This is a genomic window from Nocardia sp. NPDC047648, assembly GCF_040642815.1.
GTDB classification, from domain to species: domain Bacteria; phylum Actinomycetota; class Actinomycetes; order Mycobacteriales; family Mycobacteriaceae; genus Nocardia; species Nocardia gamkensis.
Genome location: NZ_JBEYSX010000010.1, coordinates 1 through 56,785 on the forward strand (window position 1 = coordinate 1; position 56,785 = coordinate 56,785).

The following is a 56,785-nucleotide window of genomic DNA, read 5'->3' on the forward strand; positions in this document are numbered from 1 at the left end:
TCGCGTCCGAGTGACCGCCGCTGGCGACTGCGTCGCGGACGCGGCGGCCACTCGGACGCGAGCCGGGCCGCGAACGGCGGATGCTCGGTCTCGCTTCGCTCGAAACCGGGAGTCGGGGTGCGCTGGGCACGCTTGGCATTCGAGTTCTGGGCATGGGGCGCGCGACTCGGTGTGGCGAACGGGCACTGCGTGGTATCGCGCCCTCGAGACCTGTGGTTGAGGTGGTTTGGTGCATCATGCGGTCACCGCGCGAACGGGTTGCGCCGGCGTCGGGACGCGGCAGCGAACGCCGTCGCACCGTGGATCGCAGATGCGGCGGCTCTCGTACGCGCCCCCCGACTTCGCGGGCGGCTGTGTTGTGGACGCCACGGCTACCCGCGCGGCGGGTGGGGCTTTCGCCGTAGGCGGGAGAGCGGCTGGTGCGATCGTTATGGAGCTGATGGTCCGATCGGCATGCGCTCGTTGACCCCGCGCGGCCGATTCAGGCGGCCGGGAGCAGCGACTTGGTGCGGCCGGGGTGGTTGGTGGCGATCCAGCTGACGCCGAGGTCCGCGCACAGTTGGACGTCGTCGGCGTCGTCGACGGTCCAGCAGTAGGTGGCGCGGCCCGCGGCGGCGGCCTTGTCGACCAGCTCGGGGTGTTCGCGCAAGGTCTTCACCGACGGGCCGACGGCCGTGGCTCCGACCGTTGTGGCCGCGGAGCCGCCCAGGTAGCGCGATGATTCGCCGAGCAGAACGGTGGGCAGCAGCGGGGCGGCGCGGCGGATGCGCCACACCGCGGTGGCCGCGAACGACATCACGACGGCCCGGGAGTGGTCGGCGGAGGCCGGAGTGGCGATGCCGAAGCGCTGGAGTTCGGCGAGCAGTTTGTTCTCGACGAGCGCGCCGTAGCGGACCGGGTGCTTGGTTTCGATGAACAGCTTGGTCGGCCTGCTGCGCCAGTCCAGCACCAGGCTGATCAGCTCGCTGAGGGTCAGCACCGAGGCGGGCGAGCCGTCGGCGCCGAAATCCAGAGCCCGCAGTTCCTCCAGCGTCATCTCGCTGACCAGCCCGCTGCCCGAGGAGGTTCGGTCGACGGTGCGATCGTGCACGCACACCAGATGCCCGTCCCTGGTCAGCCGGACATCACATTCGACGCCGTCGGCGCCCTCCTGCAGCGCCAGCTCGTATGCGGCGAGCGTGTGCTCGGGACGCGCCGCCGAGGCGCCTCGATGCGCGACGACGAATGGCGCGCGACTGCCCTGGCTCACTTGGCCATAACCTCCTCCTGCTCACGGTCCTGAGCACCGTTGTCCTCGGGGGCCTGCTCGGCGCCCGCCGGTTCGGCCGCGTGTCCGTGTCCACCGGGATGCACCGGCTCGATCACCGGCACGGCGGGGTCGACCGCGATGAGCCAGCGGCGGGCGGTCCGGTGGCGACCGAGCAGGTCACGCCCCTCGAGCGTGCGCAGCACCCACAGGGTCAGCAGCGCGACCGCCGCGGCGACCACGTCGGTGAACGCGGTGAACAACACCCCGTCCGCCTCCACCTGCAACGAATCCGCGGTGCGCCACAGTAGCGCGGCCACCGCGACGACCCCGCCGAACACCCACGCCGCCCACCAGATGCGGGCCGCCCGTAGCGCCCGGGGATCACCTTTCAACGCGGCCACTTCGATCAGGAAGATCCCGGGCCACAGCAAGTTGACCACCGGGATCAGGCAGCCGGATATCAGCGCTCGCGGCGAACGCGGGTCGCTCCGGCCCACGGCGTCGTAGGCCGCCCGCCTGAGTTCGATCAGCCTTCCGACCGCGGACAAGGCCGCCAGTAGCGCGATCAGGATCGCGAGCACCCCCGCGCCGATCACGAACGCGTCCGAGGCGAAGAGCACGACGGGGTGGATCAGGCGCGTCCGGTTGTGCAGCAAGAGCGCATAGCGCGCGAGCTCGGCGACGGCCGCCAACCCGAAAACGCCCGTGGCCGCGACCAGCAGTCGGGTCACCGACTCGGTCAACTTGCCCAGCGGGCGGCGTACCGCGCCCACGGCCTGCGGTGGCGCATCGATGAGACCCCAGCGCGGCATCCGCGTGTAGCGAGGTGTGCGGCTCCGTGTGGCGGGCCCTTGCGGCTGCCTGCGGACGCGATGATCCGGTTTACGGGCCACCCAGCGGTAGTTGCGGCGGTCGGCGGGCGCGTCGATCGGCGCCGGCGAGAGGAGCACGCCGCGGCAACGCGGGCACCAGTGCATCGGCGCCCGTTGCACGGCCCAGCGCGCACCGCAGCGCGCACAAGGTTGTACCACCGTACTCACCCGCGCACCTCGTTCTTTCGTCAGTAGATCTTCGCCTCGTGGTCGCCCTCCGCGACCAGCGGGCGGCCGGCTTGCTGCCACGCCACCATGCCCCCGCGGACCTGAAAGGCCTCATAGCCGATGTGCGCGAGATATTCGACCACCTGCAAGGACCGGCCGCCCTGCCTGCAGATGACATAGAGTTCCGCGTCGTAGTCCAGCTCGTCGATCCGGGCGGGGACGTCGACCATCGGGATGTGGGTCGCACCCGGGGCGTGTCCGAGCCGCCACTCGTCGTCCTCGCGGACGTCGAGCAGGATCGGTCGCGGCGTGTCGGCCGACGCGGGCGCGCTGTCGAATTCGGCAGGCACGTCCTCCACCGTGACCGACGGAACGTGGGGGCTCGTCACAGATTCGATCCTGCCATGGGCGGCGGGCCGCTGTGCAGTTCCATGCCCGGGGAGCGGCCTCGACAGCGGGCGACGACTTCGGGTATGTTCTCCCTTCCGGAACCGACCACGCCCCCGCTCGATGCGGGTTGTGCATAACTCGGGCGAAGTTATCCACATAATCCACAGGTTGATCCACAAGGCGCAGCTGTCGAGGGCATTTTGCCGCGTTGGCGGAGCGTTTGCGCAACTTATCAGCTACCGCTTCGGGGTGTTTCCGTACTTCCGGTCCGGATAGAGGTGCTGATACCTGATACGTGACAGGATTCACCCCCTAATGGCCGTGCGGTGCGAATGGCCGATCCGGGACTCCCCTCCTAGCGATCCCGGAGCGGCCATTCGTCGCCGACATCGGAACCTGCGGCCGAAGGGTTCCGACATCTACTTGGACGGGACCGGGGCGCGTTCGGTTCCATGAAATTCAGAACGCCGCCGAAATGCCGCGATCCGGCGTCGACGATCGGTAGCCTGAGCGCATGAACGTGAGCAGGGGGCTACGCCACGGAATGGACACCGAAGGGCTCAACGTCGCGTTGTCCGAGGCCACGTGCCTCGGGCTCGCGGTCGACGAGACCGCGGGCGAGTTGCGACTCGATCTCGAAGTGCTGACGCTCCCCGAACACGGGACGGCCGCCGAGGACAGCCGGGTGCAGGTGCGGTTCACCCGCGTGAGCCGGGTCGCCGCGTCACTGCGCACGCAGCACTGGGACGACCTGGAACCCCGGGTGCTGCCGCTGCAACTGGACGGCCTGGACGAGGCGATCCGCAGTTTCGGCGGCGGGCGGCTGCACGGCTGGGAGTTCATCGATCTCGACGACAGCAGCTGGGCGCTGTGGAGCGAACTGCTCAGCTTCGATACCAGGATCGACGATCACGAGTCCGCGCACGTTCTGGAGTTCTCCCAGGAGGAGGGCATCGATCCGCGCGAGTTGGACGTCCGGGTGTGGTTCGACGACATCGTCGTATACGACACGCGGGGCAAGCAGATTCCCCTGGCGGACTTCATCGAGGGTGGCGCGCGGTGGTGGCGGGCGCACGATGCGGGTGATCCACGGGCTACGCGTCCCGGTATCGCTCCGCCCCTGTGAGCTCCGCACCCCTGGTCTTCGCGAGCCGACCGCACATCCGCTCGACCGGATGTGCGGTTTTTCGTGTCGGGGCGCTCAGGCGCCCGTGCCCACCGGGCAGCTCACTCCGGTGGCGTGCACCGGGCAATATCCCCCGGGGTTCTTCGCCAGGTACTGCTGGTGATAGCCCTCGGCGTAGTAGAAGGCCGCCAAGCCGGGCAGCGGCGTGATCTCCGTGGTGATCCGCCCGTACCCCGCCGCGGCCAGGCGCTTGCCGTACGCCTCGGCCGTCGAGCGCACGAGATCGGCCTGCTCCGGGCCGAAGGTGAAAACGGCCGAGCGATACTGCGTCCCGCGGTCGTTGCCCTGACGCATGCCCTGAGTGGGATCGTGGTTCTCCCAGAAGTGCCTGAGGATGCCCGCGTAGTCGATCACCGCGGGATCGAACACGACGAGCACGGCTTCGGTATGTCCCGTCCGTCCGCCGCACACCTCTTCGTAGGTGGGGTTCGGCGTGTACCCGCCGACGTAGCCGACCGCCGTGGTGTAGACGCCGTCGAGTTCCCAGAAGCCCTTTTCCGCGCCCCAGAAACAGCCCATTGCGACGACCGCGAGCTGAAGTCCTTCGGGAAACGGCGGGTGGATCGGGTGACCGTTGACGTAGTGGGTATCCGGCACGTCGAGCGGCTCCGCCCGCCCGGGCAGGGCTCGTTCGGGTGCGACCATGACGGGTTCGGGGAGGCTCAGACGCCCCACTAGTTCGTCGTACCACGACATGGTTCGATGCTACGCGTGCGTTTCCCGTGGGGCCGATGTGCGTGATGTGACGGTGCGCGACCCGCAGGCTGTGAGCGGCGTCACCGGAATGTGCGGGCGTGGGCCCGAGTTGGAATCGACCGGGTGTACGAATGATGGTTGGCTGTGCTCGGAACAACGGGCACAACCGGCCCGACATAGGAAGGGACATCGTGGCTGAGTACACGCTGCCAGATCTGGATTACGACTACAGCGCCCTGGAGCCCCACATCTCCGGGCAGATCAACGAGCTTCATCATTCCAAGCACCACGCCGCGTACGTCGCCGGTGCGAACACCGCGTTGGAGAAGTTGGAAGCCGCTCGCGAGTCGGGCGATCACAGCGCCATCTTCCTGCACGAGAAGAACCTCGCGTTCCATCTGGGTGGGCACGTCAACCACTCCATCTGGTGGAAGAACCTCTCCCCCAACGGCGGCGACAAGCCGGTCGGCGAACTCGCCGCGGCGATCGACGACCAGTTCGGTTCGTTCGACAAGTTCCGCGCGCAGTTCACCGCGGCGGCCAACGGTCTGCAGGGCTCGGGCTGGGCGGTGCTCGGCTTCGACACCCTCGGCCAGAAGCTGCTCACCTTCCAGCTCTACGACCAGCAGGCCAACGTCCCGCTGGGCATCATCCCGCTGCTGCAGGTCGACATGTGGGAGCACGCCTTCTACCTGCAGTACAAGAACGTGAAGGCCGACTACGTCACCGCCTTCTGGAACGTCGTCAACTGGGCCGACGTGCAGGAGCGCTTCGCCAAGGCCACTTCGCAGGCCAAGGGCCTCATCTTCGGCTGAGCCGGATCGAGCACCGGAACCGGGTCCGCGAATCCGTCCGCCGCGCGCGGACGGATTCGCGGGCCCGTTCTGTTTCCCGGCGACGCGGGCACTTTGCCGAGATCCCCGCCCGATGACCCCGAACTCGGCCCCGGCGAGGTAGGACCGGATCCGCCACCTGCGCAGCCCGATTGCCCGCCGATCTCCGTCCGACTGTCCGATTGGCACTCTTTGGTACTTGTGTGCCAGGTGACTCGTGGTTCATATTCGGGATCCACACCAAAAAGGGACGGGCAAGGTCGCCCCCGGGTTCGACAACGGGAGGCAGAAATGCGCACGAACGAACCGATCGGCATCACGCCGTTCCATTCGCGCGGATCGCTGCGTGGCTTCTTGATCTCCGGCCGCTGGCCGGACACCACCAAGGAGTGGGCTCAGGTGCTGGTCCTGGCCGTGCGCGTGGCCACGCTACCCGGATTGCTGACGACCTCGACGGTGTTCGGGGTCCGAGAGGACCTGCCCGACGATCCCGCGCCCGGCACGGTCGGACTGGTGCTGGCCGAAGGTCCGGTGTTGGGCGAGGAAGCCGTCGAGCCGGGCCACTTCGCCGAGCATGTGCCCCCGGCGCTGCTGATGTTGCATCCTCCTTCCGAAACCCGCCCCTCGCTGCCCGAATGCGCCGGCGCGGCGTCCGGCTGCGTGCTGCTGCCCGGAGTGCCCCATCTGGGGCTGGAGCACCGTGCCGCGTGGGTGGAAGCGGAGTCGGACGGAACGATCACTTCGCTGGTCAGCCGGGTCGGACTGGACCCGATCAGCGATCCCGACACCGCGGTTCTGGCTATGCTGCTTGCCGCGTGAGGGTGACCGAAATTCGCCGGTTGGATCGCCAAACTTATTGTGCGCATAGCGATTTCGACGACAGCGGGTTGGCAGGAGCCGGTTGGGCCGGGTAGAGTCGGCTACAGCGAAGGGGAGTAGCCCCCAATCACGCAGTCGACATACTGACCTTCCGGCCCACCGGCGGGTCCGGCTGCGTGAACCGGCATCCGTCCGGTGGGCGAGACCTTCGGCCTGGACAACCATCTCGTTGTCGGCCGGAGCCCCCGCATCTCCGACCGGCAGGCCGGAGACCTGGGAGAACCGCCACACATGATCGCGACCGTCTTGCTGAGCATCGGCATCGTCTTTCTCGCCGAACTGGGTGACAAGTCCCAGCTGATGGCGCTGACGTTCGCGCTGCGCTATCGCTGGTGGGTGGTGCTGGGCGGTATCGCGACGGCTTCCGCCGCGGTCCACCTGATCTCCGTCGGCGTCGGTCACTTCCTCGGCGCGGCCCTGCCCACCAGAGCTATCGCGCTGGTCGCCGCCGTCACCTTCCTGGCCGTCGGCCTGTGGACCCTGCGCGAACACTTCGGCACCGGCGACGATCCCGAGCCGAAGACGCCGAAGGCCGCCGGGGCGCCGTTCTTCGTGGTGCTGTCCGCGTTCCTGCTCGCCGAACTGGGCGATCGCACCATGTTCGCGACCGCCGCGCTGGCCACCGACTACGACTGGGTCGGCGTCTGGCTCGGCTCGACCGTCGGCATGGTCGCCGCCGACGCGCTCGCCATCGCGGTGGGCATCCTGGTCGGCAAGCATCTGCCGGAACACGCCATCGGCATCGGCTCGGGCCTGCTTTTCCTCTACTTCGGCTCGGCGACCCTGCTCGGCGCGGCCGCACCGGCCCTCGGCGGCGCCGCCGTCGCCGGACTCGCGGCGCTGGCTCCCGCGCTGGCCGGTGCGGCGGTGCTGCTCACGCGGATGGCTCGCCGCACGAGTCCAGCGCGGCTCCATACAGTCCGCCCCCTCGGCGCAGCAGATCCAGTAGCGGTTCCCGCAGCGCGGGCAGACCGCCCACGTCCCCTGCCGCGATCCGAGCGGTGACCATCGAACCGATGGCCGCGGCCACGGCCTGACAAGCGAAGCGCTGCGGCTCGGTCCGAGCGTCGAGCACGTCGGCGATCAACTCGACGAACCGCTCCAGCAGCACGGCCCGGCGCGCGATCGCCGCCGAGCCCACCGCGAAGACCTCGACCAGGAACAGCCGCGCGCTGGCCGGGTCGTCCACCAGATACTGGAGATAGGCGCGAAGGATCCGGTCCATGCGAGTGACGGCGTCCGCCTCGTCTTCCGTCCCGGTGGCCTCGGCGATCCGGTCGAGCAACAGCTGCGCCGCACGCTCGTAGGCCGCCTCGAAGCAGTCCTCTTTGGACCGGAACTGCTCGTAGAAGGTCTCCCGCGACACGCCCGCCCGTTTCAGGATCGCCGCGACGGAGGTTCCGATGTACCCGTTCTCGGCCATGGCCTCCGCCGTCGCGACGAGGATCCGCTCGCGCTGCGAGGCGATCACCTGCTCCCGCGGCAGGCCGTGCCTGCCTCGGGGCAGACGTGCGCTGAGGGCCGATTCGGTCATGCGGTGACTCCGGTGTTCGGTCGAGCTGAACTGGGCTGCTTCATTCTGCGCGGTCGGGTCCGCAGGCCGGTCGAAGAGGGTGCGCGCCGGGAACGAGTCGCGGGAGCCGTGCAGGGCCGCGCGCCGCGCACCGGTTAGGGTGCAATTGACGAAAGGCCAACTGGCTGTCACGAACGAGAGGACCATCGTGGAGATTTCGGGTTCCGCCGCCATTGTCACCGGAGGCGCATCGGGCCTCGGCGCCGCCACCGCCAAGCGCTTCGCCGAACTGGGCGCCACCGTCTTCGGGCTCGATGTACCGCAGTCGATCGAGCGCGCGGGCGACAACGTGCCCGCCGGGGTCACCCTCATTCCCGCCGATGTCACCAGCAACGACGAGGTCGCCGCGGCCGTCGCGCAGGTCGTCGAGTCCGGCGCGCCGCTGCGCATCGTGGTCAACTGCGCCGGCGTCGGCTGGGCGGGCCGCATCCTGTCCAAGAACGGCCCGCACGACCTGGAGCTGTTCCGCACGGTCATCACGGTGAACCTGCTCGGCACCTTCAACGTCATGCGACTGGCCGCCGACGCGATCGCCAAGACCGACGCCGTGGACGAGTACGGCCAGCGCGGCGTCGTCATCAACACCGCCTCCGTCGCGGCGTTCGAGGGCCAGATCGGTCAGATCGCCTACTCGGCCTCCAAGGGCGGCGTGCACGGCATGACCGTTCCGGCCGCGCGTGACCTGGCCCAGTTCGGCATCCGGGTGAACACCATCGCCCCCGGCATCATCGACACCCCGATGCTGGCCGGCGTCACCGAGGAATACCGCAAGGGTCTCGAGGCTGGAGTGCCCTTCCCGTCCCGCCTGGGCCGTCCGGACGAGTACGCGCAGCTGTCGCAGTACATCGTCGAGCACGACTACCTGAACGGCGAGACCATCCGCATGGACGGCGCGCTGCGCATGGCGCCGCGGTAAACCCGCTGCGCTACTCCGGCAGCGCGCGGCCCCGCCCTGGCAGGGTCGCGCGCTGCCGTCTTTCACGCCTGCGGCTTGTGCCCGATGCCGAGATAGGCCGTGGTGGACAACGGATAGTTCGGCCGGTACTTCTCGGCGAGAAACGCTTTCATGACGGCGGCGCGCCGACCCCAGACCTCCGCGCTCACACTGTGGCGCATGAGCTCCAACGGGGCGCTGCTGCGCACCATGGCCTCCCACATCTCCTCGGGGCTGCCGAAGGTGAGCGCGATCGAATGCCGCTGGATGGACACCGCCTCGAAACCCGCGCCGCGCATCTCGGATTCGAAGACCTCGGGATTCTCCAGGCTCAAGAAGTTCGGTTGCGGCTCCTGGATGTTCGGGTCGGCCGCGGTCAGGGCGCCGAACATCATCCGCATCAGCGGTGAGTCGGCGATCGGCGCCCAGCTCGACACCACCGCGGTGCCGCCCGGCCGCAGCACCCGGAACAACTCGGCGAAGCCACGAGCGCGGTCCGGGAAGAACATCAGGCCGAACATGGAGAACCCGGCGTCGAACCGGTCGGACTCGTACGGCAGATTCTGCCCGTCGCCCACCCGCGCCCGGATGTTCGTCAGCCCGGCGGCTGCGGCGTCCTTCGCCAAGCGGGCGATCATCGACTCCGCGAAATCGATCGCCTCGACCTGCGCGACCTGGCCCGCGGCCAGCAGACTGAGCGTGCCCGGCCCGGCAGCGACATCCACGATCCGCGACGCCGGGGACAACGAGGCGAACTCGAGCGCCCGCGCCGAGAACGGTCGCATGATGGTTGGCGCGAACTCGGCGTACCCGTCGGCGACGAGGTCCCATGGCTCGGCGACGGCGAGCGGGTTTGCGGACATGTTGTGACGATCCTTTCAGGCATCCACATCTAACCGCGCCACCCGGGGGCATACTCCCCAGTCCTGCGAATATGCCACCTCGACGGTCACCGTAACCGAGAAATGGCCGAAACGTCGCCGACCGCACCGGCCGCGACCGGAGAACCTCGATGTGGCCCTCCGGTCGCGGGCGGGTTCACAGCGTGCGGGTCAGCCGATCGGTGAGGATGTGGGCGAAGTGCGCCGGATCCTTCAACTCACCGCCCTCGGCGAGCACCGCGGTGCCGAACAGCAGTTCGGCGGTTTCCGACAGCTCGGTCGCCGTGCCCGCGTCGGCCTCCTCCTTTGTGGCGGCGTACGCGTCGCGCAGACCGGTGACCAGCGGGTGGGCCGGGTTGAGCTCCAGAATCCGCTTGCTCTCCGGCAGTGCCTGACCCGAGGCGCGGTACATCCGCTCCAGCATCGGCGTGAAGTCGAACACGTCACCGACCAGGCAGGCCGGGGAGGTGGTGAGCCGGTTGGTCAGGCGCACCTCCTTGACGTTCTGCTCGAGCGTCTTGCCCAGCCACGTCAGCACCTCGGCGAAGTCCTTGTCCTGCTGCTCACGCAGCGCCTCGGAGGCCTTCTTCTCCTCCTCGGTCTCCAGGTCGACCTCGCCCTTGGCGATGGACTGGAACGCCTTGCCGTCGAACTCCGGCACCGAGCCGACCCACATCTCGTCGACCGGGTCGGTCAAGATCAGCACCTCGCGGCCCTTGGCCTTGAACGCCTCCAGATGCGGAGAGCTCTCGACCTGGTGGCGGCTCTCGCCGGTCATGTAGTAGATCGTGTCCTGCCCCTCGGGCATCCGCTCCACATACTGCGCCAGCGTGGTCAGCTCGGTCTCGGAGTTCGTCGAGGCGAACGAGGACACCTGCAGGATGGTCTCGCGGTTGTCGAAGTCCGAGAGCAGGCCCTCCTTCAGGACGCGGCCGAATTCCTTCCAGAATGTCTGGTAGCTGGTCTGGTCCTCGGCGCCCTGCAAATCCTTGACCGTGGACAGCACCTTCCGCACCAAGCGCTTGCGGATCATCTGGATCTGCCGGTCCTGCTGCAGGATCTCGCGTGAGACGTTGAGCGACAGGTCCTGCGCGTCGACCACACCCTTGACGAAGCGCAGGTACTCCGGCATCAGCTCTTCGCAGTTGTCCATGATGAACACCCGCTTGACGTACAGCTGCACACCGCGCTTGTGCTCGCGGGTGAACAGGTCGAACGGCGCGTGCGAGGGGATGAACAGCAGCGCCTGGTACTCGAAGGTGCCCTCGGCCTTCAGCGGGATGATCTCCAGCGGATCGTCCCAGCCGTGGCTGACGTGCTTGTAGAACTCCTTGTACTCCTCGTCGGAGACCTCGCTCTTGGGGCGCGTCCACAGCGCCTTCATCGAGTTGAGCGTCTGGTCCTCGAGGATGGTCGTCTCCTTGGCGTCCTCACCCTCGCCCTCGGTGACGGTCCGCTCCACCTGCATGCGGATCGGCCACGCGATGAAGTCGGAGTACTTCTTGACGATCTCGCGCAGCTTCCACTCCAGGGTGTAGTCGAAGAGGTGATCCTCCTCGTCCACCGGCTTGAGGTGAAGCGCGACCGACGTGCCCTGCGGGGCCTCGTCCAGTTCCTCGATCGTGTAGGTGGAGCTGCCCGCACTCGACTCCCACCGGGTGCCGGTGGTCTCCCCCGCGCGGCGGGTGGTCAGCGTGACCTTGTCGGCCACCATGAACGTCGAGTAGAAACCGATGCCGAACTGGCCGATCAATTCCTCGGCCGCGGCCTCGGACTTCGCCTCGTTCAGCTTCTTGCGCAGCTCGGCGGTACCGGACTTGGCGAGGGTGCCGATCAGGTCGACGACCTCGGCGCGCGACATGCCGATGCCGTTGTCCCGTACGGTCAGGATCCGGTTGTCCTTGTCGACCCCCAGCTCGATGTGCAGGTCCGAGGTGTCGACGTGCAGATCCTTGTCTCGGAAGGACTCCAGGCGCAGCTTGTCCAGCGCGTCGGAGGAATTCGAGATCAGCTCCCGCAGGAAGGTGTCCTTGTTGGAGTAGACGGAATGGATCATCAGCTCGAGCAGCTGATGTGTCTCTGCCTGGAACTCGAGTTGTTCGACGTGCTCTGTCACGTCGGCGATGGTACCGCCGCGCTCGGACTACGTGGCCGAAGGTGGCACCGAGGCGTAATCCGGGACGACACCGTGCGATCGCGGATCGGTAACCGGCCGGAAGTCGGCGAGACCGGGAACCTCGTCGTCGGCACGGGTGGTCATCCATTCGCGCAGCACCTGGGTGGCGCGTACGTCGTCCTCGTTGTACTCCAGCAAACGGGTGCGCTGGGTCTGGTCGGGCGCGGCGCCGTCGTAACCGACCGCGAGCCGATACCAGCTCATCGACGCCTCGCCGCTCGCCTCCGGATCACGCCACGAGAACCCGGCGACCGGCGCGATCTTCTTGAGTCCTTTGCCGTTCGGGCAGATGAATTGGTCGGACACGGCTTGGAACATGTCCACCCATTGCGGACCGTCCACGAACGCGCGCACCTGCTCCACCGTCGGCACGCCCGGGCGGCCCGCGAACCGGCGCGCCGATTCGTACAGCCACTTGTCCTCCGCCGTACGCGAATAGCAATACGCGGCGAACGTTCTGCCCGTCGCGGCCGCCTCCGCGCGCACCGTCATCAGCCAGGTCCAGAACTCGCCGAAGGAGCGGCCCTCGTCCTCGGTGGGCAACGGATCCCAGGTGACGAACGGGCGGTACACGCCGTCGAGCAGCGTTCCCCACAGGTACGCGCCGTATTCCTGGAAACTCTCCAGGTCGACGTCGACCTCCACGTCCGCCCGTCGCACCCGCACCTGCTCGACCCGCCGCACCAGCGGCGAGCCCGCGATCCACGCCCGCGCCGTCACCACGGCCTCGTCGAACGGGCCGTGCTGCCAGTCCTCTGGTTCCTCGCCCACCCAGGCGGCGAGTTCGTCGATGGTCTCGATGTCGTGCCTGCGCAGTACCTCGGCCCGGGAGCCGGGCGCCACCAGGCTGACGTCGCGATGCTCGATCAGCCAGCCCTCGCAGCTCGGCCCGTCGACCCCGCGCGTCCACCACGGGCACTGCCTGCACTCGGGCACTTTGGACGGGATGGTGGGCAGCTCGCCGCGCACCACCGCGATCCGGTCGGCGTAGCGGCGGTCGTAGTCGGCCAGCAGCGGAGCCAGATCGTGCACCAGGATGCGATCGAAGTCGAAGCCGATCACGCCGCCGACCAGCGCTGGACTGGCCAGGCCGTGCCGTTGCAGCATCCGGTGCAGATGGGCGAGCCGCTGCTGGTCGCGCGGCTGCTGACGGAGTTTGCGGTGCGGATCCGGTTGCGGATTCCAGCGATAGGGGTCCGAGGTGATGGGGTGGAAGTCGGCCCGCTCGGGTTGACGCGGATCGGTCACCTTGTGGTTCACCACGATGATCGGGATGTACCCGCCGCGATCGGCGTCGCGCAGCAGGATCTCCGAACCTCCGCGCCTGCCGGTGTCCGGCTCCTGCGGTAGCAGGCCTCCCCAGACGTGCTGTGCGCCGATCTCGCAGGCGCGCATCGTCGCTTCGGCGCGCTCGGCGGCGCGCAGTCCGGGATCGATCACCACCCAGGCGTCCGGGTCGGCGCCGACCAGCGCGTCGCGCACCCGCGCGCGGTGCGCGACGGCGGCATCCCGGCGCTGGCGTACACCCGCGTCCTCGGAGATGCCCACCAGTGCGTCGGGGTGCGTAGCGTCCAGACGCAGGCGATGGCGGCAGCCGATCAGCGCCCTGGCATCGATGAAGGCGGTCGGCGCGCCGGTGGCCCGATCCACGGCCGTTCCATTGCGCTCGAGGCCGTCTTGGTCACCGATGTCCGAATCCACGCTAAGCAGTATGGTCCCTACCCCCGACAGTGTTGAATTCCAGCGCCAGGGCCGCACTACTCTCACAGTCGCCGCCGCGGACCCGATAGGGTGGCGGCAAAGCGTGTGACATGGGCGGACGGGCTTCCCCGGCGTCGTACTGCCATGGCGAACCAGCATGACGGAGGGCCTTCGATGGGGTTGTTCACGAAGCGCAAGCGGCGGCCGAGCCGCAGGGCCGAGGCGAAAGCCCTCAAGCACAAGGCCGCGATCGAGGCCAGGCTCGCCGCGAAGAACGACCGCAAAGCGCGCCGTGCCGAGGCCCGCACCCAGCGCAAGGTCGCCAAGGCGCAGATCGCGGCGTTCCAGGCGGAGGAGAAGGCCGCGCTGAAGGCGGCCGCCAAGGCCGAGCGCGATCCGTTCAGCGCCGGCCAGGTGAAGAAGTACCTCGGCGTGGCGCGTGTGCTCATCCCGGTGCTCGCTCCGCTCGCCTACCGTGGCGCGACCTTCCTGCGCGGGCAGCTCGACACCCGCCGCGCCCAGCAACTCGGCGTCGGCGTCGACCAGCTCGGCGACTTCACCGGACACGGCGCCAAGCTGCAGGCGCGCATCACGAATGCCGAAGCGGCGCTGCTGAAGATCGGCACGCAGAACGGCAAGGACAAAGGCGAGACGCAGAAGTTCGTCGCCGCGACCAAGGATCGCCTCGGCAGCCTGACGGCCGCCGTGCACACCGCCGACCAGATGCCCGCCAACCGCCGCCGTTCGGTGCACACGTCGATCTCGCACGAGCTGTCCGGGATCGAGTCCGACATCCTGGCCCGGCTCGGCGTGCGCTGACCCTCCCCCTCTCGATGCCCCCGCACCCGATCACCGGCCACCTGCGTGGTGCCCTGGTCGGCGTGCTGGTCGGCGTGCTCGCCGTGGCGGCGCACGGGACAGCGGGTGGCGGTGCGCCGGGCTCCGCCGAGCTGACGTTGCTGTTGCTGATCGCCGCCGTGGCCGGCTCGGCCGCGGGAGCCGTGCGGGCGTGCACGCACCCGTCCGTCCTGGCCGCGCTGCTGGGCGCGGGCCAGCTGCTGAGTCACGCCGCGCTGTCGGTTCTGCTCGGTCACGACCACCCCGGGACCGGCTCGGCCCCAACGGATTCCCCGCTGCCTGCCGGATGGATGCTGCTCGCGCACACCGCCGCGACGGTCGGCTGCGCGGCATTGATCATGCTCACCGAGCGGCTCTACGCCGCGGCCTCCGCCGCCCTGCGCGCGATATTCGCCGCGCCGCGCCCCGCGCGGATCACCGGTGCGCCGACCTGGTCGGATCCCGGTCTCCTGCCCCATCGCTGTGCTCCGCTCGGTGCGCTCGGTCCGCGTGCGCCGCCGGTGTCGGTCTGATCCCCGACACCTTTCCCTTCGCACAAGAGGCTTCAGCATGCACAGCTCGATCTCGCGCGCCGTCGCAACGACGGTCACCACAACTGCACTCGCCCTGTTCGCAGGCGGCACCGCCGCGGCCCACGTCACGGTGGACGCTCCCGGCGCGACCCAAGGCGGATACACCGTCGCCACCTTCCGGGTGCCCACCGAATCCGACACCGCGAGCACCACGGCGCTCACCGTCACCTTGCCCAACCTGAAATCGGCTCGGACCGAATCGATTCCCGGATGGTCGGCCAAGGTCGAGCGCAACGACAAGAAGGAGATCACCGCGATCACCTGGACCGCCGACCCGGGCGCACCGGGCATTCCGCCCGGTCAGTTCCAGCGTTTCGCGGTCTCCGTCGGCCCGCTGCCCGCCCTGGATTCGGTCAGCTTCCCCGCCAAGCAGACCTATTCCGACGGCAAGGTGGTCAGCTGGGATCAGCCGGTCGGCAAGGACGGCGACGAACCCGAACATCCGGCTCCCTCGGTGACCCTGACCGCGGGCAAATCCCACGCGCCCGACGGGCACAAGGTGAGCAGCGAAGCCGAAGCGGACGACGACGACCACGAGGACGAGACGGCTCGCTGGCTCGGCGGGATCGGTCTCGCGCTCGGTCTGCTCGGTGTCGCGCTCGGCCTCGGCAACGTGATCCGCGGGCGGCGCGCATGACCCGCCGTCTCCTCGCCGCCGTGGTGGCGGGACTGTTCCTGCTCGGATTCGGTATCGCCGCAACGGGAGTCGCCGCCGCGCACTCCGCGGCGACGGGAAGCGTCCCGGAGGACAACGCGACCGTCGACGCGGGCCCGGAGCGCGCGAGCGTCACGTTCAACGAGGAACTGCAGCCCAGCTTCCCGTCGCTCACCGTCGTCGGGCCGGACGGCAATCTGTGGTCGAAGGGTGATCCGGTGGTCGACGGCAAGACGGTCAGCGTGGCCCTGGGCGAGCTGGGACCGGTCGGCGAGTACACCATCGCCTACCGGGTGACCTCGGCCGACGGACACCCGGTCAGCGGCAAGCGGCACTTCACGCTCGGCAAGCCCGGCAACGGCACGCCGGGACCGAAACCCCATGCGAAAGCCAAGGACGGATCGGACGGCTCGGACGGTATCCCGCTGTGGGTGTTCATTGTCGGCGCGGTCGTCTTGTTCGGCGGCGGGCTCGCGTTCGCGTTGTTCGGCGGCAGGAACCGCGACTCCAAGCGGTGAACGGCGTGAAGATCGGCGGCCGGGGTGACGCTCGGCGCGCTCCCGGCCGAATGCCCTGGCCCGTACCGCTGCTGACCATCCCCGCCGGGCTCCTGGGCGTCGCGCTCGCCTGGGTTCTGATCCGGCCGGTCCCGTTGCCAGGGGAGGCCGTGGTCCGGGTGGTGGCCGATGGCGTCGGGGCGACCGCGCTCGGCTTGGCCGCGCTGCCCAGGATCGCGCCGCGCTTGCTCACACCCTGGCGGCTGCTGGCGGTGCTCGCCGGGATCTGGGCGGTAGCCGAGTTCGCGGTGCTGGTCTTCGAGGCCGCCGACGTGGTCGGCGTTCCGGTGCGCGAACTCGGCGCCGAGGAGTTCGGCACCTATCTGGTCGACGTCAGCGGTGGGCAGGTCGGGATCGCGATCCTGATCGGCGTCGCGACGGTGGCCGGTGGCTCGGCGCTGGCCTTCCGGCGGCCGGCGTCCGCCTCCGCCGACCTCGTCCTGGTGTTCGCGGCGGTCGCGCTGGCATTGCGGCCGATCACCGGGCATATGTCGCAACAGACGTTCGGCTCCGTGCTCGCGGCGGTGCACGCCCTGGCGGCGGGCGCCTGGTTCGGGTTGCTGATCGCGCTGGCGCTGGTCGTGCGCACCCGCGGTGAGTGGGCGGTCGTGCTGCCGAAGTACTCGGCGGTGGCGCTGCCCCTGGTGGCGGTCGTGGCGGTGACGGGACTGCTCAACGGACTGATCCGGGTCGGAGGGGTGAGCCCGTTCGTCAGCACCGGTTACGGCCGGATCCTGCTCGCCAAGACCGTGGTGCTGCTCGGTTTGCTCGCCCTCGGCTGGTGGTGGCGGCGCAGTTGGGTGCCGAAGGCGGCGGATCACCGGATGGACGCGAAGGACTCGCTGCGCCGCGCGATAGCCGAGGTGGTGGTGATGGCGCTGGCGTTCGGGCTCGCCGCGACCCTGGCGGTGACAGCCTGAGCCGTACCGCCGGGGCCCGGTTATGCGTACCTCCGCCTTCGCTCCGGCCATGCGCGGGCTGAGGACGGACTACGTCCGGCCGCACCCGTTATGGTCTGCGCATGACCGAAGTGAAGATCGTCGAGGATTGCTCGGCCTCGGCGGAGTCCGCGTTCGCCTACGTGAACGACTATCGGAACCTGTCGCGATTCCTGTACGGCATCCAGTCCTTCACCCCGGTCGGTGAACAGACCGAAGGTGTCGGCGCCACGTTCGACGGGCACATGAAGCTGGGGCCCGCCTCGCTGAAGTCGCGGATCCGAGTGGTCCGCTGGGAGAAGGGCTTCGCGATCGGCGTCAAGTCCATCAAGGGTTTCGACGTCGAATCCACGTTCCTGTTCCACGACAAGGGTGAGGGCTTGTGCACCGTCGACGCGATCGTGGACTACCGGGTGCCCGGCGGCCTGGCGGGGCGGGCCCTCGGTAAGACCATCGAGCCGTTCGTCAAGATCGCCGTGCAGCACACCGCGCACAACTTGGTCACCCAGATCGCCGCGTTCTACGCGGACTCGGTCTGATCCGTTGTTCGATTCGCCGCGCCTGCGGCGCATCACCGTGTTTGTCCGGAGGGCCGCCCCCAGATCGGATGGTCGCGGTCGGTCGAGATCCATGGCCCTCGCCGAGGGCCTCGGGATGCCATGTCGCTCGCGGCTCGGTTGCGCCGGTGGTGGCGGGGTGGTGATGCTGTAGGTGTGAGCGCTACACCTTCGTTCGGACAGCGGGTCGGCTACGTCTTCGGCCGTACGCTGCCGGAATCGATGTCCGAATGGGTGCGGGAGGATCTGGTCGGGCCCGGCGCTACGCGGCGCTATCTGCTGCGGTTCCTGGTGCCCGTGCTCCCGGTGCTCATGCTGTTCCTGCTGCTGCCCGGGCCGCTGTGGATGGGTCTGGCGATGATGGCGCTGCTGTACATCCCGCTGATCTACTTCACGGTGGCGCTGCTGTACGTCTACCGGCGCCACCGGTTGATCAAGCATGGTCTCGATCCCGCGCTCGCCGACGCCGACGCCCGCCGACGCGACGAGCGCGACCGCCTGGACTACGAGCGCAGGCACGGGCGCGCCTGAGGCCCACCGACATCTAGCGGTGACTTATACCACAGGCATAGCCTAGAAGCATGAAAAAACCCACATTTGGGCAGCGAATCGCCTACGACCTGGGCCGAGAGCTCCCGGAGGAGCTGCACGAGTGGGTCATCCACGACCTCGTCGGCCACGGGGCCATGGAGCGCTATCTCGTCCGTTTCATCGGGCCGATCATCCCGTTCTTCGCGTTGGTGCTGCTGTTCCCCGGACCGCTGCCCCTGAAGATCGGCTTGATCGTGATGATGATCGTCCCGCTGATCGTCTTCACGGTCGCGCTCAGCTACGTCTGGCGCCGCTTCCGCTTGATCCAGCACGGCCTGAGCCCCGACCTGGTCGACCACGGCAAGTGCACCGACCACGACCGCGAACTGTACGAACTGCGCTACGGCCACCGATAGCTCCGCCCACCTCCCTCCGCGCGCCGAGAAACCACGCGCGAGAGCGAAGCACGTCCACCCCAGCCGCCCACCCGCGTCCCTGACCGCTTGATCGACGACAGTCGCCTCCGCCGCCCCCCGGGCCGGTCACCACGGCTTATGCACCTGGCTGTGACGGCACCCCCCAAGCCCCAAAACCTGAACCCCGACTTCAAGCGCTCACCGCATCCCGCCGCGACCACGGCGCTCATGCTGAAGAAGCAAGCGCCCGAGACAGCTGAGCCCAGCTGGGCGCGATTCCGCCCCACGCCACCCAACCACCCCAACTTCCGCTCTCGAGCGAAGCGAGACCGAGCATGCGCCGTTCGCGGCCCGGCTCGCGTTTGCGCGGCCGTCGCATAGGCGACGAAGGAGCAAGCGGCGGTCGCGCAAACGCGAGCCAACAAGGGGCCGCGAACACGCCGCGACGAAGTCGCGGCAAAATAACCCAGTGACCGAATCGCAGAATGTAATCGCCACCGCCGACCTGGCCGACGAGATCGGCCCGGAGATCCGCAGCTGCGACACGCAGTTCATCCAGTTCGGCGGGCGTGCGGCGTTCTCGGGACGCATCACCACCATCCGCTGCTTCCAGGACAATCTGCTGGTGAAGCAGACGCTCGGCGAGCCGGGCGAGGGCAAGGTGCTGGTGGTCGACGGCGGCGCGAGCGTGCACACGGCGCTGGTCGGCGACATCATCGCCGGGCGCGGCGTCGAGAACGGCTGGGCAGGCGTCATCGTCAACGGCGCGGTCCGCGACTCCGCCATCCTGCGCACCCTGGACATCGGCATCAAGGCGCTGGGCATTAACCCGCGAAAGAGCACGCAGACCGGTAGCGGCGAGCGCGACGTGCCGGTCGAGTTCGGTGGGGTCACCTTCGTGCCCGGCGAGGTGCTCTACAGCGACCACGACGGCATCGTCGTGCGCGCCGAGGACTGAGCGGCCCGGCGGCGCGCACGGATCGCTCCGGCCGCCGCCCGAACCCGCGATCAGGCCGACACGATCGCCTTGTGACCGGCGATCGCGACCACATCGCCGATGTGCAGTTGCCGCCCGCGCCGCAGTTCCACCTCGTCGTTCACCCGCACCAATCCGGCGGCGATCACCGTCTTCGCCTCCGAACCGGATTCGATCAGGTTGGCCAGCTTCAGAAACTGGCCGAGCCGAATAACGTCGTCATCGATCGGCACTTCGACTGGTTCCGACATGAAGTAAATACTTACTCCCCCATCCGAACTCGCCGGACACCGCCCCATCCCCTCCGCGATCTCCGGGCAACTCGAGCCGGACCTTCCGCACCGCGCGGAAATCCCACCGTCGAACCGTATGCGTCGAATTCCCGCCGATTTGATCGGCTACTCCGCCCAGGTCAGCGCGGAATCGGGAAAGTCGGCGTTCGGCTCCGCCCGGCGAGGAACACGCCGTGCAGAAGTCCGCCCGCGCAAACACCGCACAAACACGCGCGCCGCAGGCTTGGCAAATCCGACACACTCACGTACACACTGGTTCCGTGACCTCCACGCAAGCCCAGCAACACCTCGACACCGCACCACGCGCGGATAAACCGACTCCGCCGGTTCCCCACCGGGGTCACGGACGACTTTCGGAAGTGCCGCATATCGCGGGGTTGACGCTCGGTGTATTCGCGGCGCTGTGCTTCCTTTGGAGCCTCTCGCCGGGACTGCGTTTCCTGACCCAGGTGCCGCGCCGCTATATCGATACCTATTACTTCGACGCGCCGGACACGAACCTGATGTGGGCGCTGGTGGTCGGTCTGACGGCGGGCGCGATATCCAGCCGCAAACGGATCGCCTGGTGGTTGCTGACCGGTTACCTCGCGATCTACACGATCGTCAACGGCGTCACCTTCGCCGACCGGGGCAGTATCCACGCGCTGGTGGCGATGGTGCTGCATCTCGCCGTGATCGGTGTGCTCATCGCGGCATGGCCGGAGTTCTACACCAAGGTGCGCCGCGGCGCAGGGTGGAAGGCGCTCGGTGTGCTGGCGGGTGGCCTCGCGATCGGCGCTTTGCTCGGCTGGGGCCTGGTGGAATTGTTCCCGGGCAGCCTCCCGCGGGGCGTGCAGCGCCCGGGCTGGGCTTTCTACCGCGTGACCGCGGCGGTGCTGGCGGACAACGAGCACTTCGACGGGCATCCGCCGCCGTTCGTGAATTTCCTGCTGGGCCTGTTCGGCGCCGTCGCGCTGCTGGCCGCGGTGGTGATCCTGCTGCGCTCGCAGCGGGCGGCGAACGCGATGACCGGCACCGACGAGTCGGCCATCCGCGGGTTGCTGGAGCGTTCGGACGTGGAGGATTCGCTCGGCTACTTCGCCACCCGCCGGGACAAGGCGGTGGTGTTCGCGCCAAGCGGCAAGGCGGCGGTGACCTACCGGGTGGAACTGGGTGTCTGCCTGGCCAGCGGGGATCCGATCGGCATCCGCGAGGCATGGCCGCAGGCGATCGATGCCTGGCTGCGCCAGGCCGATCAATTCGGGTGGGCTCCGGCGGTGATGGGCGCGAGCGAACTCGGTGCGACGGCGTACCGCAGGGCGGGTCTTTCCGCGTTGCGCCTCGGCGACGAAGCCATCCTGGACACCAGGAACTTCTCCCTGGCCGGGCCCGAGATGAAGCCGGTGCGGCAGGCCGCGAACCGGCTGCGCAAGCACGGCGTGGCGGTCCGTATCCGCAGGCACCGCGATATCCCCGCCGAGGAATTCGCCCGGATCATCGCCCGCGCCGACGCCTGGCGCGACACCGAGACCGAGCGCGGGTTCTCCATGGCGCTGGGCCGGCTGGGCGATTCGCTGGACGGCGACTGCTTGCTCGTGGAGGCGGTCAATCCGCAGGAGCGGGTGCTCGGCATGCTGTCGCTGGTTCCGTGGGGCCGCATCGGTGTCTCGCTGGAGCTGATGCGCCGCGACCCCGGTGGCCCCAACGGTGTGATGGAGCTGATGATCTCGCAGCTCGCGCTGAATTCCGAGCAGCACGGCATCACCAAGGTGTCGCTGAACTTCGCGGTCTTCCGCTCGGTGTTCGAGGAGGGCGGCCGGATCGGGGCCGGTCCCGTGCTGCGCTTGTGGCGCGGCGTGCTGCTGTTCTTCTCCCGCTGGTGGCAGCTCGAGGCGCTGTATCGCTCGAATGTGAAGTACCAGCCGTACTGGGTGCCCCGGTTCTTCCTGTTCGAGGAGCGCAGGCAGCTTCCGCGCGTCGCGGTGGCCAGCGCGCTGGCGGAGGGCTTCCTGCCGCGGTTCGGCAAGGAGCCCGACACCGCGACGCACACCGGCGAGCACACGGCGGTGCCCGCCACGGTGACGGGCCTGCACGCGGACGGCAGTCCGCCGGACGTCGCCGAGGTCGACGGTGCGGAGCAGCTTCCGCGCAGGCCCGAACAGGTCCGCGTGCGCATGGACAAGCTGGCGCGCCTGGCCGAATCCGGCATCGATCCCTACCCCGTGGCCTACCCGCCGACGCATACCGTCGCCGACGCGCGCCGCTCCCCGCGCGGCACCACGGTCCGGGTGTGCGGCAGGTTGCTGCGCATCCGCGACTACGGTGGCGTGATCTTCGCGGTGGTCCGGGATTGGACCGACGACATCCAGCTGGTCATCGATCGCGACCGGGTCGGCGCCGCGCGCAGCGCCGAGTTCGGCGAATTCTTCGATCTCGGCGATCTGATCGAGGTGAGCGGACAGATCGGGGCGAGCAGGCGCGGTGAACTCTCGCTGCTCGCGGCGGACTGGCACATGCTCGGCAAATGCCTGCACCCGCTGCCGGACAAGTGGAAAGGGCTGGCCGATCCCGAGGCCAGGGTGCGGCAGCGCTATGTGGACATGGCGATCAACACCGAGATCCGCGAGGTGCTGGCCAAGCGGAGCGCGGTGGTGCGCTCGCTGCGGGACTCCTTGAATTCCCTGGGTTACCTGGAGGTGGAGACGCCGATCCTGCAGCAGGTGCACGGCGGCGCCAACGCCACGCCGTTCGTCACGCACATCAATGCCTACGACCTCGACCTGTACCTGCGGATCGCACCCGAGCTGTATCTGAAGCGGCTGTGCGTCGGCGGTATGGAGAAGGTGTTCGAGATCGGGCGGACCTTCCGCAACGAGGGCGTCGATTTCAGCCACAACCCCGAGTTCACCATTCTCGAGGCCTACGAGGCGCACAGCGACTACGAGCGCATGATGCACACCTGCCGAAGGCTGATCCAGAACGCCGCGATCGCGGCCAACGGCGCCATGGTGGCGTTGCGGCCCAACGGGAACGGGACCTTCGAGGAAGTGGACATCTCCGGAGAGTGGCGGGTGCGGACGGTGCACGGCGCGGTGTCGGAGGCGATCGAAGCCGAGATCACCCCCGAGACCGGGGTCGAGGAATTACGCGAACTATGCGAGAAGGCGGGGGTGCCCTATCAGCACGGCTGGGACGCGGGCCAGGTGGTGCTGGAAATGTACGAGCACCTGGTCGAATCCCGTACCGAGGAGCCGACGTTCTACATCAACTTCCCGACTTCGGTGTCCCCGTTGACCAGGCAGCACCGCAGTATCGCCGGCGTCACCGAACGCTGGGACCTCGTCGCCTGGGGCGTCGAACTCGGCACGGCCTACAGCGAACTCACCGACCCGGTGGAGCAGCGCCGCAGGCTCACCGAGCAGTCGCTGCTCGCGGCCAACGGTGATCCGGAGGCGATGGAGCTGGATGAGGACTTCTTGCAGGCGCTCGAGCACGCCATGCCGCCGACCGGCGGGCTCGGCATGGGCGTGGACCGGATCGTCATGCTGATCACCGGACGCAGCATTCGCGAGACACTGCCGTTCCCCTTGGTGAAACCACGCTGACCGGGGCTTCGTCTCGGAAGGGTCTCATCGAGTGAATCGGGCCGCTACCCTTGGAGATTCGGCCCCGGGAGGAGGCCGCTACACCGTAAGGGGTTCGGATATGTACCTTGACCTGCTGACGAACGCGAGTTTGCTGGACCACACCGTGTGGGCCAGCCCCGACACGTGGAACTCCGCGCTCGAGTTGGCCGCCAAGAAGAAGAAGAGCAGGGGCGGGGGCGGCCTGATCATCGGCGCGATCTGCTGCCTGCTGGTGGTCGCGCTGATCATCGGCGGCGTCTACCTGCTGACCAAGCGCAAGAAGAACACCTAGCGGCAGACATCGACGGCCCGGCTCGCGCGAAGCGAACCGGGCCGTCGTTTCCCGTTTGTCTATCGACCGGCTCAGAGTCGATCGATCTCGGTCAGATCGATGTCCATATCGAACGGCACGGTCAGCTCCAGGCGATCGTGGTGAATCCCGGTGAGCGCGTAGGTCTTCGTGGCCGGATCCAGTTCGTAGACGTAGACGACCGGGCGGCCGTCCGCGTTCTCGACTCGCCAGAAGTGAGCGATTCCCGCACGGGCGTACAGCTGCGGTTTGCGCTCCCGATCACGCGTACGCGATTCGGCGGAGACGACCTCCACGGCGAGAACAACGTCATCGGCCCGATACGAGGTCAGTTCCGGACCGCCGTCGCGCTCGGCCTGGATGACGATCAGGTCCGGCTCCGGGCGCTGGTCCCGGCCGAGTGTCACGGTCATTTCCCGCCGGACCCGCAGGTGGTCCGGAGCCAGGCGGCGCAGTACGGAATCGAGCAGTGAAATCACCAGCATGTGGAACTTCGCCTGCGGGCTCCCGAAGACAAGACTCCCGTCGATCAACTCGGTGTGCGGGGGAAGGTTCGGCAGGCGGTCGAGATCCTCGGCGACGAATCCACCCGGCGGCGGGCGCAGCCACTGCGGAAACGGCTCGAGATTCATGCTTCGAGTATGTCACTGCGAATGTGCCGGTCATCGAGACCACGGGCCGGATGAAGTGAGTCATGGTCATGCGGCAGAGTGGGGCGGGTGCAGTTGATTCTCGTTCGCCATGCTCAGCCGGTCCGGATGTCGAGTTCGAGCGGGCCCGCCGATCCGGAGTTGGCTCCGGTGGGGCTGGAGCAAGCCGAGCGGGTGCCCGCGGCGCTCGGCCATCATCGGGTCTCCCGTGTGGTGAGCAGCCCGCAGCGGCGGGCCAGGGAAACGGCGGCACCGACCGCCGCGAAGCTGGGTCTCGGCGTCGACGTCATCGACGGACTCGCCGAATACGATCGCGATTTGCCCGCCTACATCCCCATCGAGGATGCCAAGGTCGAATTCCGCGACGCCTATGACCGGATCAAGGCCGGGCATCTTCCGGTGCAGGTCGACGGTGCCGCATTCAAGGCCAGGGTGCACGCCGCCGTCTCCGATGTCGTCGCGGCCACCGATCCGGCGGACACCGTGGTCGTGTTCGCGCACGGCGGTGTGATCAACGTGCTGCTGCAAGAGGTCCTCGGACTGGAAAGGCCGCTGACCTTCCCCATCGACTACTGCTCGATCACCAGGATCCTGTTCTCCCGGACGGGACGCCGCACGGCCGCGACCGTCAACGAGAACGGGCACGTCTGGGATCTGTTGCCGCGCAATATCGGCCCGCGCTGAGCATTCACAGCCGAGTGCCAGGCCGGTCGCATCGATCTGCCAGTGACACGATCTGAAATAGGACACGTGAGCCGCTCCGAACAGCGGCCACGATCCGAAAGGAAGGAACTTCGTGTCGCTCTCCGAAACCGCTACGCCGCTGCGGCGTCTGGCCCGGGTCGCCGTGGCCGGTGCGCTGATCGCTGTCCCCCTGGCGGCCCTCGCGTCGACCGCATCCGCCGAAACTCCGGCAGTCCCGGGCGTGGTACAGCTGGTGGACGCACCGCAGCAGGTAGCCGACCACGACGACTGGTCGCGCCATGACGAACGGCGTGACGATCCGGGCCATGGGCAGAACGACGGTCCCGGGCGCGGACCGGACAACGGGCCCGGCCATGGGCCGGACAACGGACCGGGCCGCGGCCCGAACGACGGCCCACGCCAGGACGGCCCGCAGCAGCAGTTCATGCCGCCCACCGGGTCGAGCTAGCCCCACCGCCGCATCGAGAAGGGCCCATCTCCGGATTCGGAGGTGGGCCCTGTTGTGCGAGTGGACGGTGCTGCACACGGCGCTCGACAGCGCGGTCGAGTCTGAGATCTATTGCCCCGCAATATCACCCCGGCGCATTCACAGCCGATTGCCAGGCCTGTCGCACCGGTGTCCCAGTGACGGAATCTTCGATAGGACCGGTGAGCCGCTCCCGAGGGTGGTTCACGGTTCGAGAGAAAGGAATTCCGTGTCGCTCTCCAAAACCGCTACGCCGCTGCGGCGTCTGGCCCGGGTCGCCGTGGCCGGTGCGCTGATCGCCGTCCCGCTCGCGGCCCTCGCGTCGACCGCGTCCGCCGAAACCCCTGCCGATCAGGGCCGGGTACAGCTGGTGGACGCGCCGCAGCAGGGCACCGACATCGACGGCGGGCCCCGTCGTTTCGAACGTCACGAACGGCATGACGGGCCGGGTCGTGGGCCGGACGACCGCGACTGTGGGCCGGACGGCGGCCCTGGGCCGGGCGGCCCGCGGCACTTCTACAAGTTCGAGCATGTCCTGCCGCCGACCGGCTCGAGCTAGTCGTTCCGCCCCGACGAAAAGGCCCACCTCCGAGTTCGGAGGTGGGCCTTGTGTTTCAGCGGGGGCTCAGGCCATGCCCGCGATCCAGTTGTGCATCCAGGAGATGGCCGTCTGACCGCCGCCCACGGGGTAGCTGCCGTACAGGGTGTGGGACTGCGACTTGTAGAAGCGCTCCAGGTCCTTGGCCCGCTGCTGGTTGGCCGAGTCGGTCAGCTGCGCTTGCAGGACCGGGACACCGCCCGAGGACATCAGGTCGCCGAGGATGTTGCCCGCCTCGATCTGGTAGCGCCACATGTTGGCGGGGTTGGCGTCCGACGCCTGGGCGAGGAAACCGGCGAACCGTGTGACGAAGTCATCGGTCGCGGTCGCGCAGTAGAGGTCGTCGAGCGCGCAGATGGTGCGGGTGCGATCGCTGACCCAGCCGAAGCCGCCGACCCGGGGGCCGCCCGCGCCCGCGCCAGGAGCGACGGGGCCGACCTGGACGTCGGTGGGCGACCGGCGCGGATCGGAGATCAGGCCGACACCGGCGATGCGATCGGCGGGCACGACGCTGAGGCCGGTGCCGATCTCGGCGGCCAGATCACCGGCGGCGTCCGCGCCCTGGCTGTAGCCGACCAGCGCGATCTTGGTCGCGCCGCACTGCTGCGCCATGTTCGCGATCAGACCGCGCGCGTTGTCGACCGCCTCCTTCTTGGAGTTGCCGTAGATCTCACCTTCCCAGGGGAAGGCGGTCGCGGCGTAGGTCACGTAGTCGACTTCGGCGGAACCGGGCAGCCCCCGAGTGACGCCGGCGAGCATGCCGGGTTGCGGGGTCTTGTCCCGCCCGGTCTCCCAGGTACCCGGGATCGCCACCACGTACAGGCTCGGGCAACCGGGAGCGGCGCTCGCCGACCCACTGCCGAAAACCAAGCCGGACATCACGGTCGCGGACGCGCCCAGAGCCGCGACGACCTTCTTCCACTGCATACCGCTCCAAACCTCGCCCTCGTCGAACTTCCCGCCGAGTTGCCGCGTCAATGCTGAACTCACCGGATGTCGTTACAGTGCACGCCGGGTGAACAACGGTCACCCGACCGGTATGACGTGCACCCATTACCGCATCCCAAGATCAGCAGCACGCCGGAGATCACAATAAAGCCACGAACGCCGCAATGCCATTCGAACCTCGTAGTGTGTCGGATTTCCGATGCCTGCTCGGGCAGGAGCATTGGTGAGGCGTGGGCCGGAAGCCGATCGATCGCGAAAAGGCGCCTGTGGACGAGTTGTCCACAGGCGCCTTTGTTTCCGCTCCGGTAAGAGAGGGGTTCTAGCGCTGCGCCACCATGGTGGGGGTGATCGGCGCCGGGAGGGCGGTCTCGCCTTCCAGGTACCGGTCCACACCCGCGGCCGCGGCGCGGCCTTCGGCGATGGCCCAGACGATCAGCGACTGACCGCGGCCCATGTCACCGGCGACGAAGACGCCGGGAACATTGGTGGCCCAGTTCTTGTCGCGTTGCACGTTGCCGCGCTGGTCGTAGCCCACGCCGAGATCGGTGAGCAGACCCGGCTTCTCGGGACCGACGAAGCCCATGGCCAGCAGCACCAGATCGGCTTCGAGGGTGAAGTCGGTACCCTCCACCTTCTCGAAGCGACCGTTGACCATCTTGACCTCGTGGGCATCCAAGCCGGTCACCTTGCCGTCCGCGCCGACGAAGCGCTCGGTGTTCACCGAGAACACCCGCTCGCCGCCCTCCTCGTGCGCCGAGGAAACCCGGTACATCAGCGGATAGGTCGGCCACGGGGTCGACGCGGCCCGCTCCTCCGGCGGGCGCGGCATGATCTCGAACTGGTGCACGCTGGCCGCGCCCTGCCGGTGCGAGGTGCCCAGGCAGTCGGCGCCGGTGTCGCCACCGCCGATGATGACGACCTTCTTGCCCTTCGCGTGGATGGGCGGCAGGCCCTCGTCATCGGTGACGTCGTCGCCGTGCTGCACCCGGTTGGCCCACGGCAGGAACTCCATGGCCTGGTGGATGCCGTCCAGGTCGCGGCCCGGGATCGGCAGGTCGCGCGCCAGGGTGGCGCCACCGGCCAGCACGATCGCGTCGAACTTCTCCCGCAGCTGCTCGGCCGTGATGTCGACGCCCACGTTCACGCCGGTCTTGAAGATGGTGCCCTCGGCCTCCATCTGCGCCATGCGGCGGTCGATGAAGCGCTTCTCCATCTTGAATTCCGGGATGCCGTAGCGCAGCAGGCCACCGATGCGGTCGGCCCGCTCGAACACGGTCACGGTGTGCCCGGCGCGCGTCAGCTGCTGCGCGGCGGCCAGACCGGCCGGACCGGAACCGACGACGGCGACCTTCTTGCCGGTGAGGCGGGTCGGGTAGACCGGGGTCACCCAGCCCTCGTCGAAGGCGTTCTCGATGATCTCGACCTCGACCTGCTTGATCGTGACCGGATCCTGGTTGATGCCGAGCACGCAGGACGCCTCGCACGGCGCGGGGCACAACCGCCCGGTGAACTCCGGGAAGTTGTTGGTCGCGTGCAGCCGGTCGATGCCTTCCCGCCAGCGGTCCTTGTAGACCAGGTCGTTCCACTCGGGGATCAGGTTCCCCAGCGGGCAACCGTTGTGGCAGAACGGGATACCGCAGTCCATGCACCGGCTGGCCTGGGTGCGCAGGGTCTCGTGGGAGAACTTCTCCTCGTAGACCTCTTTCCAGTCCATCAGGCGCAGCGGCACCGGGCGCCGCTTGGGCAGTTCGCGTGCGGTGTGCTTCAGAAAACCCTGGGGGTCAGCCACGAGCGGCCTCCATAATCGCTTCGTCCACGTCCTTGCCGCTCTTCTCAGCTTCGGAGATGGCGAGCAAAACCTTCTTGTATTCGCGCGGCATGACCTTCACGAAGTGGTTCACCTGCTGCGACCAATCGCTGAGAACGCGCTCGGCCACCGCGGAACCGGTCTGGTCACGGTGCTGGGTGATGATGTCGTGCAGCCAGGTGAAATCGTCACCGGACAACTGCTCGACGGCGTCGGCCTGCTCGGGGTTGAGCTTGGACGCGAAGGTGCCGTTCGGGTCGAACACGAACGCCACGCCGCCGGACATACCGGCGCCGAAGTTGCGTCCGGTCTCGCCGAGAATGACCACCCGGCCACCGGTCATGTACTCGCAGCCGTGGTCGCCCACGCCCTCGACCACCGCGGTGGCGCCGGAGTTGCGCACGGCGAACCGTTCGCCGACCACGCCGCGGAGGAACACCTGACCGCTGGTGGCGCCGAACAGGATCACGTTGCCCGCGATGATGTTCTGCTCCGGGACGAACTCGCCTGGCGCGTTCAGCGACGGGCGCACCACCAGGCGACCGCCGGAAAGACCCTTGCCGACATAGTCGTTCGCGTCACCCTGCACGCGCAGCGTGATGCCAGCGGGCACGAAGGCGCCGAAGCTGTTGCCCGCCGACCCGGTGAACGTGATGTCGATGGTGTCGTCGGGCAGGCCCGCGCCGCCGTAGAGCTTGGTCACCTCGTGACCGAGCATGGTGCCGACGGTGCGGTTGACGTTCGTGATCTTGGTCTCGAACTTCACCGCCTGACCCCGCTCCAGCGCGTCGCGGCTCTGCACGATCAGCTGCTGGTCCAGCGCCTTGTCCAGGCCGTGGTCCTGGGACTTGGTGCAGCGGCGGTCCTGGTACATGAATGCCGTCTCGACGTCGTCGAGGATCGGCGACAGGTCCAGCTTGCTGGCCTTCCAGTGCTGCTTGGCCCGCGAGGTGTCGAGCAGGTCGACCCGGCCGATGGCCTCGTCCAGCGTGCGGAAGCCCAGCTGCGCCAGCAGCTCCCTGACCTCTTCGGCGATGAACAGGAAGAAGTTCTCGACGAACTCCGGCTTGCCGGTGAACCGCTCGCGCAGCACCGGGTTCTGCGTCGCGACGCCGACCGGGCAGGTGTCCAGGTGGCAGACGCGCATCATGATGCAGCCCGACACCACCAGCGGCGCGGTGGCGAAGCCGTACTCCTCGGCACCGAGCAGCGCGGCGATCATCACGTCGCGGCCGGTCTTCATCTGGCCGTCGACCTGCACGACGATGCGGTCGCGCAACCCGTTGAGCAGCAGCGTCTGCTGGGTCTCCGCGAGGCCGAGCTCCCAGGGGCCGCCCGCGTGCTTGAGCGAGGTCAGCGGGGACGCGCCGGTGCCACCGTCGTGGCCGGAGATCAGCACGACGTCGGCGTGCGCCTTGGAGACGCCCGCCGCGACGGTGCCGACGCCCGGTTCGGCGACCAGCTTCACATGGATGCGCGCCTGCGGGTTGGCGTTCTTCAGGTCGTGGATCAGCTGCGCCAGATCCTCGATCGAGTAGATGTCATGGTGCGGCGGCGGCGAGATCAGGCCGACGCCCGGCGTCGAGTGCCGCACCTCGGCGACCCACGGATACACCTTGTGCGCCGGGAGCTGGCCGCCCTCGCCCGGCTTCGCGCCCTGCGCCATCTTGATCTGGATGTCGGTGCAGTTGGTCAGGTAGTGCGCGGTCACGCCGAAGCGGCCGGAGGCCACCTGCTTGATCGCGCTACGCCGCCAGTCGCCGTTCTCCTCCGGCTCGAAGCGCGACGGCGACTCGCCGCCCTCACCCGAGTTCGACCGGCCGCCGAGGCGGTTCATCGCGATCGCCAGGGTCTCGTGCGCCTCGGCCGAGATGGAGCCGTAGCTCATCGCGCCGGTGGAGAACCGCTTCACGATCTCCGAGGCGGGCTCGACCTCGTCGATCGAGATCGGGCTGCGCGCCTTGTGCTTGAACTTGAACAGACCGCGCAGCGACGCCAGCCGCTCGGACTGGTCGTCGACCAGCTTGGTGTACTCCTTGAAGATCGGGTACTGGCCGGACCGGGTGGCGTGCTGGAGCTTGAACACCGTGTCCGGGTTGAACAGGTGGTATTCGCCCTCACGCCGCCACTGGTACTCGCCGCCGACCTCGAGCTCGCGGTGGGCGCGCTCGTTGCGGTTCTCCAGGAACGCGATCCGGTGCCGCTGCGCGACGTCCTCGGCGATCTCGTCGAGGCCGATGCCGTCCAGGTGCGAGCGCAGGCCGGTGAAGTACTCGTCCACCAGGTCCTGCGACAGGCCGATCACCTGGAAGAGCTGGGCGCCGTTGTAGGAGGCCAGCGTGGAGATGCCCATCTTGGACATCACCTTCAGCACACCCTTGCCCGCGGCCTTGTTGTAGTTCGCGACCGCCTTGCGGTAGTCGGCGGCCAGGTCGCCGGTGCTGCCCGGCAGTTCGAGGGCGCCGCGCTCGAGCATGTCCTCGATGGTCTCGAAGGCCATGTAGGGGTTGATCGCGGCGGCGCCGAAGCCGACCAGGGTGGCCATGTGGTGCACCTCGCGGGCGTCACCGGCCTCCACGACGAGGCCGACCATGGTGCGGGTGCGTTCGCGCACCAGGTGGTGATGCACCGAGGAGGTCAGCAGCAGCGACGGAATCGGCGCCAGCTTCTCGTTGGACTCGCGGTCGGACAGCACGATGATCCGCGCTCCGCCGTCGATGGCGGCCGACACCTGGGTGTTGATCGCCTCCAGCGCCTTGCGCAGGCCCTTGCCGCCCTTCTTGACGGGGTACAGGCCGCGCACGACCACCGAGCGCAGCTCGGGGTGCGATCCGTCGTCGTTGATGTGCACGAGCTTGGCCAGCTCGTCGTTGTCCAGGATCGGCTGCTCGAGCGCGATCATGTTGCACGACTCCGGCCCCGGGTGCAGCAGGTCGGCCTCCGGGCCGATGTTGCGCTTGAGGCTGGTGACCACCTCTTCCCGGATCGCGTCCAGCGGCGGGTTGGTGACCTGCGCGAACAGCTGGGAGAAGTAGTCGAACAGCAGGCGCGGGCGGGCCGACAGCACCGCGATCGGGGTGTCGGTGCCCATCGAGCCGAGCGCTTCGCCGCCGGTCTTGGCCATCGGCGAGATCAGCAGGTTGAGCTCCTCGGTGGTGTATCCGAAGATCTGCTGACGGATCAGCACGCGGTCGTGCGACATGTGCACGTGCGGGCGGTCGGGCAGGTCGGCGAGGCGGGACACGCCCGCGTCCAGCCACTCCTGGTACGGGTGCTCGGCGGCGAGCTGGGACTTGACCTCTTCGTCGCCGACGATGCGGCCCTGGGCGGTGTCGACCAGGAACATGCGGCCCGGTTGCAGGCGCGCCTTCCTGACCACCTTGGACGGGTCGATGTCCAGCACGCCGACCTCGGAGGCCATCACGACCAAGCCGTCGTCGGTCACCCAGATACGGCTCGGCCGCAGGCCGTTGCGGTCGAGCACGGCGCCGACGACGGTGCCGTCGGTGAAGCACACCGACGCGGGGCCGTCCCACGGCTCCATCAGCATCGAGTGGTACTCGTAGAAGGCCCGCTGGCGCGGGTCCATGGTGTCGTTGCGTTCCCAGGCCTCGGGAATCATCATCAGCACGGCGTGGGGCAAGCTGCGGCCGCCGAGATGCAGCAGTTCCAGCACCTCGTCGAACCGGGCGGTGTCGCTCGCCCCCGGGGTACAGATGGGGAAGATCTTCTCCAGCCGGTTCTTGCCGGCGGAGTCGACGCCGAAGACGTCGCTGCGCAGCAGCGCCTCACGGGCGCGCATCCAGTTCTCGTTGCCGGTGACGGTGTTGATCTCACCGTTGTGCGCCACCCGGCGGAACGGGTGCGCCAGCGGCCAGGAGGGGAAGGTGTTGGTGGAGAACCGGGAGTGCACGATGCCCAGGGCGCTCTCCACCCGGGAGTCCTGCAGGTCCAGGTAGAACGCGCGCAGCTGCGGCGTGGTGAACATGCCCTTGTAGACGAAGGTCTGCCCGGACAGGCTCGGGAAGTAGACCGACTCCCTGCCGACCGCGCCCTCACCCGCACCGGCCGACCCGAGTTCGCGCTCGACCCGCTTGCGCACCACGTAGGCGCGACGCTCCAGATCCATCTCCGACAGCGGATCGGAAGCGTTCTTCGGGGAGGCGATGAAGATCTGCCGGAAGCTCGGCATGGCGTCGCGGGCCAGCGCGCCGAGCGACGACTCGTCGATCGGCACCTCGCGCCAGCCGAGGACCTCGAGGCCCTCTTCCTTGACGATCTTCTCCACGCCGTAGGCGGCGCGCGCGGCTTCGCGGCGGGCCTGCGGCAGGAAGGCGATACCGGTGGCGTAGGAGCCCTCCGGCGGCAACTCGAAGTCCACGATGGCGCGGAAGAACCGGTCCGGGACCTGGATCAGGATGCCCGCGCCGTCGCCGCTGTTGGGCTCGGCGCCAGCGGCGCCACGGTGCTCCAGGTTCAACAGAGCCGTAATAGCCTTGTCGACGATGTCGCGGCTGCGGCGGCCGTGCATGTCGACGACGAATGCGACGCCGCAGGCGTCGTGCTCGTTCGCCGGGTCGTAGAGCCCGATGGGTCCAGGTGACCTGTGGCCAGGAAGTTGCGTCATGCCTCTGCCTTCAAGAAAGTCGGCCTTCGAAGAAAACGGCCTTTCGCCGAACGCCTCCGTACAAGACTGCGCCCGTACGTTCCGAAGCCAGCCGCGCTGATGGTCTTCGGCGTGCAGTCAGGTCTGCAGTTGTCTCTCCACCCGCTTCTGTGACGTAGTGGGTGCCCTTCGGTAACGGATCCCTAACAAGATCCTTACCTCCGAGCGGGTGCTCGCCCGCTACGCTGAGCACCTGGCTAGGGCTGCCCGAGCGGGCGAGGTAGCCGAACGTTCTGTGTTCGGCGTAAGAGCAAACGATAAGTCAGGTCCAGGGCCCAACCAACTTAGGTTGTGCTAATAACCATGTTTAGCTGGGCTTCTGCATTTGGTCCTCCACGTGTGCGCGTCGTCCAGTGTAAAGCAGCGAGTGCCGTGCGATCGATCCCCATGGCACCCGGTGCCAGCTGGGGAAACCGGCGCGCGACACCGACCCGAGACTTTCCTCACAAAGCCCGGAAACCGCCCTCACCTGCGTCGAAGTGGATTTCCCCGCGAGACGGCGCGGCAAACCAAGCGGCAGCGGCTAACTCGGCGATCGGCCCGTTGAGATATTTCCGACACCGGCGTGACAAGCCATGAATGTGATCCGACCGTCCGGCCTCTTTTGCCCGCTGTGTCATTCAGCACATAACCAGCAAATCTCGGGAAGTGGTGTTGGACACATCTTTCCGATGACGCGCCACAGAACCGGTGGGGCCCGGCCTACGACCGGCAGAGCGAGACGGCGGCCCGCACCAGCGCCGCGCGGTGCAGGGCGTCCCCGTTGCCCGAGGTGAACACCCCGAAGACGCTGCGCGCCAACCGTTCCGCGCAGTCCGGCGCGGTCAGCTCGGCGCGGTGCATGTCGAGCTGGTCGAGGATCTCGACATTCACGCGGTCGATGACCGGGCGCACCGAGGCGAGCCCTGCGGGCGCGACGGGCGCGGCGGCCGGGTCGAAGCGCCACCGCAGCATCAGCCCGCGCTGCACCGTCTTGTTCGCCTCGATCTGCCCCAGGAAAACCTGCCGCACCCAGTCCTCCGGCAGGTCGCGACCGTCGCCCAACCGGGCCATCGCGTCGTAGACCTCCGCCTCCCTGGCCGGATCGTCGATCGTCGGCTCGATGCCGAGTTCGCCCGCGGCCACCCACTTCGCCGCGGCCACCGCGTCGGCGGTGTCCAAGCGTTCGACCACCAGGGCGACCAGCCGGTCCAAGGACCCGTCGGCCGGAGCGGCGCCCGCGCCGGCGGGCCACATCAGCAGTACCGCCGCCAGCAGCGTCCCACCGACTCGCGCACGTCGTGACCTCCTGGGATCGCTCGCATGGAAACGAATCACCGCGTCAGCGTAGGCGAGGTCACCCGGCCCGCCCGGCCCGCCGCCGACCGGGCTGTGAGCCTGGCCACATCCGGCCTCCCCTGCTCGCTGGGCACCCTCGGGGCCTGTCACGCTGTCACAACGAATCCGTGACAGTTTCGTCGCGCCCGCGAAAGCGCCTGGGACGTAGAGGATGTGCCTTCCGATGACCGTCACCGGCTTGTTCACCTGGCTCGGCGGGGGCCGGACCAGCGCGATCACCGATCGTCACGAGCGTGCCGGATACGCCGTCACCGGTGCCGTCGTGTTGTTGTTCGCCGGTATCTCCGGTGTGGTCGCCGCCCTGGCCGCGGCGTCCGCCTGGCCCTGGTGGGCAGCGACGGCGGTGGGAATCGTGGTCGGCGCGCTGACCGGCGCGTCGGCGCGTGCTCTGGCCACGGCGCGGCCGAGCGGGGGACCGGATCGGCTCGGGCTGCTCGCGCGTTTCGCGGTCGCCGTGCTGGCCGGTGGATTGCTCGCGGAGCTGGCCGCGATCGTGCTGTTCAGCGGATCCGTCGATCGGGTGCTGGATGAGAAGGCGCAGCGCTCGCTCGATTCGGCGCCTCGGGTCGTCGCGGCGCAGGCCGAACTGGACCAGGCGAAGGCCGACCGGGCCGCGCTCGAACAGGCGATCGGCATGGCCCAGAACGATATCGATCACGCCCTGGTGATCGCCCGCTGCGAATTCAACCCGGCCCCCGAGTGCCCGCGCACCAGGATCACCGGCGTGCCCGGTCGCGGGCCGGAGGCGCGGACGGCCGACGCCATGCTCGACGACGCCCGCAAGCAACTCGCCACCGCGCAGGCCCGGGTGGATGCCGCGGACCGCCGGATCGACGCCGACCGGGATGCCTTGGCGGCCGCGCGGACCGCCGCCTTCGACGACACCGATCGCGGAATCGGCGCGCGCTGGCAGGCGATGAACGACTACACGGTGCACAACGCGCTGCCGCTGCGCATCCTCACCATCGTGGCGTTCGTCGCACTCGCCCTGCTGCCACTTGTGCTGCGGTGGTGGCGTGGCGAGACTTCGTTCGACCGGCACAACGCCGCCCGCACGGTGCACGATCGCGCCGAGCGCGACGCCGACGCGGCGATCGCGGTCAAGCAGGCCGAAGTGCGCACCGAGGCGGAGATCCTGCGTGCCGAGCAACAGCTCACCGCCGCCCGTCTCGCCGTCGAGGCGGACACGGCCATCGACCGGGAGCGGCAGCGCACCCGCATCATCGCGGCCATCGGTGGCATCGAGATCGGCATCACGGAGCCGCCGCGCCGCCCCGAACTTCCCGCCGCGGCGGAAGACCGAAAGGACAGCGACATGCCCGACGAGGTGACGCCGAACCTACCGGCGCCGGTGACCGTGCATTCGCCCGCCGTCGCTGCCCCGCAGGCGGCGCCGCAGAGCGGCGGACTCGAACTGCCCCTGATCGGCACGGTGCCGTTCACCGACACCGCGGCGCGTCTGATCCGTCCGCTGGTCCCGTCGTTCGTCGCCAATGCGATCGACACGGCGACGCATCCGCTGCGCACCGCTCGGCAGGCGTTCGAGGAGGTCGAGGAGATCACGTTCACGCTGCGGCGCACCCGCAAGGTGACCATCGACGGCCAAGCCACGCATCCGCAGGCCGTGGGCTACCAGCCGCAGCCCGGCTCCCCCGAGATCGCGCACGCCCAGCACGTCGCCTCCACCGTCGTCGACGCGGTGCCCCGCTACTCCTCGCTTCCACCGACCGGCGCCGCGGGCTACGGCCTGCCCACCGGCGCCCGGCGAGACGAACTGCCCGGGCGGCGATACCCCGAACTGCCCGAATCCGACCGGCGCGAACTGCCGCCCGGGCGCTGACCGGTCCCCCTACGTCCTCGCCGCAAACAGCGGCGGGGTAACGCGCGCCGCCACCGACACCTCGGACTACGGGTACCTCGGTGGTCGTCGCCGCCGTATCGGGCGGCAGCTGTGCGGGTACGAGTTCGGTCGGACTGCCTGAGCCCGGATGCCGAAACGGCCCTGCGGCAAGGCGCGACGCCTCGGCCTACGCTGCACCCATGCAACACAGGGAGGTGACGCTCGCCGCGGCGCCGTGGGGCTCGCCATTGCTCGGGTCCGCCGAGGAGTCGTCCGGGCTGCGACGCATTCGCATTCAGTTGTTGCTCACCGTGCCCACCCTGTTGGGAAACCTGACGGGCATGGTGGTGTCGATCGTGCTGGTGGGCTTCGTCCTGCCGGGGCCGTCGGTGTTCACCCGGGATCTCCTGCTGCTCGACGTGCTGGCCGCACCGCTGTACGCGAGCTGCGCGCTACTGCTCGGGCTGTGGTGGGGCACGACCCGCGGGCTGCGCGCGCTGCGGTGGGCCACCGACCCGCTGCACGTGCCCACCGAGGAGGAGCAGGCCGCGGCCACGGTAGTGCCGCGCAGGCTGGTGCGTAACCAGGCACTGCTGTGGTTCGGCGGCCTCGTCCTGCTGACCACCCTGTACGGCCTGGCCGAACCGCGGCTGATTCCGAAGGTGGCCTTCGGCATCGCGCTCAGCGCCATCGTGGTGTGCGCGAACAGCTATCTGATCATCGAGTTCGCGCTGCGACCTGTCACCGCGCGGGTGCTGGAAGCCGCGGCTTCCGGTCGACGCCGCGGCATCGGCGTCTTCGGACGCTCACTGGTGGTGTGGGTGGTCGGATCGGGCGTTCCGGTGGCCGGGATGATGGTGCTCGCGGTGTCGGCGCTCGTGATGGACGACGTGTCCAAGGCTCGGCTGGCGGTCTGCGTGCTGTCCCTCGGCGGAGCGACCTTGATCTTCGGCCTGCTGCTGATGACGCAGACGCTGGCCGCGACGGTCGCCCCGATCCTCGGGGTGCGCCGCGCGATGCGCCAGGTGGAGGACGGCGATCTCGCCGTCGCGCTGGCGGTCTACGACGGCACCGAGCTCGGCGAGCTACAGAGCGGTTTCAACCACATGGTGGAGGGGCTGCGGGAACGCGAGCAGATCAGGGACCTGTTCGGCAGGCATGTCGGGCGCGAGGTCGCCGCGGCCGCGCTGGCGGGCGATCCGACGCTCGGTGGCGTGGAGACCGACGCCGCGGCCCTGTTCATCGACATCGTCGGCTCCACGACGATGGCCGCGACCATCCCGGCGCCGGAGATGGTCGCCCTGCTCAACCGGTTCTTCGCCATCGTGGTGGACGAGGTGGAGCGGCACGGCGGGCTGGTCAACAAGTTCGAGGGAGACGCCGCGCTCGCCGTCTTCGGCACGCCCGCGCCGCTGTCGGATACCGCGGGCGCGGCGCTGGCCACCGCCCGCGCGATCCGGGCCCGGCTCGACGCCGACGCGACCGATTTCGTCGCGGCCATCGGCGTGGCCGCGGGCCGGGTGGTGGCCGGCAATGTCGGCGCTCATCAGCGCTACGAGTTCACCGTCATCGGCGACGCGGTCAACGAGGCCGCGCGCCTGTGCGAGCTGGCCAAGCAGCAGGGTCTGCTGCTCGCCTCCGGTGCCACCGTCGCGGCGGCCGCCGAGGCCGAGGCCGGGCAGTGGCAGCTCGGCGAATCCGTCACCCTCCGCGGCCGCCTCACACCGACCCGGCTCGCGCGTCCCGCCTGAGGTCTTCGGTTGGACGCCTGCTCGACCTTCGCTGCGGTGCCCGCGCACGGTGGACGTCCACTCCGCCGAGCCCGCGGGAACGTGCGGCCGGATCGGCCGGTCGCGAGTGCCGTCACGGTCGCGTGCGACCGGCGCGAATCGCAACGTCGACCGACTTCGGCGCCGGGACCGCTCCCGCTCGGAAGCGCCCTGAGCGGCGATCACATCCGCGCACCGCGCAACCGGAACGCCACCAGCGCGGCTGCCAACAGGATCGAAGTGGTGCCGATCGCCGCGAAGTGGATGCCGGAGACGAACGCATCGTGCACCGAGGCGAGGAACGCGTTTCCGGCGGCCTCCGGCAGCTCACCGGCGAAAGCCGTGGCCGCGCCGAGGGATTCCGAGGCGGCGTCCGCCTGATCATCCGGCACGTGGCTCAGGTCGAGGCCGTTGCGGAAGATCGCCATGACCACGCTGCCGAGAATCGCGACGCCCAGCGCGATACCGGTCTCGTAGGCGGTCTCCGACACCGCGGCGGCCGCACCCGCGCGCTCCGCGGGCGCCGCGCCGACCACCAGGTCCGACGACACGGTCAGCGCGACGCCGACACCTGCCCCCACGAACAGGAACCCGAGCACGAACGGCGTGGTGCTGGTGGCCGCCTCCGGGCCCAGCCATCCGAACAGCGCCGCGCCCACCGCCGCGGTGATCAGCGCGCTGCCCAGCACAGTGCCCGGCCGCAGCCGCCGCACCAACCAGGCCGCGGCGAGCGAGGCGATCATCCCGGCGAGCAGGCCCGGCAGCAGCAGCAAGCCCGCCTGCATCGGCGAGCGTCCGAGCACCAACTGGAGGTACTGCGAGCCGAAGAACAGCACACCGGCCAGCGCGAACACCGCGAGCAGGCTGGTCACCACCGCCGTGCGGAAGGTGGGCAGCGCGAACAGCGCCAGGTCGAGCATCGGCCGCGCGAGCCGCCGCTGCCTGCGCACGAACCCCACACCCGCAAGCACACCGAGCGCGCCGACCAGAACTGGTCGCATACCCGGACCGTGCGCCGCGACCTCCTTCACCGCGTACACCACGGGCACCAGGGTGAGCATCGACAACACGGCGCTGAGCAGGTCGAAGCGGCCGGGATTCGGATCGCGCGACTCCGGGATCAGCACCGGCCCCAGTCCGATCAGCACCAGCATGACCGGCAGGTTCACCAGGAACACCGAACCCCACCAGTAGTGCTCGAGCAGCCAGCCGCCCAGCAGCGGACCCGCCGCGGCGCCACCGCCCGCCATCGCGCTCCACACCGCGATCGCCACCGTGCGCTGCCGCGGATCGAGGAACATCGACCTGATCAGCGCCAGCGTCGCGGGCATCAGCGTCGCACCGGCGACGCCTTGCAGCACCCGCGCCGCGATGAGCATCTCCGGCGTCGGCGCCCACGCCGCGAGCACGGAGGCGATGCCGAATCCGGCCGCGCCGAGCAGCAGCAGCCTGCGCCGCCCGATCCGGTCCCCCAGGTTCCCCATGACGACGAGCAACCCGGCCAGCACGAACGAGTACACGTCGATGATCCACAGCAGCTGCGGCGTGGTCGGGGCGAGATCGGCGCTGATCGCGGGTACGGCCAAGTCCAGCACGGTCGCATCGACGGCGAGCAGTAGCAGGGCGAGCGCGAGCACCGACAATCCGGCCCACTCGCGCGCTCCGGCGCGGGGTGGCGGGGTGGCCGATCGTCCGGTGGGCCGCGCGGTCTGGGTGTTCATGACTTTCTCGACTTCCGTCGTCCATTTTCTTACCGTCCAGACGGTATAGTAATCGACCAACCGTCCGGACGGTATAGTCGAGCCCGTGACCGCTGACACCCGCGACCGCATCCTGGACGCACTCGAGAACTTGCTGCTGGAAAAAGGCATGTCGCAAGTGACATTGGAGAACGTGGCGGCCACCGCGGGCGTCTCGAAAGGCGGCTTGCTCTATCACTTCAAAAGCAAGGACGCGCTGCTCGCGGGCCTGGTCCGCAGGTTGTCCGACCGTGCGGGCAAGCAGCTGGACGGCGCGGTCGCCAGGGGCGGCTCGGTAGCCGAGTGGTACCTACAGACACCGAACCCGGACGACGCGGCGGAAGCGGTGGAACTTGAGCTCTATCGGTCCATGCTCGCGACCATGCGCACGATCGACGCCACACCGGAGCCCGACGAGGTGCAGCAGGCGCTGGTGGAGATGATGAACGCCTGGTCGGACGGTCTGGACGCGGAGGTCGCCGACCCGGTGCAGGCCGACCTCATCCGGCTCGTGGGCGACGGCGTGTACCTGCGCGCGCTGCTCGGCCTCCCGCCCATCGATCCGGTTCGCTACCGGCACGTGGTGGACCGCTTACTGCGCCGCTGACGGCTAGACTCGGCCCGTGCTGCCAGCCGCCGAACCGGCCGGCGCCGTCGGGGCGGGAACAGATCCGGTACCAGGGTCTCCTGGAACGACGGTGCCGATCCGACCGCTGAGTTTTCGTGAACTGCTCGATGCGCCGTTCGCGCTGATCCAGGCGAACATCCGCGCCATCGCCGGTTCGATCGTGCCGGGCTTGCTCTTGGCCGAGGCCGTGGTCGTCGCGGTGACCGCGGGCGTCTCCGAGCTGACCGGCGGTTCCGACGCGGGCACCGCTTGGGCGGCGATCGGGTCCACCGCGGTCTGTGCCTGGTTGCTGCGGTTCGCGTTACGTGGCACGACCGTGGCGCTGGGGCTGGCGACCGTCGGTGGCGCGCCGATCGGCCGCAGGACCGCGTTGCGCCGATTCGGTGCGACGCTCGTCCCGCTGCTGGTGTTCCAGCTGTTGTTCACGCTGGTGGGCGTCGGCGTGCTCGCGGTGAGCGGGTTGCCCATCGTGACACTGCCCCTCGCGGTGCTCTGGCTGGGCTGGCTGCGCGCCCGCCGCTGGGTGGCGGTGCCGGTGCTGTTCGCGGAGCGCACCTCGCACCGCGACGGAATCGCCCGCGCCAAGCTGCTCGCCGAAGGCGCGGAGTGGCCGACCGTCGGGCTCTGGATCGCGCAACGCGTCCTGTTCGGACTGCTGGCGATCCCGCTGCTGGCCATCCCGCTGTACATCTCGGACTTCTCCGGCACACACCGGTGGCCGGTGATCGTGCTGACCACGTCGGCGGTGCTGCTGCTGACGGCCTTCGGCGAAGTGGTCGAGGCGTCGTCGCGGGTGGTGTGCTACCTCGATCGCCGTTGCCGCAGGGAGGGATTGGACATTCGCATTCCCCGGCAGGAGACGCGATGAGCGATCCGACACCGCCGGAGATCCCATCGGCTCGCTATCCGGGTGAGGTCCGGCTGACCAAAGGTGCCCACACGACCGACGACCCGGCGCCCGGCGCGCCGCGGCTCGGCGCCGCCGCCGATCATCGGGCCGCCGCCGAATCCGCCGCGCAGCATCGCGATTTCGACCGCGCTTTGCGGGAACGTTTCCGTGCCGTGCTGCGCGGCCTGGAACAGGGCGGTGTGCTGGAGGTCCGGCGCTCGCGCACCGCGCGGGAAACCGCCGACGACGTGACGACCGCGTTGCCGCTCGAGGTCGCCACCGAGATCCAACCCGCCGCACGCAGTTTCGACGAGGTCGTCTACGGCGGCCGCCGCGCCACCGAAGACGAATACCGCAGGCTGGAATACGCCGACCGGTTCTCCGCCTCCGCGCCGCCACCCGCGCCGGAACCGGTCGAGATCGAGGCGGTCGAGAAAGCGCCGCGCACCAGGCGCAGGCTTCCCCCGCTGCCCGGTCTGCTGCGCGACCCCCGGTTATGGGCGGCGCTCGCCGCGACGGCCGCGTTACTGCTGCTGGTCTACGGCGCCCTGCAGTCCTGCGGAGCGCCCACCGCGCCCACCCCGCCGCCGCCACAGCCGCCGCCGGATCTGCCCGATGTCCCCCCGCCCAGCCGCCCCGGCTTCGGGGCGGGCGACGACCCGATCTGGGACCGGCTGCCCGCACCGGTCTTCTACGGCGGCGTGCAGTTCCTGATCGCCGCCGCACTGGTGGTGTGGTGGCGGGCCCGCAGGCGGGGCGCACTGGTGCGCGAGCCCCGCCCGGTCGAGGTGGCGGCGAACGAACTGCTCGCCGGACACGCCGCCCTCTACCGCCGCTCGAAAGACCACGACCACGTCGCCGGGAAGCTGCGGGCGGCCACGCTGCGCCGCATCCGCGCCCCGCTCGGCATCGCGGCCGACACCCCGCCGGACCGCATCGTCGCCGCGGTCGCCGCGCGCGTCGGAGCCCACCCCGCCCAGATCGGGGCCGCCTTGTTCGGCCCGGTGCCCGATTCGGGGACCCTGCGGGTGGTCGCCGCTCAGCTCGAATGGATCGAATCGGAGGTCGGATGAGACGCCTTCGCCCAATCCTCGCCCGGCCCACGGCATCCGGGAACGCCCGCGAACCACAGGAGATCGAATGACCAGCACCGAGACCACCCCGACGGCCGAGCAAGCGGGCGCCGCGTTCCACGCCCTGCGCGCCGAGATCGGCAAAGCGGTGGTCGGCAACGACAGCGCGGTCATGTACCTGGTGCTCGCGCTGCTGTGCCGCGGCCACGTGCTGCTCGAAGGTGTCCCGGGCGTGGCCAAGACGCTGCTGGTGCGGGCGCTGGCCACGGCGCTGGACCTGGACCACGCGCGGGTGCAGTTCACCCCCGACCTGATGCCCGGCGACGTCACCGGCTCGCAGATCTACGATCCGCACTCCACGGAGTTCACCTTCCGGCACGGTCCGGTGTTCACCAACCTGCTGCTCGCCGACGAGATCAACCGCACGCCGCCGAAAACCCAATCGTCGCTGCTGGAATCGATGGAGGAACGGCAGGTCTCGGTGGACGGGAAACCGCAGCCGCTGCCCGATCCGTTCGTCGTCGTCGCCACCCAGAACCCGATCGAGCAGGAGGGCACCTACCCGCTGCCGGAGGCGCAGCTGGACCGGTTCCTGTTCAAGGTGGACATCCACCTGCCCGGCCGCGACGACGAGTTCCGCATCCTGCAACGCCACGCCGCCGGCTTCGATCCGCGCGACCTGACCGCCGCGGGCTTGCGTCCCGTGGCAGGCCCCGAACACATCACCGCCGCCCGCGCCGCGATCGCGCGGACGACGATCAGCCCCGAGGTGCTCGCCTACACCGTCGATGTGTGCCGGGCCACCCGCACTTCGCCCGCCGTGCAGCACGGGGCCTCGACCCGCGGCGCGACCGCGCTGATGGCGGCCTCGCGCGCGTTCGCCTGGCTCACCGGTCGCGGGTTCGTCACACCCGACGACGTGAAAGCCGTCGCCGTCGCCGTGCTGCGCCACCGCCTGCAATTGCGTCCGGAGGCCGAACTGGACGGCGTGACCACCGAGGGCGTGCTGTCGTCGCTGCTGCTGTCGGTTCCGGTTCCGGTGTAGCGCATGGTCGTCACCGGTCGGCTGGCCGCCGCGGCAGGCGTGGCGGCCCTGTTCGTCACCCTGGTCCTGCCGTCCGTGCTCGGCGTGGTCGTGGTGACCTGTGCCCTGGCGGCCGGGCTGCTCATCGATCTCGGCGCGGTGGGACGGGCGCGCGACCTGGCGCTGTCTCGCGAGGCACTCACCACGGTGCGACTCGGGCGCTGCGTCGAGGTGGAGCTCGTCGCGGTCAACACCGGAGCCCGCACGCTGCGCGGCACCGTGTGGGACGACTGGCCCGGCAGCGCACGCGCCGGAAACCGCACGCACGAACTGGATCTCGCGCCGGGCACCAAGGTCCGCTTCCGCACCGCGCTCACGCCCACCTATCGCGGCGATCGGGTCGCCGGCCAGGTAACCGTGCGCCTGCTCGGCCCGCTCGGGCTGGCGGGCAGGCAGACCAGGCACGACGTGCCCGCCCGGGTACGCGCGCTGCCCGCGTTCCGCGCCGAACGGCTGTTGCGCTCGAAGGTCAAGCGGTTACAGCACCTGGAAGGCCGCAATGTGGCCAACCTGCGGGGGCAGGGCACCGAATTCGACTCCTTCCGCGAGTACGTCGCCGGGGACGACGTGCGCGCCATCGACTGGCGCGCCACCGCACGCGCCACCGACGTCCTGGTCCGCACCTGGCGCCCGGAGCGCAACCGGCACATGCTGATGCTGCTGGACACCGGCCGGGTCAGCGCGGGCCGGGTGGGCGACGGCACCCGCTTGGACGCGAGCATCGAGGCGGCCCTGCTGCTCGGTGGCCTGGCCGCCGCCGCGGGAGACTCGGTCGACCTGCTCGCCTTCGACCGGCGAGCCCGCGCCGAAGTCCGGGGTGTCGGCGGGAAAGGTCTGCAGCTGAAACTGATGCACGCGATGGCGGGCATCACCCCCGCACTCGTCGATACCGACAGCGCCGGGCTGGTGCGGGCGGCCATCCAGCGCACCCGCCGACGCAGCCTGGTCGTCTGGTTCACCAGCCTGGACGGCGCCGCGGTCGAGGAGAACCTGTTGCCCGTGCTGCCGGTGCTGGCGCAGCGGCACCGAGTGCTCATCGTCTCGGTGACCGATCCCGATGTCGCCGCGGCCGCCACCCGCCGCGACAACCTCGCCGACCTCTATGCCGCCGCGGCGGCAGAATCCGTCCTCGCCGAACGCGCGCTGGTCCAGGAATCGCTGCGCCGCACCGGTATCGCGGTCGTAGCCGCGTCACCGGAACGACTGCCGGAAGCCTTGGCGGACGAATACCTGGAACTGAAGCAATCCGGCGCGCTCTGAGGAGGATCATGGCCCCATGGCCTCAGATCTCGCCGCCTTCGTCCGTGGACTGCCGAAAGCGGAGCTGCACCTGCATCTGGAAGGGACGCTGGAGCCGGAGCTGAAGTTCCGCCTCGCCCGGCGAAACGGCATCGAGCTGCCGGAGAAGTCCGTGGACGAGGTGAAGCAGACCTATCGCTTCCACGACCTGACGTCGTTCCTCCGGGTCTACTACCCCGCGATGCGTGTTCTCCAGCGCCCGGAGGACTTCCACGACCTCGCATTCGACTATCTGCGCCGGGCGCACGGCCAAGGCGTGCGCCATGCCGAGCTGTTCTTCGATCCGCAGGCGCACACCGGGCGCGGGATCCCGTTTCCCACGGTGATCAGCGGATACCGGTCGGCGATCGCGCGAGCGCGGCGGGAATTGGGGATATCCGCCGAGCTGATCCTGTGCTTCCTGCGCGATCACTCCGCGGAGTACGCCATGGCGACGCTGCTGGAGGCGCTGCCGTACAAGAGCTGGATTCTCGGGGTCGGGCTGGATTCCGACGAGCGCGGCAATCCGCCGAGCAAGTTCGCCGCCGTCTTCGAGCGCGCCCGCGCCGAAGGCTTCCTGCTGACCATGCACTGCGACATCGACCAGCCGGATTCGGTCGAGCACATCCGCCAGGCGCTGGAGGACATCGCCGTCGACCGCCTCGACCACGGCACGAACATCGTCGAGGACGACCGTCTGGTCGAACTGGCCGCGGCCAACGGAATCGCGCTCACCTGCTGTCCGGTGTCGAACTCCTTCGTCACCGCCGAGATGAAGTCCGCGCAGATCGTCGGCCTGCTCGATCGCGGGCTGACGGTGACGGTCAACAGCGACGACCCCGCCTACTTCGGGGCGTACGTGGCCGACAACTACCTCGCACTCGCCGAGCACGCCGGCCTCGGCATCGATCGGCTGGCCGAGCTGGCCAGGAATTCGTTCCGCGCCTCCTGGCTCACGCCCGCCCGGCAGGACGCGTTCCTTCGCGAGGTGGACGCCTACGTCGCGGCGAACGGCTGACCAACGCGCGGCGGGAACATCGGGTACATCGGCGCGGGCAGCACCCGGCGCTGTCGTTCGGCGATCACCGCGCCCAGGATCTGCGGCGGCGGGTAACCGGCGGGCGGGGCGACGCGCAGCCGCCCGCACACCTCACCCACCAGCGCCGTGCCCAGCTGGTGCCGCGCCGCGGGCGTCAGGGTGCGCAACCGGGTCAGGTACTGCCGCACCGCCAAGGCGAGCTCCTCCGGCAGTCCGGACAGATCGAGCTGCGCGCTCCAGCCGGTCAGCCACGGCGGCGCCATCGCGAGCGCGGGCGGTGGCAGCGGGCGCTGCGCGTGCACGACCACGGTGCCAGCGAGCACGTCACCGATCCGCCGCGCGTGCGGCGAGCACATCGAGGTGAGTACCGCGATGGCGCCGAACCCGCCGAGCATCCAGAAATCGACGATCGCGCCCGCCAGGCCGCGGGTGAGCGCGTGCCGGAAGTCGATCGGCCCGCCGTCGGCGCGCACCACGCGCAGCCCGAGCATCAGTTTGCCCAGTGTCCGCCCCCGCCAAGCGGTCTCGCAGGCCACCGGATACCCGACCAGCACGGTCACGATGGTGACCAGCATCACCACGTCCAGCCAGGCCGAGTCGACGCCGGCGGGCAGCAGCAGCGTGACGATCGCGAACAGCAGCGCGAAAGCGAGCGCGCACTGGGCCAGCACGTCGATCAGGAACGCGCTCGCCCTGGTGGGGATCCGGGCGATCGGCAGCTCCAGGGCCACTGCTTCGCCGGTGGTGAACTCAGCCATGTCGATAGCATTCTTGCGACCGGCGGGAGTGGGAGGCAACCGAATGGACGTGGACGCATACAGCCTGGCGCACCGCAGGGCATGGGACCGGCTCGACTACTTGTCCAAACGGAGCAAGCTGACCGGCGCGGAGGCGGACGAACTCGTCACGCTCTACCGCCGCACCTCCCAGCAGCTGGCACGGTTGCAGTCGCACAGCCCCGACCCGGAGCTGATCGCCGGGCTGAGCGCACTGCTGGCGCGTGCGCGCGGCCGGGTACTCGGGACCCGAGCCGACACCTGGCAGGAGATCGGCCGTTTCTTCGGCCACCGCTTCCCCGCGGCGCTCTACCGGTCCTGGCCGTGGTGGGTCGGCGTGGCCGCGGTGTTCCTGTGCGTATCGGCCGGTTTGGCCGTCTGGGTGGACCGATTCGAGTCGGCGCGCGAAGTACTCGGAATCCCAGCGGACACCGGAAGTCTCACCGCACCGGGCGGCGCGTTCGAGACGTACTACTCGGAGCATCCGCAGGGCGCCTTCGCCGCACAGGTGTGGACCAACAACGCGTGGGTGACCGCCATCGCCTTGTTCACCGGCGTACTGATCCTGCCCGCGGTCTATCTGTTGTTCATGAACGCGCTCAATCTGGGCGTCAGCGCCGGGCTGATGGCCGACGCGGGGCGGCTGGACTCGTTCTTCGGATTCATCCTTCCGCACGGCACGCTGGAGCTCACCGCGGTGTTCGTCGCGGGCGGCGTGGGCCTGAAACTCGGTTGGACGCTGATCGATCCGGGACGGCTCAGCCGCCTGGAGGCGGTGGCCAGGCAGGGACGGGCGACCGCAACCGTCGCGCTCGGCCTGGTCGGAGTGCTGCTGGTGTGCGGCTTCATCGAGGGATTCGTGACACCGAGCCCGCTGCCGACGCCGGTTCGCCTCGCGATCGGCTTCACCGCCGAGGCGTTGTTCCTGGTGTACGTGTTCGGGGTGGGTCGCCGCGCGGTCACGGAGCAGGCGAGCACGGATTCCGCGACATCCGGTGATCAGCCGTCCGCTGTGACGCAGCCAACATTCAGCACACCCTGAGCGACGCAGCTGGGACAATCGGCAGCTACGCGGTGTGAGATCGGTTCGGAAGTCCCCCATTTGAGTTCCGCTGGCCGCAGCGAGTCCGGCTCGAGCTGCGGCCAGCGTTACCGTCAACTCTACACAATCGTTATCCCTACGCAACCCTCCCCGTCGAGGTCAAGCGTATAAAGCAGCGGCCCAGCAAACCCTGCTGGACGCACACTTTCACCCCCCGCCAGCTAACCGCATGCGACACGCGCGATCACTGTTTCGACGGCCCGGCACCGCCTCGGTGACACTCCCGAAACACTCGATGGGAATAGCCTCCGCAATAGCTCGGGAACTCCTCCGAGCCGTTAGCCGGTGCGGAAGATAGACCTCTACATGGTTGCTGACATAGCCTCCTACCTGCACGTTCATTTGCAAGAATTGCCGGTTGCTGATCAGCACCCGAAAGAAAGAGACCACAGGTTTGTTTACGCGGTAATAAACCGGGTAAGGACATAGTGACGCACAGGGAAGACCGGCCAGTTCCCCGACAGGCTCCGGATTAACCGGGTGCGGAAAGAGCGGTCGCCCACCCCACCCAGTTGCCCGATTCAGCACCTCGGCCGCAACCGTAACGGGTTGTGTGATCTTCGCCTCACCTGCCGCAATGAGGGCTGGAACCGCGCCAAATCGACGCCACCACAGCCGAGTTCGAGAGACGCACGTCACAGTCCAGCGCTGGACCGGTTCTCGTCCCCTCGCCGAGGCGATCCCCTTGTGCGCGGCCGGAAGCACCACCGAGTTCGTCGATGCGCGAACGGAACGGTGCGCCCCGGTCAGAGGCGGAAATGGCTCGAGTGGGGCCCAGTACTTCCGCCCCCGCCTGCTCAGCCGACGCGCAGGATCCCGGTGACCGTTCCTTGGAGCAGGTGGCCGTCCTGCGTGATCAGCGGCGCGGTTTGGAGGGGATCGTCGACGACGGTGCCGGGAAGGTGCTGTGCGGCGGTGACCGCACCGGTTTCCGGGTCGAGCACGGTGAACGCGTACCCGTCGAGGGGCGTGGTCTGGTCCGCGCCGACGCGGGCGACCGTGTACAGCAGGCCGTCGGCGGTGGACAGGCGCGGTACGGCCGCGCTGCGCACCGCGTTCTCCCACACCACGCGGCATCCGTCGCTGTCCACATCGACGCGTGTCATGCCACCGGTGAACGGCGCGCTCGGGGGCACCGCCGGTCCGGCACCCTCCGGCAGCGCCGGGTAGGGGTATCCGTACGTGCTCGCCACGAAGACGGAGCGGCCGACCCCGACCGGCGAATTCTCGCTGCCCGCACCGCCTTCACCGAGCACCGGTGCCGCGCATACCAGTTCGCCGGTCCCCGAACGGAATACCAGGACGTGCACCTGCCCGTCGGCGTTGTCGACGATGGTCAGGTAGTCCGCACCGGTGCGCGGCCCGAAATAGGTGGGGGTAGAGCCGGTGCCCCAACTGAGTTGCCCCGGCTTGCGCGCCGATCCCCGGTCGTACGGCGCCCGCCACACGATCTCGGGAACGCCGGACGCGGCGGCGCGCAGTTCGTACAGCGCGTGCGTCGTGGCCACCGCCACCTGCCCGCTCGGCGCCGACGAGATGCTGTTGGCCACGCGCTCTCCCGCGGGCAGTGTGAGCGCCGCGACCTGCCCGGTAGCCGTGACGAACCCGGCCACGCCCTGACCGGAAGCGAACCACACATTGCCCGACCAGTCCGGCACTAATCCGGTCACCGCGTCTCCGGGCGGGAGCACCGGACCGAGATCGGCGAAGGCTTCGCCGACCAGCCGCCACGTCCCCGTCGCGTCGCGCTCGTGCCGGATGCGCAGCAGCCGGTCGGTGCCGTCCACGACCACCAAGCGGTCGACCTGGTCGAGGTAGGCGTACACGCCGCCGAGCAGGCTTCCCCTGGTCAACGGCAGTGCGGCGAGCGAACCGGCCAGCGGGCCCGGCGCCGCGGGATCGAGCAGGTGCACCGTCGGGGTCTGACCCGCGATCGCGGTGCACAGGGCGACCACGAGTCGGTCCGATCCTTCCAGCAGCGTGGGGCACGCGGAGGCCAGCGGATAGGCAGCGACCGCGCCCGCGGCGGCGGGCCCGGCGAGCGCCGTCACGTCCGAGGATCCCGCGTCGCCGTGCATGGTCGCGGCGCCGGGCGGCCCGAGGAACGGGTTCGGCGGCGCGAGCGGCCCCCATGGCGCGGCGGCCGAGGCGGGCTGACCGGGCAGCAGAGCCAGCGCGCACGCGGCGAGAACGATCATCGGTCGGCGCATCGAGGTCGTCCTTCACAACGCGGTAGTCGAACGGATACCAACGGAACAGTATTCGGGCATTCGCCGCACCGTCCGGCACGAGCGGGCCGATACGATGGCGCCCATGAACTCCGTTCGGGCCTGCTTGTTGTCCAGTCTCGCCGGTCAACTCGGAAACCCCCACGGCGTGCTCGGCAAACCGGTCGCCTTCGTGCTCAATCGCGGCAACAAGGCCGCCATCGCCGGTGCGGTGGAGGCGGCGTCCGTCGCGCCCGGCGGCACGGCGGCCGACGTCGGATTCGGCGGCGGCGCAGGGCTTTCGCTGCTGCTCGATCGGGTCGGCGCGGACGGTGTGGTGCACGGCGTCGAGATCTCCGCGGACATGCTGGCACGCGCCCGCTCCGGTCACGGAAGCGACATCGAGTCCGGGCGCCTGCGGCTGCTCGAGGGTTCGCTCACCGCGCTGCCGTTGCCTGACGACAGTCTCGATGCCGCGATCACCGTCAACACCGTCTACTTCGTGCCGGACCTGCGAGCGGCCTGCGCCGAACTCGCGCGCGTGGTCCGGCCGGGTGGCCGTCTGGTGGTCGGCATCGGAGATCCGGACGCGATGGCGAAGCTGCCGTTCACCCCGTACGGCTTCACCCTGCGCCCGGTGCCGGAGGTGATCGCCGCGCTGGAGCAGGTGGGCTGCCAGGTCGAGCATCGACCGCTCGCGAAGACGCCGATTCCGCACCACCTTCTGGTGGCGACGCCCCGCTGACTCACATCAGCGCGCCGCCGTCGACCCGGATCTCGGTGCCCGTCATGTACCGCCCGTCATCGGAGGCGACCATGGCGACCACCCCGGCGATGTCCTCGGGAGAGCCGAGCGCGCCGCCATTGAGCCACCCGGTCATCCGGGAGAACAATTGCGGGTCGAAACCCTCGGGCTGGGCCAGGATGGACTTCGTCGTGATACCGCTGGTGATGCCGGCCGGAACGATGTTCACCGCGCGCAAGCCCTGTTTGGCGTACTCCAAGGCGATGGCGTGCGTGAAAGCGTTCACGCCGCCCTTGGACGCCGCGTACGAGGCCAGGTAGGGCGCCGCGCTGAACGCCGCGGTGGAGGAGATGTTGACCACCACGCCGCGTCCGGTGTCCAGCAGAGCGGGCAGCGCGGCCTGGGTCATCAGGAAGGTGCCGGTGAGATTCACCCCGATCACCTGGTTCCACACCTCGAGCGGCATCTCATGGGTGCGTGCGGGGCGAAGGATGCCCGCCGCGTTGACCAGCACGTCGAGTCCGCCGAGGAACTCGAGCGCCGTTTCGATGGCGGTGCGCACCGACGCTGGATCGGCGGTGTCGACCTCGACCGTTCGCAGTCGCTCGGCGCCGTCGCCCACCTTGTCCGCGGTGGTGGCCAAGCCCGCCGCGTCGATGTCGGCGGCGACCAGCTGCGCCCCTTCGTCCAGCAGTCGCAAGGCGATGCCCTGACCGATGCCGGATCCCGCTCCCGTCACCACCACGCGGCGGCCGTCAAATCTGCGCATGCCAAAAATTAGAACACGTTCTCATCGACCGTCAAGGTACTTCCGCGCTCTCCGGCGATCCGCAGCACCATGGCGGCCGTCGCCGCGGCGTACGCACGACTGGCCGCCGCCGGACGGCTCGCCGGGTAGTTGGAGCGATGCGTGACGACGACGCCGTTGGGCAGGGTGACCGTCCGGTCCGCAACGGTCGCGACGCAATTGCCGCCCGCCTTGGCCACGAGATCCACGATCACGGTCCCCGGGCCGAGCAGGTCCAACTCCGCCTGCCCGAGCAGGCGGGGCGCCGGGGACCCGCGGTGCACGGCGGTGCAGACGACGAGGTCGGGCGGCGCGGCGGCGAGCGATTCGAGCAGCGCCGCGTTGTCGTCCCGGTTCGGCACGAACTGCCCGGCGCCCGCCGCCGACGCGGCCGCCCGTTGTGCGAGGCGATTACCGACCGCTGTCGGCTTCTCGTCGCCGAACGTGCGCGCGGCCGCGATCGCGGCGAGCCCGGCCGCCCCGCACCCCAGCACCAGGCCACGGACCGGACGGGTGAGCCGCGCGGGGGCGAGCAGCCGCCTGCCTTCGGCGTAACCCTCCGCGCCCGCGATCCGGCTCATCCCGGACAGCGCATCGATCTCGGCGGTCGAATCGTCGCGCGGCACCTCGTCGAAGGCCACCGATTCGATGCCGAGGCCACGCAACCGATCGATCTCGCCGCGACGGTGGTGCGGATCCTGGAAGCCGACCAGCGTGGTTCCCGCGCGCAACGGCATCGAATCCAGATCGAACGCGGGCGGTTTCACCCAGACGACGATGCCCGCGCGCTCGAACACCGCCGCGCGATCCCCGACGACGTCCGCCCCGGCCGCCCGGTAGGCCGCGTCGGCGAAACCCGCACCTCGCCCCGCGCCTTCCTCCACGAGCACTCGAAGTCCCGCCGTCGAAAGCGTGCGGACCGCTTCGGGTGTGAGCGCCACACGAGTCTCCCGTCGCGCGGTCTCGCGAAGCACCCCGACGATCACCGCGCGGCTCCGGGCTCCGCTACCAAGGCGGTCAGGCCGCGATCGGCGAGCGCGGCGCGATAGGTGAGACCGCCGGCGATATCGCGGATCAATTGCTCCAGCCGGTCGAAGAGCTCCTCGAGCAAAGCGGGCGACTCGTGTCGTGGCGCTTTGCGGGGAGCGAGAACGTTCAACCGGACGCCGGGTCGCAGCGAGCCGGTGCGGTCGAGCGCGACGCTGTCGACGCCGGCCACGGCGAGCAGCAGGTCTTCCACCTGCGCACTCGTACGCACACCCGCCGCGTCGAGGAGCGCGCGGTCGAACACCACCGAGACGAACATTCCTTCCGGATTGCCCAGCGGTCGCAGGACCTCGGCTCCGAGCCGCGTGTTGATCGCGGCGATGTGGCCGCACGCCCGCTCGATCTGCGCGCGCATCAGCGCGCGGTTGCGGGCGAAGTAGTCCTCGGAGGTGTGCTCGAGGATCGCGCGAGCCAGGTGGGTGGTCTCGCGCTGGAACGAGATGGTGAGCCGTTCCCGGATCCGCTCCAGCCACGCGCTGTCGCCCGTGCATGCCGCACCCATCTTGCAGGGGCCGAAGGCGTTGTAGCCCTTGGAGTTGCCCGTGATGGTCAGCACCACGTCGTAGAGCCGCCGAGTGCCCTGCTCGGTCGGAACGTGCAGCGCGGCGACCGGGATGTGCGAAGCCACCAGCAGGTCGAAGGCCATGTCGCAGATGACGGGGACGCCACAGTCCAGCAGCACCCGTCCGATCTCCGCCAGCTCGGCGGCCGTGTAGTCGGCGACGACCGGGTTGCCCGGCAGCGTGAGCAGCACCCCGCACAGCTCGCCCGTCGCTCGCAGCCCGTCCAGGCAGCGGGCCAGCCGAGCGGGGTCGATCTTGAACCCGTCGTCCGGGGCCACCGGGCACGACACGATCCGCAAACCGAATTTCTCCACGTGGATGCTGGAACTCTTGTAGAAGCCCTCCGGGCACACGATCACCCCGCCGGGCCTGGCCAGGCTCGCGACGGCCTCCTCGAGCAGCATCGTGCTCGAGTACGGGCAGACGATCACCTCTTCCGCGCGCACCCGGACGCCGGGGACCCCTTCCACCGGATGTGACAGGCGCCCGAACAGCCTGCGGGCCGCCAGCTCCCGCAGGATCAACGGCTGCCGCTTGTCGTAGAGCCTGCCGTCGAGATACTCCGCGGCGGGCGCGATGTGCAGGCTCTCTCGCCACGCCCGGTCCAGCGCCGCGACGGCGTGCGCGTCGGGGGCACGGCCGGTCTCGCCGTGATAGGCGTCGATGACGCCCGAGTGGCGCAGGCCGCCGGTCCCCGCGAACCAGGCGTCCCGCGAAACGTGCCCGCGCACTTGCCGTTTCCTGGCCTCGGAGCGATTGGTCAGCATCGCCAGGTCGGCGAGCGGATCGGTGAGCACGTGGCTCTGAGTCACGGAACCTCGCCTTCTGAAGAGTCTCCCGGTGCGGGCATGGTGTTCCATTTCTCCTGGAGCGCGGCGCGGAACAGGTTGCGGCAGTTGCCCTCGGCGAGTCGTTCGAATTCCGCCAATGGCGGTTGCGCGACGATCTGGTCGACCACGATGGCCGAACCGGCGCGCCGGAGGTCGTAGAGTTTCTCGAACCGCCGGACCGCGAACGCGACGTCGTGCTTCAGCGCGGAGAAGCGCGTCGCCACCCGGGCCTGGCGCGAGTAGTCGTACTCGCCCACCGCGACGTAGCGGTCGTCGACCACGAGCATGCTCTGCGCGTTGCGGGCGTATTCGCGCTTGACCAGCACGCTCTCCACGCCCGAGCGCGCCTGCTTCCACAGTTTGTCGTCATAGGGCCAGACGTCCGAGATGTCGTCGAGCACGTACATCCGCCGCACATCGATCTTCGGCGGATGGGCCTTGTCGGCCAGGCGCAGGATCGCCGCGTGATAGTCGTCGCCGACGTCGCCGCCGATCGTGCCCAAGTCGGCGGTGTGGATCGCGCGCACCGACGTGCTGGCCTGTTCCAGGATCGTCAGCCAGTCGGTGACGGTGTTCCATTCCCATACCGTGGCGCTGCGCGAGGGAATCTGCGCGAGGATCTCCTCGGCGCGTTCCAACTGCCGGTCGGCGACCAGGCGCAACGGTTCGATTTCCGCTCGCGCGCCGGATGCGTCGATCAGGCTCTGCGCGATACCCAGTGCGCGCGAGACCAGTTCGGGGTCCTTGCCGAGCAGGACGTTGAATCGCATCCGCAGGTCGTAGTAGTTGCCGCTGGTCGGATCGGTCGCGGGATCGGCGCTGCCATCGGTCGGCAATTCCGCGCCGAGGGCGAGGCTAAGGCGTTCCCGCAGCGCGAGCGGCGGAATCCGGCTGCCGTTCTCGATCTGCTGAATCAGACTGCGGGAACAGCCCGCTCGGGTGGCGAGCGCCGCCTGCGTGTAGCCGCGTTCCAGTCGTAGCCTGCGGACCAGATCGCCGACCTGCTCATCCGAGCCGGAGCCAGCCATCCCGTGCCTCCCATCCTGCACCTTGCATACGCATGCTCACGGCATGTCACGATGCATCATTCTAATCATCGAGTGGCATCAAGCATCCGACGAATCGCGCTCGCCGAATTTCGTTGTCGAGTAGAGATCCAGCCGCATCCGACACCACTGCGAAAAGGGGCTGCCACATGAGCCCAAGAACGCACCACACCGGCTTTCCCCCGCAACGAAAACCGAAATTTGACCGGATTTCTGATGAATATTGAGCCAAGTGACTATCTAAAGTCATTGAAGCTTATCTACTATCATCACAAAGCGCTAAAGCTTCGTTGACAGCAAGATGTGGCCGCATCTAGCCTTGATTTCGACGTCACCGCAATTCGGTCTCGGCACAACGGTTTCCGGCCTGTCGATCTCGGTGGCCCGATAACTCTAGGAGGTGCCGGATGCGGATACCTCGTCATGGCGCGGCCCGGCATCATCTGCGGCCAGGTGTGACCACCCCGCCTCTCGCTCGCGCCGATCTCCCGGCGCATTCGGACACCGATACGACCGAAGCGCGGCCGAATCCATCGCGTTCGGACACGGTAACCGCCGAGCGGCGGGTCCACATCATCTCGAAACAGCGTGAATGAGAGCGGATCATGGCACTCGACATCACCGATTCGATCATCACCAGCGACATCAGCCCGGAAATCGCCCGGCTGGTTTCCTCGTCCTCCGGCGCGGCGTGGGAACTCAGCTGGCTGCCCTCCGTCGTCCTGACCCGCGATCAGGCGGTGACGGGGATGGTGCTGGACGAAATGCTCAGCGATCCCGGCACGCTCACCAGCGACCTCGCGCTGGAACTGGCCGCCATGCACGCCGCTGAACTCGGCGTCACCCTGCGCGAGGTGCTGATCCGGCTGTACGTCCGCATCACCGAACGCGACAACGAAGCCTCCCGCCGCACCCACACGCCCCTCCCCGCCGCCTGAGGCGCGACAGGGCCAGGCGTCGATGCACCGGCGTCCGGCACTTGCGCGCGGCATCCGAGCGGCGAACGATTGACTGTGCGCCGGCCGCGATCGCGGGCCGTGCGGTGTCCCGCCCTCGGTGGACCACGACGCGACGGCCCGGCGACACCGCGGAGTGATCGCTCCGCCCGAGGAGGAACCGATGTTCATCCAAGTCATTCAAGGCAAGGCCGCCGACCCCGCCCGACTGAATCGGTGCATGGATCGCTGGAACGAGGAACTGAAGCCGGGAGCCGTCGGCTATCTCGGCACGACAAGCGGACTCTGCGACGACGGCACCTTCATCGCGCTCGCCCGATTCGAATCCGAGGAGGCCGCACGCCGCAACAGCGAGCGCCCGGAGCAGGGCGCCTGGTGGCGGGAGACCGAGCAGTGCTTCGAC

At 69.0% G+C, this 56,785-nt stretch carries 51 protein-coding genes and 1 pseudogene (1 of these 52 cut by a window edge); 31 read left to right on the forward strand and 21 right to left on the reverse strand.

Going from position 1 to position 56,785, the window contains the following annotated elements; translation table 11 throughout:
- Positions 1–481: 481 nt before the first annotated feature.
- The 3 genes from ABZ803_RS21155 to ABZ803_RS21165 form a co-directional block, all read right to left on the reverse strand.
- Complete coding sequence (locus ABZ803_RS21155; protein WP_040864180.1) at positions 482–1,249, reverse strand: glycerophosphodiester phosphodiesterase; 768 nt, start codon at positions 1,247–1,249, stop codon at positions 482–484.
- Positions 1,246–2,199 (reverse strand): DUF4328 domain-containing protein, encoded by a 954-nt coding sequence (locus tag ABZ803_RS21160; RefSeq protein WP_357040763.1) that lies wholly within the window; start codon positions 2,197–2,199, stop codon positions 1,246–1,248. The genes ABZ803_RS21155 and ABZ803_RS21160 overlap by 4 nt, the downstream gene beginning before the upstream one ends.
- 110 nt (positions 2,200–2,309) lie before the next feature.
- Entirely contained in the window at positions 2,310–2,648 is a 339-nt protein-coding gene (locus ABZ803_RS21165) for a rhodanese-like domain-containing protein (RefSeq protein ID WP_357041310.1), read from the reverse strand.
- Between the two features lie 545 nt (positions 2,649–3,193).
- Between ABZ803_RS21165 and ABZ803_RS21170 the strand changes: the two genes are divergently transcribed.
- The gene (locus ABZ803_RS21170) at positions 3,194–3,805 is read left to right on the forward strand and encodes a hypothetical protein (RefSeq protein WP_357040766.1); all 612 of its coding nucleotides are present in this window, start codon (positions 3,194–3,196) and stop codon (positions 3,803–3,805) included.
- A gap of 75 nt (positions 3,806–3,880) precedes the next feature.
- Here ABZ803_RS21170 and msrA read toward each other — a convergent pair whose 3' ends face one another.
- The gene (msrA, locus tag ABZ803_RS21175) at positions 3,881–4,561 is read right to left on the reverse strand and encodes a peptide-methionine (S)-S-oxide reductase MsrA (RefSeq protein ID WP_357040769.1); all 681 of its coding nucleotides are present in this window, start codon (positions 4,559–4,561) and stop codon (positions 3,881–3,883) included.
- Between the two features lie 191 nt (positions 4,562–4,752).
- On the opposite strand from msrA, the gene ABZ803_RS21180 reads away from it, so the two are divergent.
- From ABZ803_RS21180 to ABZ803_RS21190, 3 genes are all read left to right on the forward strand, one after another.
- Positions 4,753–5,376 carry a superoxide dismutase gene (locus ABZ803_RS21180; protein ID WP_039794275.1) on the forward strand — a complete coding sequence of 208 codons (624 nt, stop codon included), beginning with the start codon at positions 4,753–4,755 and terminating at the stop codon, positions 5,374–5,376.
- Between the two features lie 309 nt (positions 5,377–5,685).
- Positions 5,686–6,213 carry a peptidase gene (locus ABZ803_RS21185; protein ID WP_357040772.1) on the forward strand — a complete coding sequence of 176 codons (528 nt, stop codon included), beginning with the start codon at positions 5,686–5,688 and terminating at the stop codon, positions 6,211–6,213.
- A 291-nt stretch (positions 6,214–6,504) separates the two neighbouring features.
- The gene (locus tag ABZ803_RS21190; protein WP_357040775.1) at positions 6,505–7,278 is read left to right on the forward strand and encodes a TMEM165/GDT1 family protein; all 774 of its coding nucleotides are present in this window, start codon (positions 6,505–6,507) and stop codon (positions 7,276–7,278) included.
- 313 nt (positions 7,279–7,591) lie between these two features.
- Here ABZ803_RS21190 and ABZ803_RS21195 read toward each other — a convergent pair.
- A pseudogene (locus ABZ803_RS21195) lies at positions 7,592–8,020 on the reverse strand (helix-turn-helix domain-containing protein); the annotation flags it as partial.
- On the opposite strand from ABZ803_RS21195, the gene ABZ803_RS21200 reads away from it, so the two are divergent.
- Positions 7,995–8,762 (forward strand): SDR family NAD(P)-dependent oxidoreductase, encoded by a 768-nt coding sequence (locus ABZ803_RS21200; protein WP_040864299.1) that lies wholly within the window; start codon positions 7,995–7,997, stop codon positions 8,760–8,762. The pseudogene ABZ803_RS21195 and the gene ABZ803_RS21200 sit on opposite strands and share 26 nt — an antisense overlap.
- Positions 8,763–8,824: 62 nt before the next feature.
- Here the strand turns inward: ABZ803_RS21200 and ABZ803_RS21205 are convergent, their stop codons facing one another.
- The 3 genes from ABZ803_RS21205 to ABZ803_RS21215 all read right to left on the reverse strand — a co-directional run bounded on the left by ABZ803_RS21205 (position 8,825) and on the right by ABZ803_RS21215 (position 13,487).
- Positions 8,825–9,643 carry a class I SAM-dependent methyltransferase gene (locus ABZ803_RS21205; RefSeq protein WP_357040779.1) on the reverse strand — a complete coding sequence of 273 codons (819 nt, stop codon included), beginning with the start codon at positions 9,641–9,643 and terminating at the stop codon, positions 8,825–8,827.
- A 175-nt stretch (positions 9,644–9,818) separates the two neighbouring features.
- Positions 9,819–11,777: a molecular chaperone HtpG gene (htpG, locus tag ABZ803_RS21210; protein ID WP_357040782.1), complete on the reverse strand. Its 1,959-nt coding sequence runs from the start codon at positions 11,775–11,777 to the stop codon at positions 9,819–9,821.
- A gap of 27 nt (positions 11,778–11,804) precedes the next feature.
- Positions 11,805–13,487, reverse strand: a complete 1,683-nt coding sequence (locus ABZ803_RS21215; RefSeq protein ID WP_357041313.1) for a TM0106 family RecB-like putative nuclease — start codon at positions 13,485–13,487, stop codon at positions 11,805–11,807.
- 225 nt (positions 13,488–13,712) lie between these two features.
- Between ABZ803_RS21215 and ABZ803_RS21220 the strand changes: the two genes are divergently transcribed.
- The 9 genes from ABZ803_RS21220 (at position 13,713) to rraA (ending at position 19,580) form a co-directional block, all read left to right on the forward strand.
- Positions 13,713–14,357 carry a DUF6474 family protein gene (locus ABZ803_RS21220; protein WP_357040785.1) on the forward strand — a complete coding sequence of 215 codons (645 nt, stop codon included), beginning with the start codon at positions 13,713–13,715 and terminating at the stop codon, positions 14,355–14,357.
- A 14-nt stretch (positions 14,358–14,371) separates the two neighbouring features.
- Positions 14,372–14,908: a hypothetical protein gene (locus ABZ803_RS21225; protein ID WP_357040788.1), complete on the forward strand. Its 537-nt coding sequence runs from the start codon at positions 14,372–14,374 to the stop codon at positions 14,906–14,908.
- Between the two features lie 37 nt (positions 14,909–14,945).
- Positions 14,946–15,605: a YcnI family protein gene (locus ABZ803_RS21230; protein ID WP_357040791.1), complete on the forward strand. Its 660-nt coding sequence runs from the start codon at positions 14,946–14,948 to the stop codon at positions 15,603–15,605.
- Positions 15,602–16,141: a copper resistance CopC family protein gene (locus tag ABZ803_RS21235; protein WP_357040794.1), complete on the forward strand. Its 540-nt coding sequence runs from the start codon at positions 15,602–15,604 to the stop codon at positions 16,139–16,141. Before ABZ803_RS21230 ends, ABZ803_RS21235 begins: the two co-directional genes overlap by 4 nt.
- A gap of 50 nt (positions 16,142–16,191) precedes the next feature.
- Positions 16,192–17,100 (forward strand): CopD family protein, encoded by a 909-nt coding sequence (locus ABZ803_RS21240; RefSeq protein WP_357041315.1) that lies wholly within the window; start codon positions 16,192–16,194, stop codon positions 17,098–17,100.
- Positions 17,101–17,201: 101 nt separating this feature from the next.
- On the forward strand, positions 17,202–17,657 hold the full coding sequence (locus ABZ803_RS21245; RefSeq protein ID WP_357040797.1) for an SRPBCC family protein: 456 nt from the start codon (positions 17,202–17,204) through the stop codon (positions 17,655–17,657).
- A gap of 120 nt (positions 17,658–17,777) precedes the next feature.
- On the forward strand, positions 17,778–18,206 hold the full coding sequence (locus tag ABZ803_RS21250) for a DUF5313 family protein (RefSeq protein WP_357040799.1): 429 nt from the start codon (positions 17,778–17,780) through the stop codon (positions 18,204–18,206).
- 50 nt (positions 18,207–18,256) lie between these two features.
- Complete coding sequence (locus ABZ803_RS21255) at positions 18,257–18,622, forward strand: DUF5313 family protein (RefSeq protein WP_357040802.1); 366 nt, start codon at positions 18,257–18,259, stop codon at positions 18,620–18,622.
- A 469-nt stretch (positions 18,623–19,091) separates the two neighbouring features.
- Complete coding sequence (gene rraA, locus ABZ803_RS21260) at positions 19,092–19,580, forward strand: ribonuclease E activity regulator RraA (RefSeq protein ID WP_357040805.1); 489 nt, start codon at positions 19,092–19,094, stop codon at positions 19,578–19,580.
- Between the two features lie 50 nt (positions 19,581–19,630).
- Here rraA and ABZ803_RS21265 read toward each other — a convergent pair whose 3' ends face one another.
- Positions 19,631–19,849: an RNA-binding S4 domain-containing protein gene (locus ABZ803_RS21265; protein ID WP_040864166.1), complete on the reverse strand. Its 219-nt coding sequence runs from the start codon at positions 19,847–19,849 to the stop codon at positions 19,631–19,633.
- Between the two features lie 302 nt (positions 19,850–20,151).
- Between ABZ803_RS21265 and lysX the strand changes: the two genes are divergently transcribed.
- Both lysX and ABZ803_RS21275 read left to right on the forward strand, forming a co-directional pair.
- On the forward strand, positions 20,152–23,475 hold the full coding sequence (gene lysX / locus ABZ803_RS21270; RefSeq protein WP_357040810.1) for a bifunctional lysylphosphatidylglycerol synthetase/lysine--tRNA ligase LysX: 3,324 nt from the start codon (positions 20,152–20,154) through the stop codon (positions 23,473–23,475).
- A 100-nt stretch (positions 23,476–23,575) separates the two neighbouring features.
- A complete protein-coding gene (locus tag ABZ803_RS21275; RefSeq protein ID WP_357040813.1) occupies positions 23,576–23,788 on the forward strand; it encodes a hypothetical protein in 213 nt (70 codons plus the stop codon).
- Between the two features lie 71 nt (positions 23,789–23,859).
- On the opposite strand, the gene ABZ803_RS21280 is transcribed toward ABZ803_RS21275, so the two are convergent.
- A complete protein-coding gene (locus tag ABZ803_RS21280) occupies positions 23,860–24,438 on the reverse strand; it encodes a Uma2 family endonuclease (RefSeq protein WP_357040816.1) in 579 nt (192 codons plus the stop codon).
- An 87-nt stretch (positions 24,439–24,525) separates the two neighbouring features.
- Between ABZ803_RS21280 and ABZ803_RS21285 the strand changes: the two genes are divergently transcribed.
- From ABZ803_RS21285 to ABZ803_RS21295, 3 genes are all read left to right on the forward strand, one after another.
- Positions 24,526–25,140: a histidine phosphatase family protein gene (locus tag ABZ803_RS21285; protein WP_357040819.1), complete on the forward strand. Its 615-nt coding sequence runs from the start codon at positions 24,526–24,528 to the stop codon at positions 25,138–25,140.
- Between the two features lie 112 nt (positions 25,141–25,252).
- Positions 25,253–25,609 (forward strand): hypothetical protein, encoded by a 357-nt coding sequence (locus ABZ803_RS21290; protein WP_357040822.1) that lies wholly within the window; start codon positions 25,253–25,255, stop codon positions 25,607–25,609.
- A gap of 247 nt (positions 25,610–25,856) precedes the next feature.
- On the forward strand, positions 25,857–26,186 hold the full coding sequence (locus ABZ803_RS21295; protein ID WP_357040825.1) for a hypothetical protein: 330 nt from the start codon (positions 25,857–25,859) through the stop codon (positions 26,184–26,186).
- Between the two features lie 66 nt (positions 26,187–26,252).
- On the opposite strand, the gene ABZ803_RS21300 is transcribed toward ABZ803_RS21295, so the two are convergent.
- From ABZ803_RS21300 to ABZ803_RS21315, 4 genes are all read right to left on the reverse strand, one after another.
- Positions 26,253–27,152 (reverse strand): cutinase family protein, encoded by a 900-nt coding sequence (locus ABZ803_RS21300; RefSeq protein WP_357041318.1) that lies wholly within the window; start codon positions 27,150–27,152, stop codon positions 26,253–26,255.
- A 340-nt stretch (positions 27,153–27,492) separates the two neighbouring features.
- Positions 27,493–28,962 (reverse strand): glutamate synthase subunit beta, encoded by a 1,470-nt coding sequence (locus ABZ803_RS21305; protein ID WP_357040828.1) that lies wholly within the window; start codon positions 28,960–28,962, stop codon positions 27,493–27,495.
- Positions 28,955–33,607, reverse strand: a complete 4,653-nt coding sequence (gene gltB / locus ABZ803_RS21310; RefSeq protein ID WP_357040831.1) for a glutamate synthase large subunit — start codon at positions 33,605–33,607, stop codon at positions 28,955–28,957. The genes ABZ803_RS21305 and gltB overlap by 8 nt, the downstream gene beginning before the upstream one ends.
- A 741-nt stretch (positions 33,608–34,348) precedes the next feature.
- The gene (locus ABZ803_RS21315) at positions 34,349–34,963 is read right to left on the reverse strand and encodes a chorismate mutase (protein ID WP_357040835.1); all 615 of its coding nucleotides are present in this window, start codon (positions 34,961–34,963) and stop codon (positions 34,349–34,351) included.
- A gap of 184 nt (positions 34,964–35,147) precedes the next feature.
- Between ABZ803_RS21315 and ABZ803_RS21320 the strand changes: the two genes are divergently transcribed.
- Positions 35,148–36,824: a DUF4407 domain-containing protein gene (locus ABZ803_RS21320; protein WP_357040838.1), complete on the forward strand. Its 1,677-nt coding sequence runs from the start codon at positions 35,148–35,150 to the stop codon at positions 36,822–36,824.
- A gap of 200 nt (positions 36,825–37,024) precedes the next feature.
- On the forward strand, positions 37,025–38,575 hold the full coding sequence (locus ABZ803_RS21325; protein WP_357040841.1) for an adenylate/guanylate cyclase domain-containing protein: 1,551 nt from the start codon (positions 37,025–37,027) through the stop codon (positions 38,573–38,575).
- A 200-nt stretch (positions 38,576–38,775) separates the two neighbouring features.
- On the opposite strand, the gene ABZ803_RS21330 is transcribed toward ABZ803_RS21325, so the two are convergent.
- Positions 38,776–40,314, reverse strand: coding sequence for an MFS transporter (locus tag ABZ803_RS21330; RefSeq protein ID WP_357040844.1), 1,539 nt, complete (start codon positions 40,312–40,314; stop codon positions 38,776–38,778).
- Positions 40,315–40,399: 85 nt separating this feature from the next.
- On the opposite strand from ABZ803_RS21330, the gene ABZ803_RS21335 reads away from it, so the two are divergent.
- The 6 genes from ABZ803_RS21335 to add all read left to right on the forward strand — a co-directional run bounded on the left by ABZ803_RS21335 (position 40,400) and on the right by add (position 46,302).
- Positions 40,400–40,939 carry a TetR/AcrR family transcriptional regulator gene (locus ABZ803_RS21335; RefSeq protein WP_357040847.1) on the forward strand — a complete coding sequence of 180 codons (540 nt, stop codon included), beginning with the start codon at positions 40,400–40,402 and terminating at the stop codon, positions 40,937–40,939.
- A 91-nt stretch (positions 40,940–41,030) separates the two neighbouring features.
- Positions 41,031–41,828, forward strand: a complete 798-nt coding sequence (locus ABZ803_RS21340) for a hypothetical protein (protein WP_357040850.1) — start codon at positions 41,031–41,033, stop codon at positions 41,826–41,828.
- Positions 41,825–42,922 (forward strand): DUF4129 domain-containing protein, encoded by a 1,098-nt coding sequence (locus ABZ803_RS21345; protein WP_357040853.1) that lies wholly within the window; start codon positions 41,825–41,827, stop codon positions 42,920–42,922. Before ABZ803_RS21340 ends, ABZ803_RS21345 begins: the two co-directional genes overlap by 4 nt.
- A gap of 67 nt (positions 42,923–42,989) precedes the next feature.
- On the forward strand, positions 42,990–43,967 hold the full coding sequence (locus tag ABZ803_RS21350) for a MoxR family ATPase (RefSeq protein ID WP_357040855.1): 978 nt from the start codon (positions 42,990–42,992) through the stop codon (positions 43,965–43,967).
- Between the two features lie 3 nt (positions 43,968–43,970).
- Complete coding sequence (locus ABZ803_RS21355; RefSeq protein WP_357040858.1) at positions 43,971–45,266, forward strand: DUF58 domain-containing protein; 1,296 nt, start codon at positions 43,971–43,973, stop codon at positions 45,264–45,266.
- Between the two features lie 16 nt (positions 45,267–45,282).
- Entirely contained in the window at positions 45,283–46,302 is a 1,020-nt protein-coding gene (gene add / locus ABZ803_RS21360; RefSeq protein WP_357040861.1) for an adenosine deaminase, read from the forward strand.
- Here the strand turns inward: add and ABZ803_RS21365 are convergent.
- Positions 46,281–47,081, reverse strand: a complete 801-nt coding sequence (locus ABZ803_RS21365; protein ID WP_357040864.1) for an RDD family protein — start codon at positions 47,079–47,081, stop codon at positions 46,281–46,283. The two genes, add and ABZ803_RS21365, sit on opposite strands and share 22 nt — an antisense overlap.
- 43 nt (positions 47,082–47,124) lie before the next feature.
- Here ABZ803_RS21365 and ABZ803_RS21370 point away from each other — a divergent pair, with 43 nt between their 5' ends.
- Positions 47,125–48,141, forward strand: coding sequence for a stage II sporulation protein M (locus tag ABZ803_RS21370; protein WP_357040867.1), 1,017 nt, complete (start codon positions 47,125–47,127; stop codon positions 48,139–48,141).
- Between the two features lie 857 nt (positions 48,142–48,998).
- On the opposite strand, the gene ABZ803_RS21375 is transcribed toward ABZ803_RS21370, so the two are convergent.
- Entirely contained in the window at positions 48,999–50,411 is a 1,413-nt protein-coding gene (locus tag ABZ803_RS21375; protein ID WP_357040870.1) for a hypothetical protein, read from the reverse strand.
- A 103-nt stretch (positions 50,412–50,514) separates the two neighbouring features.
- Between ABZ803_RS21375 and ABZ803_RS21380 the strand changes: the two genes are divergently transcribed.
- Entirely contained in the window at positions 50,515–51,153 is a 639-nt protein-coding gene (locus tag ABZ803_RS21380; protein ID WP_357040873.1) for a methyltransferase domain-containing protein, read from the forward strand.
- Between the two features lies 1 nt (position 51,154).
- Here ABZ803_RS21380 and ABZ803_RS21385 read toward each other — a convergent pair whose 3' ends face one another.
- From ABZ803_RS21385 to ABZ803_RS21400, 4 genes are read right to left on the reverse strand one after another with little or no spacing between them, the layout of a single operon-like run.
- A complete protein-coding gene (locus tag ABZ803_RS21385) occupies positions 51,155–51,922 on the reverse strand; it encodes an SDR family NAD(P)-dependent oxidoreductase (protein WP_357040876.1) in 768 nt (255 codons plus the stop codon).
- 8 nt (positions 51,923–51,930) lie between these two features.
- Positions 51,931–52,926: a hypothetical protein gene (locus ABZ803_RS21390; RefSeq protein WP_357040879.1), complete on the reverse strand. Its 996-nt coding sequence runs from the start codon at positions 52,924–52,926 to the stop codon at positions 51,931–51,933.
- Positions 52,923–54,362 (reverse strand): pyridoxal phosphate-dependent aminotransferase, encoded by a 1,440-nt coding sequence (locus tag ABZ803_RS21395; RefSeq protein ID WP_357040882.1) that lies wholly within the window; start codon positions 54,360–54,362, stop codon positions 52,923–52,925. Before ABZ803_RS21395 ends, ABZ803_RS21390 begins: the two co-directional genes overlap by 4 nt.
- Positions 54,359–55,408 (reverse strand): helix-turn-helix transcriptional regulator, encoded by a 1,050-nt coding sequence (locus ABZ803_RS21400; protein ID WP_357040885.1) that lies wholly within the window; start codon positions 55,406–55,408, stop codon positions 54,359–54,361. Before ABZ803_RS21400 ends, ABZ803_RS21395 begins: the two co-directional genes overlap by 4 nt.
- A gap of 623 nt (positions 55,409–56,031) precedes the next feature.
- Between ABZ803_RS21400 and ABZ803_RS21405 the strand changes: the two genes are divergently transcribed.
- Complete coding sequence (locus tag ABZ803_RS21405; RefSeq protein ID WP_357040888.1) at positions 56,032–56,364, forward strand: hypothetical protein; 333 nt, start codon at positions 56,032–56,034, stop codon at positions 56,362–56,364.
- A 181-nt stretch (positions 56,365–56,545) separates the two neighbouring features.
- Positions 56,546–56,785, forward strand: partial view of a hypothetical protein gene (locus tag ABZ803_RS21410; RefSeq protein WP_357040892.1) — the 5' end (the start) only. Its footprint extends 369 nt past the window's final position; only the first 240 of its 609 coding nucleotides appear in the window; it begins with the start codon at positions 56,546–56,548; its stop codon lies off the right edge, out of view.

Excerpts from the sequence above, each read along its gene's own strand:
- ABZ803_RS21170 (WP_357040766.1), top strand. The coding sequence starts at position 3,194 with ATGAACGTGAGCAGGGGGCTACGCCACGGAATGGACACCGAAGGGCTC.
- msrA (WP_357040769.1), bottom strand. The coding sequence starts at position 4,561 with ATGTCGTGGTACGACGAACTAGTGGGGCGTCTGAGCCTCCCCGAACCC.
- ABZ803_RS21185 (WP_357040772.1), top strand. The coding sequence starts at position 5,686 with ATGCGCACGAACGAACCGATCGGCATCACGCCGTTCCATTCGCGCGGA.
- ABZ803_RS21190 (WP_357040775.1), top strand. The coding sequence starts at position 6,505 with ATGATCGCGACCGTCTTGCTGAGCATCGGCATCGTCTTTCTCGCCGAA.
- ABZ803_RS21205 (WP_357040779.1), bottom strand. The coding sequence starts at position 9,643 with ATGTCCGCAAACCCGCTCGCCGTCGCCGAGCCATGGGACCTCGTCGCC.
- ABZ803_RS21220 (WP_357040785.1), top strand. The coding sequence starts at position 13,713 with ATGGGGTTGTTCACGAAGCGCAAGCGGCGGCCGAGCCGCAGGGCCGAG.
- ABZ803_RS21225 (WP_357040788.1), top strand. The coding sequence starts at position 14,372 with ATGCCCCCGCACCCGATCACCGGCCACCTGCGTGGTGCCCTGGTCGGC.
- ABZ803_RS21230 (WP_357040791.1), top strand. The coding sequence starts at position 14,946 with ATGCACAGCTCGATCTCGCGCGCCGTCGCAACGACGGTCACCACAACT.
- ABZ803_RS21235 (WP_357040794.1), top strand. The coding sequence starts at position 15,602 with ATGACCCGCCGTCTCCTCGCCGCCGTGGTGGCGGGACTGTTCCTGCTC.
- ABZ803_RS21240 (WP_357041315.1), top strand. The coding sequence starts at position 16,192 with ATGCCCTGGCCCGTACCGCTGCTGACCATCCCCGCCGGGCTCCTGGGC.
- ABZ803_RS21245 (WP_357040797.1), top strand. The coding sequence starts at position 17,202 with ATGACCGAAGTGAAGATCGTCGAGGATTGCTCGGCCTCGGCGGAGTCC.
- ABZ803_RS21250 (WP_357040799.1), top strand. The coding sequence starts at position 17,778 with ATGTCGCTCGCGGCTCGGTTGCGCCGGTGGTGGCGGGGTGGTGATGCT.
- ABZ803_RS21255 (WP_357040802.1), top strand. The coding sequence starts at position 18,257 with ATGAAAAAACCCACATTTGGGCAGCGAATCGCCTACGACCTGGGCCGA.
- ABZ803_RS21265 (WP_040864166.1), bottom strand. The coding sequence starts at position 19,849 with ATGTCGGAACCAGTCGAAGTGCCGATCGATGACGACGTTATTCGGCTC.
- ABZ803_RS21275 (WP_357040813.1), top strand. The coding sequence starts at position 23,576 with ATGTACCTTGACCTGCTGACGAACGCGAGTTTGCTGGACCACACCGTG.
- ABZ803_RS21280 (WP_357040816.1), bottom strand. The coding sequence starts at position 24,438 with ATGAATCTCGAGCCGTTTCCGCAGTGGCTGCGCCCGCCGCCGGGTGGA.
- ABZ803_RS21300 (WP_357041318.1), bottom strand. The coding sequence starts at position 27,152 with ATGCAGTGGAAGAAGGTCGTCGCGGCTCTGGGCGCGTCCGCGACCGTG.
- gltB (WP_357040831.1), bottom strand. The coding sequence starts at position 33,607 with ATGACGCAACTTCCTGGCCACAGGTCACCTGGACCCATCGGGCTCTAC.
- ABZ803_RS21320 (WP_357040838.1), top strand. The coding sequence starts at position 35,148 with ATGACCGTCACCGGCTTGTTCACCTGGCTCGGCGGGGGCCGGACCAGC.
- ABZ803_RS21325 (WP_357040841.1), top strand. The coding sequence starts at position 37,025 with ATGCAACACAGGGAGGTGACGCTCGCCGCGGCGCCGTGGGGCTCGCCA.
- ABZ803_RS21330 (WP_357040844.1), bottom strand. The coding sequence starts at position 40,314 with ATGAACACCCAGACCGCGCGGCCCACCGGACGATCGGCCACCCCGCCA.
- ABZ803_RS21345 (WP_357040853.1), top strand. The coding sequence starts at position 41,825 with ATGAGCGATCCGACACCGCCGGAGATCCCATCGGCTCGCTATCCGGGT.
- ABZ803_RS21350 (WP_357040855.1), top strand. The coding sequence starts at position 42,990 with ATGACCAGCACCGAGACCACCCCGACGGCCGAGCAAGCGGGCGCCGCG.
- ABZ803_RS21355 (WP_357040858.1), top strand. The coding sequence starts at position 43,971 with ATGGTCGTCACCGGTCGGCTGGCCGCCGCGGCAGGCGTGGCGGCCCTG.
- add (WP_357040861.1), top strand. The coding sequence starts at position 45,283 with ATGGCCTCAGATCTCGCCGCCTTCGTCCGTGGACTGCCGAAAGCGGAG.
- ABZ803_RS21365 (WP_357040864.1), bottom strand. The coding sequence starts at position 47,081 with ATGGCTGAGTTCACCACCGGCGAAGCAGTGGCCCTGGAGCTGCCGATC.
- ABZ803_RS21370 (WP_357040867.1), top strand. The coding sequence starts at position 47,125 with ATGGACGTGGACGCATACAGCCTGGCGCACCGCAGGGCATGGGACCGG.
- ABZ803_RS21375 (WP_357040870.1), bottom strand. The coding sequence starts at position 50,411 with ATGCGCCGACCGATGATCGTTCTCGCCGCGTGCGCGCTGGCTCTGCTG.
- ABZ803_RS21380 (WP_357040873.1), top strand. The coding sequence starts at position 50,515 with ATGAACTCCGTTCGGGCCTGCTTGTTGTCCAGTCTCGCCGGTCAACTC.
- ABZ803_RS21385 (WP_357040876.1), bottom strand. The coding sequence starts at position 51,922 with ATGCGCAGATTTGACGGCCGCCGCGTGGTGGTGACGGGAGCGGGATCC.
- ABZ803_RS21400 (WP_357040885.1), bottom strand. The coding sequence starts at position 55,408 with ATGGCTGGCTCCGGCTCGGATGAGCAGGTCGGCGATCTGGTCCGCAGG.
- ABZ803_RS21405 (WP_357040888.1), top strand. The coding sequence starts at position 56,032 with ATGGCACTCGACATCACCGATTCGATCATCACCAGCGACATCAGCCCG.